Below are 57,671 nucleotides of genomic sequence, written 5' to 3' on the forward strand. Positions count from 1 at the left end.
TGTCGAGGCCGTAGTCCTTCTGCACGCGCGCGATGTCGGCGGCCGTGGCCTGGTCGCCCAGCAGCACCGAGACCGGGTCGCCCGATGCGGCGCGTGTGAGCACGAAGACCAGCACCGCCACGATGGCCAGCACGATGAGCATGCCGCCGGCGCGGGAGGCGATGTAGCGGAACAAGGCGCGTCTCCTACTTGATCTTCACATTCCAGAAGAACGGCCAGTTCGTGGGCTGGTAGTTGTCCAGCGCCGGGCTCCTGGCCGAGAGGGCGTTGAACTTGCCGACGCTGATGTACGGCACCTCGTCGTAGACGACCTGCTGCACCTTGCCCCACAGCGCGCCGCGCTTGGCAGGATCGCTCTCGACATTGAAGGCCTGCAGCGCAGCCTTCTTGGCGGGCGTGTCCCACCAGCCCGGCGCGCCATCGCCCAGTTGTGGCGGCGAGAGCATCGGATCGGGGAAAAGCCCCGAATGGGTGATGAAGATCTCCCACAGCCGCGGATCGTTTCGGCGCTGGGTGAGCGTGGCCCAGTCGACCACGTTGAGGTCGACCTTGAAGCCCGCGCGCTTGAGCTGCTCGGCCATCAAGAGCGACATGTTGTAGTGAAAGTCGTACTGACGGCTGGTGAGCACGCGGATCGGTTCGCCCTTGTAGCCGGCCTTGGCCGCGGCTTCCTTGGCCTTGGGCGCGTTGCGCTCGTTGTAGAGCGTGACGCCGGCCGTCGAATAAAACGGCGAGCCCTTGGGAAAGTGGTTGCCTTCGGCCACGAAGAAGCGCGTGTCGCCGAAGCCGGCCGCGAGCATCTCGCCTTCGCCGAGCGCGGTCTGCACGGCCTGGCGCACGGCCTGGTTGGCGACCGCTCCCTCCTTGGTGTTGAAGACCACCAGGGGAAAGCCAAAGGATGGCGTGATGATCGGCACGGTCTTGCCACTGGCCTTCTCCAGGCGCGGCAGCGCTTCCACCGGCAGCAGGTCGGCAAAGTCGTACTGGCCGGCGAGCGCCCCTTCGACGCGCGTGCTGGCGTTGGGCACGGGCACAAAGCGCAGCTCCTCGATGAGCGCTTCGCGCTTGCCGCCGTAGCCGCTCGCGGGTTCCTTGCGTGCGGCGTACTTGTCGAAGCGGGTGAGCAGCACGAACTGGTCGGGGCGGCGCTCCTTGAACTTGTAGGGGCCGGTGCCGACGAACTCTTTCAGCGGCGAGGCCATCGATTCCTTGGCCATCATCGCGGCCGTGCCATTGCTGGGCAACGCCAATTGCGAGAGCAGCGGCGCATACGGCGCCTTCAGCACGATCTCCACGCCCAGCGGGCCTTTGGCCTTGAGCGTCTCGATTTCCTTGCCCACGGCCTTGCCGCGCGGCGACTGGTCCATCCAGCGCTGCAGGCTCGCCACCACATCGTCGGCGTTGAGCTCGCGGCCGTTGTGCAGCATCACCCCCTTGCGCAGAGTGACGGCGTAGGTCTTGCCGTCGGCCGAGATCTTCGGCATCGTCTCGGCCAGCATCGGCACCACGTTCCACTTGGCGTCGAAGGTGTAGAGCGTCTCGTACACGTGCTGCATGATGGTTCCGACCAGGTCGGCGGTCGATGCCATCGGGTCGAGCGTCTGCGGCTCGGCCACCATCGCGAGCGTGGCGAAGTTGCGCGGCCCCTGGGCATGCGCTTGCTGATGCGGCAGCGCGGCGCACAGCATCGCGAGCAGGGAGGCGCTCAGCAGACTGCGCTTCGACAAGCGGGGCAGGCGCTGGACAAGAGGGACGTGGGGCATGAGACGTTCTTTCATGGCGGGGCAGGTTGGCAACGGATTCCCTTTTCAGGTCCGAACTCTGAAGCACAACCCATGCCAAAACATCACCATTTACCCTGAGAACCGATCTGAATATTAGAACCGTCCATTCGAAATTCAATGCCGTTCCCGCATCGATCCACTGCTAGATTTCGGTCGGATCTTTTCCCACTGAAAGATGGCGTCCCGATCGTATTTGCGAGGATAAAAATGAGCATCAAGAAAGTTCTTGCGGTAGGTTCCCTGTTCTGCTGCGCCTTGCTGACGCACGCGGCGATCACCGGGGTGAACCCCCTGGACACGATCAAGAAGGCCGCCACCGGCATGGCTTCCGCCGCCGCCGATCTCATGGCCGATCCGTTGCCGCTGCAGGGCCCCGGAATGGGCAACCTGACCTACACGCAGGCCGAACTGTTCAAGCCCATCTCGACGATCCGGGAGGTGTCCGATGACGGCGCCGGAGCCGGCACCGGCGGCGACGTGCCGAAGATCCCCGGTGGCAGCGTGACGCATCCCACCGCCGGGTACACCAAGTACCACTACGGCCAGAACGTGGGCCTCATGATCAACGGCTACTTCCTGACGACGTTCGCGCCCGATGGCGGGTTGGGACCCGGAGGCTTCCTGCTCTACGACATTTCCGATCCGCGCAACATCAAGCTCGTCAAGCGAATCTACGAACCGGACGGCAGCACCAAGGAATTCAGGGAGCCGCATGCCATCGGCACCGCCCACATCGGCGGCAAGCAGTACGTGGTCATGCCCAGCGTCTTCGGCGTCGAGTTCTGGGACTTCACCGACATCAACGACATCAAGCAGGTCAAGAAGCTGGTGCTGCCCAACGTCAACAAGGGCGACTACGGCAACGTGAGCTGGCAGCTCTGGTGGCAGGCGCCCTATTTGTACGTGGCGGCGGCGGAGCAGGGAATCTTCATCATCGACGCCAGGGACCCGGCCAACGCCGTCCTCGCGAATCGCGGGGCCGGCAAGCCCAACCCGGTGCCGACCGGCGAGCTCGGCGGCTTTCGCGTGGGCCCGATCTTCACCATGGGAAACCACATGGTGCTGACTTCGATGACCAACACCAGCGGCTTCGCCAGCCTGGACATCTCAGACCCGCTGAATCCCAAGGTGCTCGACGCCGTCGCCGGGTCCACGGCCAACTACTACGCCACCTGCTTCGACGGCAAGAAGGTCTACGCCTCCGCACAGGAAAGCGGCGGCAAGATGTTCGGCTACGACCTCACGGATCGATCGCGCTTCGTGGCAGAAGACAACCGGCTCGTGATCAACCAGCAGCTGTACTGCGGCACCCAGGACCACTACGTTTTCCAGGGTGCGCAGAACTACATTCACAAGGTCGATGTGAGCAACCCGCTCAATCACGTCGAAGTCGGGCGCGGCGGACTTTTCGTGGAATCGGACCCGCATTTCTCGAGCTCCGACCATGGCCAGGTGTCGCCCTTCGGAAACCTGATCTACGTAGGCAACGACCACGGCTCGGGCAGCGGCTTCATCGTGCATGCGGTGGCCCCCGACACCACCAAGCCCGAGGTCAAGCAGGTCTCGCCCGTGAACGGCGCCAGGCAACAGGCCCTCACGTCGCGCATCGGCCTCGGCATGACGGACAGCATCCTGCCCGAGAGCGTGAACGCCAACACCTTCATCGTGCGTCCGGTGGGCGGCAACACGCTGGCGGGCACCTACAGCGTGCAGCTGGGCATCGTCAACTTCCATCCCGAGCAGCCGCTGCAACCGGGCACGAGCTATGAAGTGTTCCTGCCAGCCAATGGCTTGAAGGACTACGCGGGCAATGCGATCGGTGCGGACTACCGCTCCACCTTCAACACCGGCAACGCCAGCGACATCAGCCTGTCGCACCACTGGGAGCTGAAGGGCAACCTGGCCGACCAGATCGGTGCCAACAACGGCACGCCCGTCTCTGGCGACGCGTTCGAGAGCATCGGCCTGAACTTCGCGAACCGCACCACGGGCGTGCAGCTGAAGAACGACACCGTGGCCACCACGCTGGGCGGCACCGCATCGCTGAGCTTCTACATGAAGACCACGCAGGCGGGCGGACCGAACTCGTGGACCGCGCCGGGCATCTTCGGGCGCGACCAGTCGCCGGGCGTCGACGACGTGTTCTGGGGCTGGCTCGACAGCACCGGCAAGATCAAGCTGTCGGTGGGCGACGATGCGGGCACGCGCTCGCAGGCGGCAGTGAACGACGGCAACTGGCACCACGTGGTGCTGACGCGCGACGCAGCCTCGGGCGCGCAGGCGGTGTACGTCGATGGCGTGAAGACCACCTCGACCGGCCCCACCGGCACCAAGGGCCTGTCGACCAAGTTCAAGGTCCTGGGCCAGATCCAGGGCAACGCCGCGCTCTTCAAGGGCACGCTGGCCGAGGTGCGCGTGTACGGCCGAGCGCTCGGCGACAGCGACGTGGCTGCGCTCCGGGAGCAGGCCGTGATCGGCGATCCCGGCATTGCCGGCGCACCGAAGATCGTCAACGGCCAGCTGAGCTTCAACCCGGCCACGCTGGGCAGCAGCGGCGCACAGTTCCGCTGGAACTTCGGCGATGGCACCCAGAGCACGTACGCCGCCCAACCCGGCGTCACGCACACCTACACGCGCCCCGGCCACTACACCGTGACGCTGACGGTGAAGGCCGCGAACGGCCAGGAGACCTTCTACACCTACAACCTCACGGTGATCGCCCCCGTCACGGCGCTGGCACCGACGCACACGACCAACATCGCGGGCGATGCGAACTCGGTGTACTCGGTCAATCCCGACAGCGGCACGGTCGCCGCCATCGATGCGCAGACCCTGGCCAAGCGCTGGGAAGTGCGCGTGGGCGAAGAGCCGAAGACGCTGGCGGTCGGCCCCGATGGCCGCATCTGGGTCACGGTGCAGGGCGAAGACAAGCTGGTGGCGCTCAACGCGGCCGACGGCAGCCTCTCGGCCACGGTGCCGCTCGCCTATGGCAGTGGCCCGTACGGCGTCGTCTTCACGCCGAATGGCGCGAAGGGCTTGCTGACGCTGGAAAGCAAGTCGGCCCTGGTCAGCTTCGATCCGAGCACCGGTGCCGCCACGGGCACGCTCGCCCTGGAAGGCAGCGTGCGCGGCATCGCGGTCGACGCCGGTTCGCAATCGGCCTACGTGACGCGCTTCAAGTCGAAGATGACAGGCGGGCAGCTGCACAAGGTGAACCTGCAGAGCTTCAGCGGCGCCACCACGATCGCGCTGGCGGTCGACACGACCACGGTGGACACCGAGGCCGCCGCGCGCGGTGTGCCCAACTACCTGAGCCAGGTGGTGATCTCCCCCGACGGCGCGCGTGCGCTCCTGCCCTCCAAGAAGGACAACATCGTGCGCGGAACCTTCCGCGACGGCCTGCCGCTGGAGCACGACAAGACCGTGCGTTCGATCCTCTCGCAGGTGAACCTGCAGACGGCGGCGGAAGTCTTCAGCGAGCACGTCGACTTCAACGACCGCGCCCCCGCGCGCGCCGCGCTGTATTCGCCGAGCGGCGACTACATCTTCGTGGCGCAGATGGAAGGCAACAGCGTGGCCATCCTCGACGCGTACAACCGTTCGGTGCGCGGCGAGATCAACGCCAGCAGCGCGCCGCACGGCCTGTACCTCGATGCGGCGAGGAAGCGCCTGTTCGTCAACAACTTCCTGGCGCGCTCGGTGTCGGTGCACGATGTGGCGTCGGTGCTGTCCTCGGAGTCCGCGGCCCCGGCATTCCTGCAGAGCGTCACCACGGTCGCGCAGGAGCCGATGTCGCCTGCGGCACTGCGCGGCAAGCAGGTGTTCTACAACGCCTCCGACCGGCGCATGAGCATGAACAACTACATGTCCTGCGCGAGCTGCCATGCGGATGCCGGCGACGACGGCATGGTGTGGGACTTCACCCAGCGCGGAGAGGGCCTTCGCCGCACCATCAGCCTGCAGGGACGTCGCGGCACGGGCCACGGCAAGTTGCACTGGACCGCCAACTTCGACGAGGTGCAGGACTTCGAACACGACATTCGCAATGAATTCGGCGGTACCGGCTTCCTCTCGAACGCCGACTTCTCGGCCACGGGCGATCCGCTCGGCGTGCCCAAGGCGGGCAAGAACGCACAGCTGGACGATCTCGCGGCCTACCTGAACTCGTTGAGCAAGTACATGCGCAGCCCCGCCCGCACGGCGGACGGCAACCTCAGCGTGGACGCCGTGCGCGGCCAGACCGTGTTCAACACGGCGCAGTGCGCGACCTGCCACACGGCCGGCACGCTGCGCGATGGACTGCGACATGACGTGGGCACGATCCAGCTCTCCTCGGGCAAGGGCATCAACCAGCCGCTGACCGGCGTGGGCTTCGACACGCCGACGCTCTACGGCACCTGGGGCAACCCGACGTTCTTCCACAACGGCCAGAAGGCCACGATGCAGGACGTGCTCACGGGCGGCCATGGCAATGCCTCGAGCCTGCCGGCGGCCGACCTGCTGGCGCTGGGCGAGTACGTGAAATCGCTCGACACGGCGCCGGCGTTCGACACGCGGATCCGCTCGGAGGTCAACAACCTGTGCGTGAACGTGTCGGGTGGCTCGACGGCCAGCGGCGCCACAGTGGTGCAGCAGGTCTGCGGCAACACCAACAACGAAACCTTCACCGTCAACAGCAGCGGCGGCTACAGCCAGTTCGTCGCCAAGCACAGCGGCCTGTGCCTGGCGCAGGGCAACACCAACACCGGCGGCGGCCCCGTGGTGCAGCTGGCGTGCACGGCGGGCGTGGCCACGCAGTGGAGCGTGGTCGGGGCGACGCTGCGCAACCGGGTGTCCCCCAACGCCTGCCTCGATGTTCCCGGCTCTTCGACCACGCAAGGAACCGCGCTGTCCACCTACGCCTGCCATGGCGGCGCCAACCAGCGTTGGAGCCAGATTCCCTGACCAGGCAGAACGGACACGTCGCGACATGGCTGAAGGCCTCGGGGCGTGTCTGTTCTCTTTCTTCTCTCTTGCTCTCTCCAAAAAAGGAAATCACGTGTCGGCACTTCAACTTTCCCTCCCGGGTGGCTATCGGTTCATTCCGGGCGTCCAGCAGTATTCGGCTGGCGTGGCCGCCGAACCTGGGTTTCGCATCGAGCGCGTGCGATTCGTGGAGCCTCTGCCCCTGAAACAGGGCTTTCAGCGCATCAAGGAAATCCTGGAAGAGGCCTCACGCCCGCTGGCCGCCTTTTGCGCGTGCGAATTGCGGTCCCCGGCACCGTTCACCGAACAAGGCTTCGTCGAGTTCAACAACCTGTACGTGGGAACGTTGAAGGAATGGGGCCTCTTTATCGATGACCTCAATCCGGTGGCGCGAAGCAACGTGTGCCCGGCGGTTTCGCCGCCGTCGGAGCCCTCGTTCCATGCGTTCAGCTACACCGTGCCCGACGCCTCGGCGGCGGCTTCGTTCGTGGTGGCCGGGAGTGCCGAAGCGCCCGAGGGCAAGGGGCACTACCGCGACCATGCGGTGGGCCTGGGGGACACCTCGCCGCCCGCCATTCTGAAAAAAGCCCAATGGGTGCTCGATGAAATGGAACGGCGCCTGGCATCGCTGGGCTTCACCTGGGCCAGCACCACGGGGTCGCAGCTGTACACGGTGCACGACATCCATCCCTTCATCGCGGACGAGATCGTCAAGCGTGGCGCCGCCCGGCACGGGTTGACCTGGCACTACAACCGGCCGCCGGTGATCGACCTCGAATACGAGATGGATTGCCGGAGCGTCCAGTTCGAACGCGTCGCAACCTGACCGTGCGCAGCTAACAGCCAGCCCTCGCCGAGACATCCAAGGAACCACGAAGAATGAAACTGCTGCGCTATGGAGCTGCCGGCCAGGAGAGGCCCGCCATGCTCGATGCGGAAGGCCGCTTGCGCGACCTCTCCGCTCACGTGAACGACATCGCACATGACGTGTTGCTGCCTTCCGGTCTGGCGCGCATCGCCGCCCTGGACCCGCAGACGCTCCCGCTGGTGGAGGGCTCTCCGCGGATCGGTGCCTGCGTGGCCGGCTCGGGCAAGTTCATCTGCATCGGACTCAACTACTCGGACCACGCGGCCGAGACGGGGGCCACGGTGCCGCCCGAGCCCATCGTTTTCCTGAAGGCAACCTCGGCCATCGGAGGACCTGACGACCCCTTGGAAATTCCGCGCGGCTCGACCAAGACCGATTGGGAAGTGGAGCTGGGCATCGTCATCGGAAAGACCGCGAAGTACATCGACGAGGCGGATGCGATGGACCATGTCGCGGGCTATTGCCTGATCAACGACGTGTCGGAGCGTTCCTTTCAGACCGAACGCCAGGGCCAGTGGACCAAGGGCAAGTCGGCCGACAGCTTCGGACCGATCGGCCCCTGGCTCGTCACGCCCGATGAAGTGCCAGACCCGCAGCAGCTGGACATGTGGCTGGAGGTCAATGGCGTGCGGCGGCAAAACGGTTCCACGGCCACCATGGTCTACGGTGTGCGGTACCTGGTTGCGTATCTCTCGCAGTTCATGAGCCTGCACCCAGGGGACATCATTTCTACGGGAACCCCGCCAGGAGTGGGCATGGGATTGAAGCCGCCGGTCTACTTGAAGAGCGGCGATGTCGTCACGCTGGGCATCGACGGTTTGGGCACTCAGCGACAAGTCGCCGTGTAGGGACAGGGATGCCGCTCCGGTCCTCCTCTCAAGAGTCTCTCAAGAGACGGAGGGAAGAGGCGGCCGGGTTCGAACCCTTCAGCCTCTCAGCCTCTCAGGCCAACGTGACGGTGATCATCTTGATTTCCGTCATCGCTTCCAGCGTGTGCATGCCACCCAGGCGACCGATGCCGCTTTTTTTCCCGGAGCCACCGCCAAAGGGCAGGTGGATCTCCCACCAGGTGCTGCCCGCGTTGATGTTGACGATCCCGGCGGGGATCGCCTTCGCCATTGCAATGCCGCGGCTGACGTCCTTGGTGAAAACGCCAACGGCGAGTCCATATTCACTTTGCAATGCCAGCGCCAGGGCCTGCTCGTTGTCCTGAAAGGCGATGACCGGCACCACCGGGCCGAAGGTTTCCTCCCGGTAGATCTGCATGCCCGGGGAGACGTCGCGGATCACGGTGGGCTCGAAGAAGAGCGTGCTGCCCAGATCCGGTCGCGCCCGGCCGCCGCACAGCAGGCGCGCACCCTGCGCAATGGCATCGTCCACATGCTCGCGCACCTTGGCAGCCACCTTGGCGTTGTTGAGCGGACCCATGGTCGTCGCGGGATGCAAGGGGTTGCCAAGGACCTGGTCGGCGGCTTTGGCGACCAGCTTTTCGCAGAGGCGGTCCACCACAGAGGCATGGGCCAGAACAAGACCGGTCGCGGCGCACACCTGCCCCGCATTGAAGAAGGCGCCGCCAGCTGCTGCAGCCGCTGCTGCATCCAGATCCGCATCCTCGAGAACGATCACGGGCCCGTTGCCTCCGAGCTCGAGCAGCATGGGTTTTCCGGCGCCTCGCTCGGCGATCCGCCGACCCGTCGCGGTACTGCCGGTGAATGCGATGGCGGTCACGTCCGGATGCACGACCACCGCATCCCCCACGGTCGCACCGTCACCTGTCACCAGGTTGACCACGCCGGCGGGCAGGCCCGCCTTTTCCAGCGCTGCCATCAGTGCGCAGGCTACCCACGCGGTGGAGGGCGCAGGCACCCAGACGATGGTGTTGCCGGTGGCGATGCCAGGGGCGAGGTATTCCACCGGGATGTTGACCGGAAAATTCCAGGGCGTGATGACGCCATACACGCCACGCGGTTGCCGGATGGTCATGACGAGCTTGCTCGGGTCTTCCGCAGGCAGCGTCTTCCCGCCCATTTGTTTGACGAGTTCGGCGGCAAGCCGGAAGCCGTCGGCGGCCTTGGCCACTTCGCCGCGAGCCTCGGCCAGAACCTTGCCCTGCTCGAGCGACAGCGTGTACGCGATGGCCTCGCGCTCGGTATCGATGGCTGCCGCGATCGCCAGGCACATCGCAGCGCGCTCGAAAACGGGCGTTGCAGCCCAGCCGAAGGCTGCAGCCTTGGCTGCGGCGACGGCCTCGCTCACCGTCTCGCGACTCGATCTGGGCACGGTCGCCATCGTTTCGCCATTGGCCGGGTTGACCACCGGCATGGTGTCGACGGTGGTTGACCACCGCCCTCCGATGTAGTTTCCCTTTGGGCCTTCGTACATGCAGCGGTTGCTCATGGTCAATACGCGACGGCCGCGACACGGCGCTGATTCACGCCGTCGTCGATGCGCACATCCATCCGGGCGACGGACGGCCTGTATTCGACAGGCGCCGCGGCGGCGACACCCACATGGCGCTCCGTTTCTGCATCGAAACAATGGGTCGCAGCCGAATCACGGACCTGCAGATGCACCACGTCACCCGGCTTGAGTGCCACGCGGTCGTGAACAGACACGCACCAGGGCGTTTCGCTGCCAGCCACCGTGCCATAGATCTGCGTCTTGTCGCCCGTCGACTCCGTGAGGATCACACGCAGCGCCAGACCCTCCGGGGCCAGGCACAGATGCTCGGGCCGCAGCCCCAGCAGCACGCGCTGCCCATCGGCCAGCAGTGGGGTGCACCCGGAAGTCGGGAGATGCCAGTTCTGCCCGTCGGGCAGCGCGAGCCATGTGCGGCCCTGTTCGCGATGCACCTGTCCTTGCGTGAAGTTCATCGCAGGCGATCCGATGAACCCCGCCACGAAGCGGTTGACCGGGCGATCGTAGAGTTCCAGCGGCGCGCCGACCTGTTCCACCCGGCCCGCGCGCATCACCACGATGCGGTCGGCCATGGTCATGGCTTCCACCTGGTCGTGGGTGACGTAGACCATGGTGTTGCCCAGGCGCTGGTGCAGCGCCTTGATCTCGGCGCGCATCTGCACGCGCAACTGCGCATCCAGGTTGGACAGCGGTTCGTCGAAGAGGAACAGCGCGGGTTCGCGCACCACGGCGCGCCCCATGGCGACACGTTGGCGCTGTCCGCCCGAGAGCGCGCGCGGCAAACGGTCCAGGTACGGGGTGAGATTGAGCAGGCCGGCGGCTTTTTCGATGCGCGGGCGGAAGTCGCTTTCGGCCTCGCCGCGCGTGCGGGGGCCGAAGGCGATGTTCTCGTAGACCGACAGGTGCGGGTAGAGCGCATAGCTCTGGAACACCATGGAGATATTGCGCTTTTGCGGCGGCTGCTCGTTGGCGCGCGCGCCGCCGATGCGCAGTTCGCCGCCGCTGATGGGCTCCAGCCCCGCGATCATGCGAAGGAGCGTGGACTTGCCGCAGCCCGAGGGGCCGACCAGCACGACGAACTCGCCATGTGCAATGTCCAGGTCGATGCCGTGCACGACGGGCACGCCATTGAAATCCTTGCGCAGCTGCTTGAGTTGAACCTGAGCCATGGGGTCTCCTTGTGTCTGTGGAAGTGGGTGGCCGGTTCAGTACTCTTCGACCGTGATTTCACTGGCCATGGGACGGATGCCCGACATGAGGCCCGCGTCCACCGGCAACGCCACGCCGGTGATGACACGCGCGGCGGGCGACACCAGAAAAAGCACGGCGTCCGCGACGTCGTCCGGTGTCGCGAAGTCGCCCAAGGGGTACCACTTCTTCAACTGCTCGAACACCTGCGGGTTCTTGTCGGCCCGCGCTTGCCAGGCGGGTGTCTTGACGGTGCCGGGCAGCACGATGTTGGCGCGGATGCCAAAGGAGCCCAGCTCCATGGCGAGCGATCGGGTGTAGCTGACGAGAGCCGCCTTGGCTGCGCTGTAGGCCGGGTGTCCAAGCGTCGTCAGCGCGTTGACCGAGCCGATCAGCACCAGCTGTCCGCTGCGGCGCTCGATCATCGTGTTGCGCACCGCCTCCACGCAATGGAACGCGCCATTGAGATTGAGGTGGATGTCGGCCTGCCAATCCTGCGGCGTGGTCTTGCGCAATGTCGGCCCGCGCGCCGCCCCCACGTTCGATACCAGCACATCCACCGGGCCGATATCGGCGGCGACTGCGGCCACCTTCTCGCCAAGGGCCGCGCAGTCGGTGACGTCCGCCACCAGGGGGTGCAGCCGCGCCAGATCCCCGGCGCTCACGCCTTGCTCGGCCAGCGCAGCCGCGAGGCCCTGCAGTGCGGCCGCATCGTGGTCCAGCGCGATCAGCCGGTCGCCGGCCTGCAGCACGCGGCGGCACAGCGCCTGCCCGATGCCGCCAGCGGCGCCCGTGACCAGCGTCACCCGCCGGGAAGAGGGGGCGTCGGGCGCAGGTTTCCGGACGGGCGACGTGTCTTGACGAACGGCAGACGGGGTCGTAATTAATTTTTCCACAAAGTGCGCCATATGAATTGCCAATATCCCCGCGAACGAGCTGCAATGAATTGCCGCGCGCAATTAGAGTTCGAATTTGAAGGGTACAGGACATTGCAGTCATTTGGCCTTCAATATTTAGCACGTAGGGTTCTAATTTTTAGAAATCGAGGGTTCGCTTCGTCTTGACACTCTTTCCGGTCAGTCTGTAGGATAAAAGCGCGCAAGCATTGATTGATTGCGATGCGAGGGATTTAAATTCATTTTGTTTTCAACAACTTACCGGAAAAGCCACATGAAAAAAACAAATCTTATTCAATTGGCCGGCGCGATTGTTTTCGGCTTATTGGCTCTGAACGTCCAGGCGGGAAATATCCGTATCAGCATGTCCAGCTACAGCGACAATACGCGTCCCTGGCTGGAGGCCCTGGCCCGGGAATATGAAAAATCCAACCCGGGAGATACCGTCAAGGTCGAGGTGGGAAGCTGGGAAAATACGCAACAGAAACTGCAGGCGGAAATTGTCAGCAACAATCCCCCCGATCTGGCCCATGTGACCACCCGCTGGGTGGCGGATTTCGTGAGCGACGATCTGGTGGAGCCGGTGGACAATTACGCCAATGCGGCCTTCAAGAGTCGTTTTATTCCGGCATTTCTGGAGGCCGGAAAGATCAATGGAAAACTCTACGCGCTGCCCATTGCGGCCAGCGTGCGCGCCATGTTCTACAACAAGGAACTATTGGGCAAAGCGGGTTTTCCGGACGGCCCGAAAACCTGGGACGATGTCATTGCCGCTGCGAAAAAAATCAAGACCGGCGGCGCCTACGGCTACGGAATTCAGGGCAAGGATCTGGACACCGACACCTACTTTTATTACGCGCTGTGGAGCATGGGGGGCGAGGTGCTGGATGCCAACAACAAGGCCGCCTTCAACTCTCCCGCCGGCGTCAAGGCGGCCACGCTCTACAAGAGCATGATCGACCAGGGCCTGTCCGAGCCCGGCGTTGCTGGCAATACGCGCTATGACCTGCACAACCTGTTCAAGCAGGGGCGCCTGGGCATGGTCATTTCCCTGCCACCCCTGGTCAAGGAAATTGCCAAGGACGCGCCCCAATTGAAATACGGCATCACCGGTGTGCCCAATGGGGGCAAAGACATCACCTTCGGCGTGACCGATTCGATCATGGTGTTCAAGGCGTCCAAGAACAAGGAAACCGCCCAGAAATTTCTGAACTTCATGTTCTCCAAGTCCGCGCGGTTGAAGTTCGATCAGGGCGAGGGCTTCATGCCGGTGACGCACGAGGTGGCCAATGACCCCGTGTTCAAGGACGACCCGGTGCTTTCCAGGTTCGTGGCCCTGCTGCCCAACGCTCGCTTCGCCCCTCTGGTCAGCGGCTGGGAAGATTCCGCACAGGCCGTCACCAATGCGCTGCAGGCCATCTACCAGGGCAAGGCAGAGCCCAAGGCTGCGCTGGACAAGGCTGCAGCCGAAGCCAATACCAAGCTCAACAAGAAGTAAACCCTCCCGGGCGCAGTCCGCAGGGCAGCGCCCGTTTCCCGCGTGTCGCACGTCTATTTCGACCGAGTTGCCCTATGCAGAATCCCGTTCGAGGCCCTGTCCTGGCTTGGGGGCTGATTGCACCGAGCCTGTTGCTGACAGTTTTCATTCTTGCCTACCCGCTGTCCACGCTGGTGTTCCAGTCGATGCACGATATCTCGCGCTTCGGGCTGCTGCGCGCCTTCAATGGCCTGGACAACTTTCGCACCGTGTTCACCGACCCGGTGTTCGTCCATGTGGTGTGGCGCACCGTGCAATGGACGGTGTGCGTCGTCGGCGGCGCCGTGCTGTTCGCCGTTCCGGTGGCGCTCATCCTGCAGCGGGATTTCTATGGCCGGGGCATTGCGCGCACCATCGTCATGTTGCCCTGGGCGGTGTCGCTGACGATGACGGCCATTGTCTGGACCTGGTCCTTCAATGGCCAGTACGGCATGGTCAATGCCAGCCTCGCCATGATCGGAATCATCCAGGAGCCGATCAATTGGCTGGCCGACGGACACATCGCTTTCTGGGTGGAGGTGGGCGTGGGCATCCTGGTGTCCATTCCCTTCACCGTCAGCATCTTTCTGGGCGGCCTGGCGTCCGTTTCCCAGGACATCTACGAGGCGGCAGACATCGAGGGCGCGTCTCGCTGGCAGCAGTTCCGCCGGCTCACGCTGCCGCTGCTCAAGCCGTTCATCCACATGGCCATCGTGCTGAACGTGATCTACGTCTTCAACTCCTTTCCCATCATCTGGATCATGACGCAGGGCGGGCCGGACAACGCCACGCACATCCTCGTCACCTGGCTGTACCAACTGGGTTTCCGGCTGGGTCGTCCCGGTGAGGCCGCCGCCATCTCGCTCGTCATGCTGGCTTTGCTGCTGACCTTCACCATGTTCTATCTCCGGCTGCAACAACGGCAGTCCGCGAAGGCCGCCGCATGATCCGCAAAGACAAGCTCCTGCGCAGCCTCTGGTGCTGGCTGCTGCTCCTGCCGCTGGTGGCCGTGGTCGTCTTTCCACTCGCAGTGATGTTCTTCACGGCGCTCAAGCCCGCCTCGGAGATTTATGTCTATCCCGCCCGGTGGCTGCCCCAGCAGTGGCAGTGGAGCAATTTCTCAGTCATGTGGACCCAGACGGGGTTTGGGCGCGCGCTGCTGAACAGCCTGCTGGTGTCACTCTCCGCCACGGTGCTGACGATTGCCATCAGCGTTCCCTCCGCCTATGCGCTGGCGCGCCTGCGATTTCGCGGCCGGGGCGGCTACCGGCAGTTCCTGCTCGTGACCCAGATGATCTCGCCCGTTCTCCTGGTGGTGGGCCTGTTCAAGATGGCGACCAGCATCCCGTGGTTCGACGGGAGCAACATGACCGATTCGCGCCTGTCCGTCGTGGTGGCCTATGGCGCATTCGGCATCGCCTTTGCTGTCTGGATGATGACGTCGTACTTCGAGACCATTCCGCGTGACCTGGAGGAGTCGGCCTGGCTCGAGGGATCCGGGTCGGTGCGCACGGTCTTCAAGGTGTTCCTGCCATTGGCATTGCCGGCCATGGCGGTCACGGCACTGGTCACTTTCGTCAATGCCTGGAACGAGTTCGCCGTGGTCTACACCCTGATCCGCTCCACCGAAAAGCAGACGCTGACCGTTCTCGTCACCAACATGGTTGCAGGCCAGTACGTGGTGCAGTGGGAGCTGGTGATGGCGGCCGCGATCTGTGCCGTGGTGCCTGTCGCCATCCTGTTCGCGTGGATGCAGCGCTACATGGTGCAGGGCTTGACCGCGGGCTCCGTCAAATGACGGCGGGAAACGGCAGCCGTCGCGTGAACAGGCCTCAGCTGTCCAGGAGAAGCGGGTCCCTGGGATGCCGAAAGGCACCGGGGTTCAGCGCGGCCGCGAGGGCCGTGGCATCGTCGGCCGCCAGGTCGGCCATGGCCCGCAGCAGCGCGGCGGCGCTCACGGGTTTGAACAGCATCGGCACGCCGGAGGCTCGCGCGCGCTGCAGCCGGTCGGGCGAGGTCTCGCCGGTGATCAGCAGCAAGGGCGTGGCCGGCTGAAAGCGTTCGCGAAGGCGCAGGCCGACTTCCAATCCGTCCTCGCCGTCCGCGAGGCGGTAGTCGCACAGCAGCATCGCGAAGGGGCGCTGCTGCGCCTGCGGGGCCGAGAGCGCATCGATCGCCTGCATCTCGTCGGCCACCGCCAGGACATCGATCGCGTAGGCCCGCAGCAGCTCCGCCATGGCCACGCGGATCTCCGCTTCGTCCTCGATCAGCAGGACGCGCCCCCGCAGGTTGGGCGCGACGGGTGGATGGCGCGTCGGCGGTTCGAGGTCTTCGACCATCCGATCGGCCGCCAGCACCGCGGTGGACTCGACCTTCGGCACGATCACCCGGAATCGCGTGCCCCGGTTCGGACGGGAGTGCACCAGCACCGGATGGCGCAGCAGGCGCGACAGGCGCTTGACGATCGACAGGCCGATGCCCAGGCCGTGCGTGCGGTCGCGGCCCGGATTGTCGATCTGGTAGAACTCTTCGAAGATGCGCCCGAGTTGCTCCGGCGCAATGCCGATGCCGGTGTCGCGCACCTCCACCCACACGTCCTCGCCGCGCGTTCGCGCGCACACGACCACGCCACCTTGCCGGGTGTATTTGACGGCGTTGTCGATCAGGTTCGAGAGCATGCGGTGCAGCAACTGCGCATCGCTGCGCACCCACAGTCCGCTGGCGCGCATGCGCAACTCCAGCCCCTTCTGTCCGGCGCGCTGGAAGAAGGTGTGATTGAGCGCCAGGAACAGCGTGTCGAGTTCGATGGCCTTCGGCTCGGTGGTGACCACGCCCGCGTCCAGGCGCGAGACATCGAGCATGGTGTCCAGCGATGCACCCAGGGTGTCGACCGCCCGCATCAGGCGCTCGGCATTCTTGCGCTCCGTGTGATCGCGCAAGCCGTTTTCCATGGCGGCGCCGAACAGCGCGATGGCATGCAGGGGCTGGCGCAGATCATGGCTGGCCGCCGCGAGGAAGCGGGTCTTTTCTTCGCTGGCGCGCTGCGTGGCTGCGATCTGTTCCTTCAGGCGCGCGGCCAGGGACTCGTTCTCGAAACGCAGGATCAGTGACTCGGTCAACCGCCCGTTCTGCTGCACGCCCGCGCGCAGCGTGAGCACGAGGTTGACCGTGCAGAACGCCGCAAGAAACCAGTGCAGTTCGCCGCCGTGCCATGCCAGCGCGACGATCAGGCCGGACATCATGGGAATGCCGTAGCCGAACATGGCCGCCTTGAGGGGCCAGCGCGCCTGCACGGCCCGGGTCCAGCTCCCCATGATCACCACGGTTGCGATGGTGGTCACCACCGGGTTGTCCACCACCATGAGGAGGAAGACCGCGGGGACGTTCGTTGCGCTGACGAGCGTCGCGAGCCAGGTGTACTTGCGTGCCCAGTACGGGACGTCGGCCAGCGGCGTGGCGGGCTTCCAGCGCGAAGTGAGCAGGGCATACGAGTCCGCCACGATCAGCAGCGCAAACCACGCAAGCACCCAGGGGCGAAGCGCCGGTTCGATCTTCAGATAGCAAAAGAGCACGATGGCGATGGCAAAACCGAAGTGCGCGGAGATCGCCATGGTGTGGCCCGCGTAGACGGAGGCCACGTGTTCCCGCAGCACGCGCATCTGGAGCGTCGTGTCGGCGGCCGGGTCTTGCGGCGTGATGTCGTCGTTCATCGCGATGTCTGGAAGGCCCATCTGCCTCATCGGGCGGTGGCTTCGGAAGGTGTGTTCTGCGTGCGCAGTGTCTCGTCGAACAGCGCAAGCAGGAGCCGCGCGAACGCTTCCATGTTCGTGGGGCGGTCCGTGTCGCCGGTCTCGACGGTCCGGCTCACGGTGACGGCACCGGCGACAGCCACGCACACATGCCCCGGCGCATCGCCATAAGGGCTGCCCGAAGGCCCGGCCGCGCCGCTCTCGCAGATGCCCCAGGTCGCGCGATGGCTCTCGCGGATGCGGGCTGCGATGAATCGGGCGTAGGGCTCGGTTTCCCCGCGCATGTCGCCCATGTCTTCGCGTGTCAGCCCCAGCAGGGCTTTACCAGCACGCCGCGAATAGACGACCGCACCGCCGAGAAAGAAGGCCGATGCGCCCGGAATCGCGAGCAGGGCCGCCGATACGAGGCCGCCCGCCGAAGACTCGGCGACCGCCACCGTCTCGCGCCGTTCGCGCAGCGTCGCACCGACACGGGCGGCGAGCACGGACAGCGGCTCGAGATCGGAGGAGGCCGTCGCGCTCATGCCGTCTTTCGCAGCTTGCCGCCCGGCTGCCGCACATACGCCGGCGCGCGTTCATGGCTCGCCGTGCTGCCGTAGACCGTGTCCGCCGGGTAGTACTCGGCTTGCAGTTGCACCTTGGCGGCGGCTTCCTCGCCGGCGGTGTGGGCGATGAAGGCCAGCATCAGGTCGGTGCCCGCAGAAACGCCGGCCGAGGTCCACACGTCGCCGTCCTGCACGAAGCGCTGCTCGACCACCTTCACGTCGCCCAGCGCGCGCAGGCGATCGAGCGAACCCCAGTGCGTGGTGGCGGTCTTGCCGGAGAGAAGGCCCGCCGCATGCAGCACGAAGGCGCCGGTGCATACCGACAGCAGCGCCTTGCACCCCGGCGCCTGCGCGGCCAGGAACTGCACCATCGCGGGGTTGTCGACCTCGCGCCGCGTGCCCATGCCGCCGGGCACGAGCAGGTAGTCGAGCGGCGGGCAATCGGCGAACGACACATGCGGATTGACCGAAAGGCCCTTGGCGCAGACCACCGGCTCGCGCTTCTCGGCGACGATCAGGCAGTGCTGCGGGCCCGCTGCGAGCTTGCTCCACATGGTGAGCATTTCCCAAGGCCCGACGAAATCGAGTTCCTCGACGTCGGGGAATACGATGATCCCGAAATTCATACTTTCGAACTCCTTGAGGGCAATGCGTGAGCAAGAGCGTACAGAGCTGAGCATATAGGTTGCACCTCTGCAGCGCTCCGTGACAGCTGGTTGCAAGCTTGGCTCAGTGTTTTCCTCAGAGGTCGATGGCGTGAAAATGGCTAGAGTGAAGGCGGCCGTTCAGGCTTTTGCCAAGCAAACATCAAGGAAATTTCATGAGCAAGAAAGTTGCATATGTCACCGGAGGCATGGGTGGCATCGGAACAGCCATCTGCCAACGTCTGCACAGAGACGGATTCACCGTGGTCGCCGGTTGCGGCCCCACGCGCGACCATGCCAAGTGGCTGGCCGAACAGAAAGCCGAAGGCTTCGAGTTCCACGCCTCCGTCGGCAATGTCGGCGACTGGCAATCCACCGTCGAAGCGTTCTCCGCCGCCAAGGCAGCGCATGGCGCCATCGACGTGCTGGTCAACAATGCCGGCATCACGCGCGACCGCATGTTCCTCAAGATGACCCCCGAGGACTGGAGCGCGGTGATCGAGACCAACCTCAACAGCATGTTCAACGTCACCAAGCAGGTGGTGGGCGACATGGTCGAAAAGGGCTGGGGCCGCATCATCAACATCAGCTCGGTGAACGGTGCCAAGGGCCAGGCGGGCCAGACCAACTATTCGGCGGCCAAGGCCGGCATGCACGGCTTCACGATGGCGCTGGCGCAGGAGCTGGCCAACAAGGGCGTGACGGTCAACACCGTGAGCCCGGGCTACATCGGCACCGACATGGTCAAGGCCATCCGCCAGGAAGTGCTCGACAAGATCGTGGCCACCATCCCGGTCAAGCGCCTGGGCGAGCCGAGCGAAATCGCCTCGATCATCTCGTGGCTGGCAACAGACGAAGGCGGCTATTCGACGGGGGCCGACTTCTCGGTCAACGGCGGCCTCCACATGCACTGAGATGCTGACCGAGACCTGATGAAAAAGCCCGCTTCGGCGGGTTTTTTCATTGGAAGAATGTGGCTTCTACGAATGGAAAACGCCTGATACGGACCTACAGTTCTCAACCCTTCCGGAGGCAAGTCATGGAACCCACAACAAACACACCCGTCAAGAAGCTCCCGCTCTACCGCTCCCTCTACGTGCAGGTGATCACCGCGGTGATCATCGGCGTGCTGCTCGGCTACTTCTATCCCTCGGTCGGCGAAAGCATGAAGCCGCTGGGCGATGGCTTCATCAAGCTCATCAAGATGATCATTGCGCCGATCATCTTCTGCACGGTGGTGGTCGGCATCGCCGGCATGGAAGACATGAAGAAGGTCGGCAAGACCGGCGGCCTGGCACTGCTGTATTTCGAAGTCGTCAGTTCCATCGCGCTGGTGGTCGGGCTCGTGCTGGTCAACGTGCTCAAGCCCGGCGTGGGCATGAACATCGACCCGACCACGCTCGACACCAAGTCGATCGCGGCCTACACCGGCCCCGGCAAGATGACCGGCACGGTCGACTTCCTGCTCAACGTCATTCCCAGCACCGTCGTCGATGCTTTCGCCAAGGGCGAGATCCTGCAGGTGCTGCTGATCGCTGTGATGTTCGGCTTCGCGCTGCACAAGTTCGGCGGCCGCGGCACGCTGGTGTTCGACGTGATCGAGAAGGGCTCGCACGTGCTCTTCGGCATGGTCAACTACATCATGAAGGTCGCCCCCATCGGCGCCTTTGGCGCGATGGCCTTCACCATCGGCAAGTACGGCGTGGGCAGCCTGTTCTCGCTCGGCAAGCTGATGGGCACCTTCTACCTGACCTGCCTGCTGTTCATCTTCGTGGTGCTGGGGCTGATCGCGAAGTTCCACGGCTTCTCGATCTGGAAGTTCATCAAGTACATCAAGGAAGAACTGCTGATCGTGCTGGGCACCTCGTCGTCCGAGTCGGTGCTGCCGCGCATGATGGAGAAGATGGAGAACCTGGGTGCGAAGAAGACCTGCGTGGGCCTGGTGATTCCCACGGGCTACTCGTTCAACCTCGACGGCACCTCGATCTACCTCACGATGGCGGCGGTGTTCATTGCGCAGGCCACCAACACGCCGATGACGCTGATGCAGGAGATCACCTTGCTCGCGGTGCTGCTGCTCACCTCCAAGGGCGCGGCGGGCGTCACCGGCAGCGGCTTCATCGTGCTGGCGGCCACGCTCTCGGCGGTGGGCCATGTGCCGGTGGCGGGCCTCGCGCTCATCCTGGGCATCGACCGCTTCATGTCCGAGGCGCGCGCGCTGACCAACCTGATCGGCAACGGCGTGGCCACCATCGTGGTGGCCAAGTGGACCAACGAGCTCGACACCGAGCGGCTGCAGGCGGGCCTGAACAACGAGAGCTGGGTCGAATCGCAAGAGCCCGAAGTGCTGGAGAGCGCTCGCGACAGCAAGATGGCTGGTTGATCCGGCTGCACACCCACGGCGTGCCCGAGTGCGCAGGGCATCGGGTGCTCCCCGCAGCGAAATAAAGGGGGAGCCGAAGGCGGAGGACATTCGCGGAGGGGAGCACCCGATGTCCTGTGCACCCGCCCTGAATGCTCCTGTCTCGGACGCCCCTCCAGAAGGCCGTGTGAAATAAAAGGACAGGCATCGTTCCTGCAAAATGCAGCGATGCCGCACAGCGTTTCCCTCATCAACACCATTGCCGCCGGCCTCGGCCTGGCGCTGGTGTTCGGTTTCCTGGCGGCCAAGCTGCGGCTGCCGGCGCTCGTGGGCTACCTCCTCGCGGGCGTGATCATCGGCCCCTTCACCCCCGGTTTCGTGGCCGATGCGGAAATTGCCGCACAGCTCGCCGAAATCGGCGTGATGCTGCTGATGTTCGGCGTCGGCCTCCACTTTTCCCTCGACGACCTGCTGGCTGTGCGCAAGATCGCACTGCCCGGCGCACTGGCGCAGATCGCCGTCGCCACGCTGCTCGGCGGCGGCCTTGCCTTGTGGTGGGGCTGGAGCCCCGGTGCCGCGCTGGTGTTCGGCCTGGCGCTCTCGGTGGCGAGCACGGTGGTGCTGCTGCGCGCGCTCGAGAGCCTGGGCATCCTCGATTCGTTCACCGGCCGCATCGCCATCGGCTGGCTCGTGGTCGAAGACCTCGCGATGGTGCTGGTGCTCGTGCTGATGCCGCCGCTCGCGAGCACGCTGGGCGGTCACGGTGCGCAGCCGGGCGAAGTGGTCGCCCCGCTGTGGCAGACCCTCGGTCTCACGCTGCTGCAGGTCGGCGGCTTCGTCGCGCTGATGCTGGTGGTGGGCCGGCGCGTGTTCCCGTGGATCCTCTGGCAGGTCACGCGCACCGGTTCGCGCGAGCTGTTCACGCTGTGCGTGGTGGCGGCCGCCGTGAGCATCGCTTTCGCCTCGGCGGCGCTCTTCGGCGTGTCGTTCGCGCTCGGCGCTTTCTTTGCCGGCATGGTCATGCGCGAGTCGCAGTTCAGCCACCGGGCGGCGCAGGAGTCGCTGCCACTGCGCGATGCCTTCGCGGTGCTGTTCTTCGTGTCGGTGGGCATGCTGTTCGATCCCTCGGTGCTGATCGACCGCCCGCTGCAGGTGCTCGCAGTGGTAGGGGTGATCGTGCTGGGCAAATCGCTCGCGGCTTGCGCGCTGGTGCTGGTGTTCCGCTACCCGCTGGGCACGGCGCTCACGGTGAGCGCAAGCCTGGCGCAGATCGGCGAGTTCTCGTTCATCCTGGCGGGGCTGGGCGTGTCGCTCGGGCTGTTGCCGGTCGAGGGGCAGAGTCTCGTGCTCGCGGGCGCTCTCATTTCCATTGCCACCAATCCGCTGTGGTTCAGCCTCATCGCGCCGATGCAGAAATGGCTGCACGCCCATTCCTCGTTCGCGCGCGGGCTCGAGTCACGCGACGATCCGCTGGCCGAACTGCCGATGACGACCGAGGCGAAGTACCTCTCCAGGCAGGTGGTGCTGGTCGGCTACGGCCGCGTTGGGCGCCGCATCGCGGCCGAGCTCGAGGCGAACGACATTCCCTACGTGGTGGCCGAGCAGAACCGCGAACTGGTCGAGAAGCTGCGCGAAGCCGGCGTCGCCGCCGTGTGGGGCGATGCGGCGGACCCCGCGGTGCTGATCCAGGCCCACGTGGCCCGCGCCCGCGTGCTGGTGGTGGCCACGCCCGACACCCTGAACGTGCGCCAGATGATCGAGACCGCCCGCACGCTCAATCCGTCGATCCAGACCGTGATCCGCAGCCATAACGAGCAGGAAGCCCAGTTGCTCACCCAGGACGCGGCGGTCACCGTGTTCCTCGGCGAACACGAACTCGCCCAGGCCATGGCGCGCGACGTGGTGCAGCGCGCGGTGTCGATGGCCGTGCCGGCTTGAAGTCCGAAGGGGCGGGCGCCGTTTCAGAGATCCTCGATGACCAGCGTGCGGTAGCGCTGCGCGATCGAGTAGGGCACGGTACGCACCAGTTCCATCATCCGGCTCGCGGCCGCTTCGTCCTTCGTCCTGACAAGAAGGCCCGTGTGGCCGTCGCGCGCGAGCTTGGTGTAGGCGCGCACCGTGGCGGCATCGGTGCCGGCGGAGGGCAGGGGGTTGTCCGAGTCCCGGGCGGTCGGGCTGATTTCCTCCAGCAGGGTTTCGGCGGAAATCAGGTAGACCTCGTCGCCGCTCACGCCTTTCTCGATCAATCGGTGGCCGATGCGGTCCGCGTCCTCGGCGCTCGGGAACATCACCATCGAATAGCCGGTCGGATAGAACGCGCCGCCGATGCTGGCGCGCATGTTGGGCTCCAGAGTGAAGTGCTTCATGTTGCCTCCTGGTTCTTGACGTCCCTGAAGACAACATTAGTTCGCGCCATCCCCAAGCTCTGTAGGAGAAGCCCGGAAGCTGTCAACCGCACTCTTCGCCCATTCATTGACAGAAACACGCCGCATGAACCGTCTTTCCACGTCCCCATTGCGAAACATCGCGCTCACCGTCCATGAACTGGAAGCGGGCGAGTTCTATTGGGTGCTCATGGAAGAAACGGCCGCCGACGACCGGCCCCATGTCTACGTGCCGCTGGAGGCCGCCCACGATCCCTATGCCAGCTACTCGAACGCGCTGGTGGCCGGTGTCGCCGTGATGCGGCGGCTCTTGGGCGCGGAAGGAAAAACCGCCTGAGTTGCGTCGAGCGATGGTCGAGCGGCGGTCGCGGTTCTCGCGCCGAGGGCGCTCCCTATAATTCCGGCGGTCGGGTTGTAAGCTTTTCTTAGCAAAACCACCCACACGGTTCGAAGGTGCCCCGCATGCCATTCCATGGCCTGGGGGTTAAACGGGAAGCAGGTGCGCTGCGTCTTCACGGACGCATCCATTCCTGCGCTGCCCCCGCAACGGTCAGCGGATCTGGAAAACCTCGTGTCGATGTCTCTCTTCTTTTGAGCATCGGCAGCCACTGCGCTTCGGCGTGGGAAGGCGAGGGTTTCGGCTCCGATGCGCACTCACAGTGTCATCGGAGCGCTCCGCGAGCCCGGATACCGGCCTTCGCAACCGCCATCGGACGCTGCGGGAGTGCGGGTCCGGGCATGCCGTTTCGCCCTCGCGTGAACCGGCCCGCCCTCAGCCGCCTCCCTCGACGTCCTCATTCGGTCAGGAGCCTGCGGGGACGCAGGTCGGAGGAGAAGTCACATGGGTCAAGCATCGCCGGCGCGCGATCGCACGGGCGCGCCACTGCAATGGGTACGCCTTTCACGTCTTTCGTTGGGCTTGGGACTGGCTTTCGGCACAGGCAGCGCCATGGCGCAGTCGGGCGGAACGACGGGTAGCGGCAACAACAGCCTCGCACCCGTGCAGGTCGAAGCCAGCCGCCACACGCCGCTCGCAATGGACGAGCCGACCCAGACCGGCAGCCGCCTGGGCCTCACGCCGCTGGAAACGCCCGCCAGCATCGAGGTGCTGACCGGCGACACCATCCGCGCACGCGGCGATGCCTACGTGATCGACGCGGTCACCCGCACCACCGGCATCACGGCCGACTCCAGCCCCGGCAATGGCGGCACTTCGATGGTGGCGCGCGGCTTCGCGGGCCACGGCTCGGTGATGCAGCTGTTCGACGGCACGCGCCTCTACGTGGGCGCGGGCACCGTGACCTTTCCGTTCGACACCTGGTCGATCGACCGCATCGAGGTGCTGCGCGGCGCGGCCTCGGTGATGTACGGCGACGGCGCCATCGGTGGCGCGATCAACACCGTGCCCAAGAAGCCCACGCGCGGCCCGATCGAGAACGAGGCGCTGGTCTCCTTCGGATCGGATGCCACGCGCCAGATCGCCTTCGGCAGCGGCGGCGCCATCAACGACCGTCTCTCGTACCGGCTCGACGTGAGCCACCGGCATTCCAACGGCTTCATGGCGCGCGGCGAATCCGAGAGCCTCGCGATCGGCGCGGCGGTGCGGCTCGACGTTTCGCCCGAGCTGAACATCACCCTCTCGCACGACGAGGGCCGCCAGTCGCCCGAGCGCTACTTCGGCGTGCCGCTGATCAACGGCCGGCTCGACCGCCGCAGCCTGGGCCTGAACTACAACCTCGACGACGCCCAGTTGAAGTACCGCGACAGCTGGACCCGCCTCGATGCGGTCTGGACGCCCAGCAGCGCCGTTACCGTGCGCAACCAGCTCTACCGCCTCGAAACGAAGCGCCACTGGCGCGACAGCGAGACCTACGCCTACCAGCCCGACAGCGGCCTCGTCGGCCGCGACGACTACCTGGAGATCGGCCACCACCAGGAACAGGTCGGCAACCGCAGCGACATCGCGTGGCGCCACAACCTCTTCGGCATGGCCAACCAGGTGCTCGCGGGCTTCGACGTCAACCGTATCGATTTCCTCGGATCGAGCGACACGCCCTACGGCGGTTACTCGGAGGTGGACCCGTTCGTCTTCGCGCCGGGTCGGTACGAGTCGCCGCAGCCCTACCTGCCGCGCTACCGCGCGCAGGCCCGCACCTACGCCTTCTTCGCCGAAGACCGGCTCGCGATCAACGACCGGTGGTCGGTGGTCGCGGGCCTGCGCTGGGACCATGCCAGGGTCAGCCGCGTCGACCTGACCCGGCCGGTCAACAACTTCGAACGCACCTTCGTCTACGGCACCGGCCGCGTGGGCGTGGTGTACGCGCCTGACGCAGCACAGTCCTTCTACGGGCAGATCGCCCGCGCCGCCGATCCGCTGGGCTCGCTGCTCACCACCTCGACCTCGCAATCGCAGTTCGACCTCACCACCGGCCGCCAGGTCGAGGTGGGCTACAAGCGTCAGCTCGCCGACAACCGCGGCGCCTGGTCGATCGCGGCCTACAAGATCCAGAAGCGCAAGCTGCTCTCACGCGATGCGAGCGACCCGACGGTCTCGCAGCAGGTCGGCCAGCAGTCGTCGCAGGGCATCGAGGCCACGCTGGACCTCGCATTGACGTCCACGCTGCGCCTCGAAGCCAACGCGGCCAGACTGCGCGCGCGCTTTGACGATTTCAACGAGCGCGTCGGCAACAAGCTGATTTCGCGCGCGGGCAACACGCCCGAAGGCATCCCCGAGGCTTCGGCCAACGCCTGGCTCCACTGGCGCTTCCTGCCGCAGTGGGAGGCCGCGATGGGCCTGCGCTACGTGGGCTCGCGACAGGCCGATAACGCCAACACGCGCAAGATCGGCTCCTACACCGTGGCGGACGCTTCGGTCAGCTGGCAGGCCAACCCGTCGCTCAAGCTCGCGCTGCGCGCCTTCAACCTTGGCGACCGCAAGTACCCCGTGTCGTTCTCGAACGGCGGCGACCAGTGGTTGCTGGGCCGGCCGCGCTCGTTCGAAGTCTCAGCGCTCGTGAAGTTCTGAGCGCCACAACGCCCATGTCCCCCACGAAGCCGCACCACCAAGGCGTCTGGCGCCGCGCCTGGCCGCGGATTCGTCACTGGCTCTACTGGACGCACCGGTGGCTGGGCATCGGCGGCTGCCTGCTGTTCGTGATGTGGTTCGTTACCGGCGTGGTGATGATGTACGTGGGCTATCCCTCGCTCACCGAACAGGAACGGCTCGCGGGCCTGGCGCCGGTGAAATTCGAGCAGGCGGTCGTCGCGCCGTCGGCGGCGCTCGATGCCTTGCCGGCCACCGCGCGCGCACAGCCGCCGCGGCGTATCGCGCTGGAGATGCAGCAGGGCACGCCCGATGCCGGCCCGGTGTGGCGCATCGTCGATGCGCGCGGCGAGCGCTTTGCCGTGTCGGCCCGCAACGGCCAGTTGCTGGGCCCGGTCGATGCCGCGCGCGCCGAAGCCATCGCGCGCGCCTTCTCGGCGCAGCCCGGTGCGCATTGGGCCGAGACATTGGACCGTGATCAGTGGACCGTGCCGCAGGGCCTGAACCCGCTGCGCCCGCTGCACCGCATCGAACTCGGCGACGCCGCCGGCACCGAGCTTTACGTGTCCTCGCGCACGGGCGAGGTGGTGCGCGACACCATGCGCTCCGAGCGCTTCTGGAACTGGCTCGGCTCCGTGCCGCACTGGATCTACTTCACGCCGATTCGCGCCGATCCGCCGCTGTGGCATGACGTGGTGGTGTGGCTGTCGGCCGCCTGCATCGTCTCGGCCGTCACGGGCATCGTGATCGGCATCCTGCGCGTTCGCCTGCGCCGGCGGTTTCGCAACGGCGCCGTCACGCCTTACACGGGCTGGATGGCCTGGCACCACATCGCCGGGCTGATCGGCGGGTTCTTCGTGCTGACCTGGATCGTCAGCGGCTGGTTGTCGATGAACCCGAACGGCTGGTTCGAGCGCAGTCCGGTCGATGCCGCCGCGATGGCGCGCTACACCGGCGCGGGTTCCTCGCCGATTCCGTGGCCGCTGCCGATGCGGCCTGTGGAGGAGGGCGCTGACGCACCGCGCGAGGCGCTCCTGCTCTGGTTCGACGGCAAGCCGCTCTGGCAATTGCGCGATGCACAGGCGCGCACGCGCGTGGTCGATGCCGCCACCGGTGCGCCCGCCGCCATCGGACGCGACGACATCGTGCGCGCCGCCGCCCGCCTGCGCCCCGGCGCCGCCATCACCCAGGCGACCCTGCTGACGCGCGAGGATTTCCACTGGTACGGCCACCACCGCGACCGCATCGTGCCCGTGTGGCGCATCGCGTTCGGCGACGCCGCGCACAGCTGGGTCTACATCGATCCCGCGAGCGGCCAGGTCACGGGCAGCAGCAACCGCAACACCCGGCTGAACCGCTTGCTCTTCAACGCGGCGCACAGCCTCGACTTCCCGTGGCTGATCCAGTATCGGCCGGCGTGGGACATCGTCGTGTGGCTGCTGTCGATCATCGGCACGGTCGCTTCGGCCAGCGGCGTGGTGATCGGCTGGCGTCGGCTGCGGCCCAAGCCCAGGTCGTCGGCCGTGCCGGGAGCGCAGCGCACGCTCCAGCGTTCGTGACGGAGCTTGCGCGATCCACCCCATCCACCAACAATCAACTTTCGCACTGCGGTGCAATTCAGGAGGTGCTCGATGCACATCGAACCAGGTCTAGTCGACGGATCCAAGATATTCCTCAGCTACGCGACGGCAGCAGCCGCGCTGGCCTACACGGGCAAAGTCGCCTTCGATACCGCCGTGAAGGACGGCCTTGCCGCCCTGGCGCTGCGCTCGGCCATTGCCGTGGCGTTGGTGTTCTGCTTCTTCGAAGTGCTGCCGCACCATCCCGTGGGCGTTTCCGAGGTGCACCTGATCCTCGGCACGACGCTGCTGCTGGTGTTCGGGCTGGCACCCGCGGCTATCGGCCTGGCGGGCGGGCTGCTCATCCAGGGCCTGTTCTTCGAGCCGCAGGACATTCCGCAGTTCGGCATGAACGTCACCACCTTGCTGGTGCCCCTGTTCGCGACGGCTGCGCTGGCACGGCGGATCATTCCCGAGAACCTGGCCTACGTGGACATCAGCTACCAGCAGGCCTTCAAGCTGTCGGTGGCCTACCAGGGCGGCATCGTGGTCTGGGTCGGTTTCTGGGCGCTCTACGGGCGCGGCACGGGCCTTGAGAACCTGGGCCAGATCGCCAGCTTCGGCGCTGCCTACATGACGGTCGTGCTGGTCGAGCCGCTGGTCGACCTGGGCGTGCTGGCGGCCGCCAAGGGCTGGCGCCGTCTGCAAGGCACGGTCTTCGTCGAGCGCCGCCTGTACGGCGGCGTCTGATCCTCGCCTGTCGCGGCGTCCTCGAGCACGGCTCGGGGTAATGCCGCGTTTCCGCCTTTTCAGCATCCGTTCCTGCGCCACCGGCGCCTGAAAGAATTTCTCCATGACCCCCAGCAACGCCAAGATCCCCGTCACCATCGTCACGGGCTTCCTCGGCAGCGGCAAGACCACGCTGCTGCGCCACATCCTCGGCAATGCCGAAGGCCGCCGCATCGCGGTGATCGTCAACGAGTTCGGCGAGCTCGGCATCGACGGCGAAATCCTCCGCGGTTGCGGCATCGGCTGCGACGATGAAGGCAACGAGCGCGAAGGCGCGCTCTACGAGCTGGCCAACGGCTGCGTCTGCTGCACCGTGCAGGAAGAGTTTTTGCCCGTGATGCTGCAGCTGGCCGAGCGCCGCGGCGACATCGACGCGGTGATCATCGAGACCTCGGGCCTGGCGCTGCCCAAGCCGCTGGTGCAGGCCTTCCAGTGGCCGGACATCGCGAACATCTTCACCGTCGATTCGGTGGTCACCGTGGTCGACGGCCCGGCCGCCGCTTCGGGCCAGTTCGCCGAGAACCCCGAAGCCGTCGACGAAGCCCGCCGCGCCGACCCCAACCTCGATCACGAATCGCCGCTGCACGAACTGTTCGAAGACCAGCTCTCGGCCGCCGACCTCGTGGTGCTCAACAAGACCGACCTGATGGACGACGCCACGCGCGCGCAGGTCGAGGCGCTGGTGCGCGAAGAGCTGCCGCCCGAAGTGAAGATCGTCGCCGCCACCGAAGGCAAGCTGCCGCTCGCGCTGCTGCTGGGCCAGGGCCGCGCGGCCGAAACCACGATCCACCTGCGCGAGAGCCACCACGACCACGAGGAAGACCACGACCACGACGAGTTCGACTCGCTCGTGATCGAGCTGCCGCCGGTGGACCGCGACGGCCTGCTGGCCGCGCTCGCCGCGCTGGTCGAGCAGCACACCATCTACCGCGTGAAGGGCTTCGTCGCGATTCCGGGCAAGCCGATGCGCCTGTTGGTGCAAGGCGTGGGCCGCCGCTTCGACCACCACTTCGACCGCCGCTGGCGCGACGACGAGGCGCAGCGCACGCGCCTCGTGTTCATCGGCGAAGACCTCGACGAAGGCGCGCTGCGCAAGGCGCTGGAAGGCGTGACCGCCGTTCCGGCCTGACCGCATGCATCTGCTGAGCACCCAGCCCGGGCGCTTCGTCGAAGACGACAGCGTCGTCACCCGGCTCGACCAGACGCCGGGCGACATCGTGGTGCTCAGTTCGGCCGACACCACGCTCGCGCTGCTCGCCGCCGCACGCACCGCGCTGGTGGCCACCGATCCCGGCTACCCGTCGCTGCGGCTGGCCAACCTCATGCACCTGCGCCAGCCCGCTTCGCTCGACCTGTATGTCGACGAGGTGCTGCAGCATGCGCGCGTGGTGGTGGTCGATCACCTGGGTGCCGAATCGGCGTGGGCCTACGGATTGCAGCAGCTCGAAAAACTGGCGAAGCGCAAGGGCCAGCAGCTCGCGATGTTCTCGGGCGACCTGCAGGAAGACGAAGACCTGCTCGCGCGCAGCACCGCGCCGCGCGCCGTGAGCCGCCAGCTCTGGCAATACATGCGCGCGGGCGGCGCGGGCAATGCGATGCAGTTCCTGCGTGCGGTAGCCTTTCATGGCCTCGGGCACGGCGAGGCGCCGCTGCCGCCGCGCAGCCTGCCGCAGGTCGCGCTGCATGTGCCGCGCGGCATCGATGCGGCGCACACGGTCGCCGGCATCGATGACCTGCGTGCCGGCTGGCATGCGGATGCGCCGGTGGTGGCGCTGGTGTTCTATCGCTCGCATCTGCTGTCGGGCAACACGGCCGCCTTCGATGCGCTCGCGGCCGCGCTGCATGCCGAAGGACTGAACCCGCTGCCGGTCGCGCTCGATTCGCTCAAAGACCCGCTGTGCCTCTCCGCATTCCGCGGCCTGTGCAGCGAACACGACGTGCAGCTCGTGCTCAACACCACCGCCTTCGCAGCACTGGGGCAGGGCGCACAGAACGACACAGGCGAGGCCATCGCGCTGGCCGGCGATGCGCCGGTGCTGCAGGTGATCGTCAGCGGCGGCAATCGCGAAGACTGGCTGGCCGACAGCCAGGGCCTGCGCCCGCGCGATATCGCGATGCAGATCGCCTTGCCCGAAATGGATGGCCGCATCATCACGCGCGCCGTGAGCTTCAAGGGGCTCTCGCACCGCTGCGAACTCACGCAGACCGAGGTGGTGAGCTACCAGCCCGAGCCGGATCGCATCGCCTTCGTGGCCGAGCTGGCGCGGCGCTGGTGTCGCCTCCGCAGCCTGTCGGCGGCGGACAAGCGTGTTGCCCTGATCCTCGCGAACTACCCGGGCAGCGAAGGCCGCATCGGCAGTGGCGTGGGGCTCGATACGCCGGCTTCGGTGATCGCGATCCTGCGCGCGATGCAGGCCGAGGGCTATGTGCTCGGCGATGCCATCCCCACCGATGGCGATGCGCTGATGCAGACGCTGCAGGAAGGCATTGCGAACGATCCTGCCCAATGGCCTGCACGCCCCGCCTGGCAGAGCTACGCGCTGGCCGACTACCGCGCGCGGCTCGCGGCCTTGCCCGAAGGCATGGCCGCCGCCATCGATGCGCGCTGGGGCACGCCCGAGCAGGACCCGATGCTGCGGCAAGACCGCTTCATGATCGCCGGGCTTCGTCTGGGCCGCGTGTTCGTCGGCATCCAGCCCGCGCGCGCACTCGGCACGCTGGGCGCCGCCGACTACGCGAGCTACCACGACGCCGAACTGGTGCCGCCGCACAGCTACCTCGCTTTCTATTTCTGGCTGCGCGATGCGTTCGCCATCGACGCGGTCGTGCATGTCGGCAAGCACGGCAACCTCGAATGGCTGCCGGGCAAGAGCATCGCGCTTTCGCAGACATGCTGGCCCGATGCGATCCTCGGGCCGCTGCCGAATGTCTATCCGTTCATCGTCAACGACCCGGGCGAGGGCGCGCAGGCCAAGCGGCGCACGCAGGCGGTGATCGTCGATCACCTGATGCCGCCGCTCACGCGCGCCGAGAACCACGGCCCGCTGCAGGACCTGGAGCGCCAGGTCGACGAGTACTACGACGCGCTGCTGGTCGATGCGCGACGCGCGAAGGTGCTGCGCGCGCAGATCCTCGCGGCGGTGCGGGCGCAGCATCTGGTCGAGGAACTGGGCATGCCGGGCGCGGAAGACGATGCGGTGCTGGCGCGCGTCGATGCGTACCTGTGCGAGCTCAAGGAAACACAGATCCGTGATGGGCTGCATGTGTTCGGCGCCTCGCCTGAGGCGCGACTGCGGCGCGACACGCTGCTCGCGCTCGCGCGCTATCCGTCCGCGGACGGCGTGGGGGCGAATGCCGGGCTGCTGGGTGCGCTGGCGCAAGACCTGCTGCCGGGCGAAGCCTTCGACCCGCTCGACATCGATGCGGCCAAGCCGTGGCAGGGCGCACGGCCGGCACTGCTGCAATCGGTGAGTGCCGATGCATGGCGGCATCACGGCGACACGCGAGAGCGGCTGGAGTTGTTGGCGCAGCGCCTGCTCGAAGAGAACGCCTGCTCGCCCGACATGCCGCACACGGCAGCGGTGATGGGCCGCATCGAGCGAAGCCTCGCTCCCGCGCTCGACGCCTGCGGTCCGCACGAGCTGCATCAGCTTTCTCGCGCACTGCAAGGCCGCTTCGTGCCCCCCGGCCCGAGCGGTTCGCCCTCGCGCGGCCGGCCCGATGTGCTGCCGACCGGCCGCAACTTCTACGCGGTCGATACGCGCGCCATCCCCACGCCCACCGCCTGGATGCTCGGCCTCAAGTCCGCCGCGCAACTGGTCGAGCGCCATCTGCAGGAGCACGGCGACTACCCCGTGGCGCTGGGCCTGTCGGTCTGGGGCACGGCCACGATGCGCACCGGCGGCGACGACCTCGCGCAGGCCTTCGCGCTGATCGGCGTGCGGCCCAAGTGGGCGCCGGGCAGCCAGCGCGTGGTCGATTTCGAGGTGCTGCCCACGGTCGGGCTCGGTCGTCCGCGCATCGATGTGACGCTGCGCATCTCGGGGTTCTTTCGCGATGCCTTTCCCAATGCCGTGCAGATGTTCGATGCCGCGGTGCAGGCCGTCGCATCGCAGGAAGACGAGGACGCCGAGCGCAATCCGATCCGGGCCCGAATCCTTCGTGAGACGGCTGCGCTTGAAGGCGAAGGCCTGAGCCCCGAAGCCGCGCGCACCCAGGCCGGCTGGCGCGTGTTCGGCTCGGCACCCGGCAGCTACGGCTCCGGCCTGCAACCGCTGTTCGACCACGGCGACTGGCAGACCGACAACGACCTCTCCAACGCCTACGTCGGCGGCAGCGCACACGCGTACGGGCAGGGCAGCGACGGTGTGCCCGCAACCGATGCGCTGGTGCGGCGCCTGCGCGCCATGAACGTCGTCATGCAGAACCAGGACAGCCGCGAGCACGACCTGCTCGACTCCAACGACTACTACCAGTTTCAGGGTGGCATGGCTGCTGCCGTGCGCCACCTGAGCGGCCAGCAGCCGGCGATGTACCACGGCGACCACGGCAACCCGCAGGCGCCGCGCGTGCGCACACTGAAGGAAGAAATCAGCCGCGTGATCCGCGCGCGCGTGGTCAACCCTAAGTGGATCGCTGGCGTCAAGCGCCACGGCTACAAGGGCGCATTCGAGATGGCCGCGACGGTGGACTACCTCTTCGGCTTCGACGCCACCGCGCGCGTGGTCGGCGACCACCAGTACGCGATGGTGGCCGACGCCTATGTGCTCGACGCCGACACCCGCGATTTCGTCAACGCGCACAATCCGCGCGCACTGCACGACATGCTCAGCCGCCTGCTCGAAGCCATGCAGCGCGGCCTGTGGGAGTCGCCCGGCGACTACCAGGCCCAGCTCGAAAACCTGCTGCTCGACCACGAGCAGCAGATGGAAGGATCCCTCCGATGACCACTGCCGCCCCGATGCCGGTGCCTTTTCCTTTTTCCGCGATTGCGGGCCAGCCGCACCTGCGGCAGGCGCTGTTGCTGGCCGCGGTCGACCCGGGCCTCGGCGGCGTGCTGATCGAAGGCCCGCGCGGCACGGCCAAGACCACGGCGGCGCGTGCGCTGGCCGAGCTGCTGCCGGGTGCGCCCTTCGTCACGCTGCCGCTGGGCGCGAGCCTCGAAAGCCTCGTGGGCACGCTCGATCTCGGCCAGGCGCTCGCAGGCCATGAACTGAAGTTCGCGCCCGGCCTGCTGGCGCGCGCGAATGGCGGCGTGCTGTATGTGGACGAAATCAACCTGCTGCCCGACGCGCTGATCGACTCGCTGCTCGATGCGGCGGCGAGCGGCGTCAACGTGGTCGAGCGCGACGGCATCTCGCACCGGCACGCGGCGCGCTTCGTGCTGGTCGGCACGATGAACCCGGAGGAGGGCACGCTGCGCCCGCAGCTGCTCGACCGCTTCGGCCTCTGCGTGCAGCTGCGCAACATCGAGGATGCGGCCGAGCGGCAGGCCATCGTGCGTGCGCGGCTGGCGTTCGACGCCGATCCGCAGGGTTTTCGTGCGACGCACGCGCAGACCGAAGCTGTACTCGCGTCTGCGCTCGTCGCAGCCCGCACGCTCGTGGCGGATGCATCGGTGTTGCCGTACGGCGATGATGTGCACGAAGCCGTCAGCGCGCTGTGCATCGCATCGCAGGTCGATGGCTTGCGCGCCGATCTCGTGATGCTGCGCTCGGCGCGTGCGCTCGCGGCCTGGGATGGCGCGGCGGCGATCACCGCCGACCATGTGCAGCGCGTGGCCGAAGCCGTGCTGCTGCATCGGCGCAAGCCGGAGGCCGAAGGCGCAGCCGCCGCATCGGCACCTGCGACTCAGAACACCCAACGCGCGCCGAACGCAAGCGGCACGGGCCAGAACAACGCAGGCGACCAGGACTGGGGCGCCATGCCCCCCGAGCCCGTCGGCATCGAACGCATCAAGCCGCTGCGCCCGCTGATCCCTTCGCAAACCGCACAGCAGGCCACCCCAAAAAAAGCCTGAGCCTCCGGGACGCCGCACCCGCTGGCGCACGCCAGGGCGACTGGAGGCAGGGCCGACAAAGGGACGCGTGGCACGGCGCCGCATCGCCGGGCGCCGCACTCGACTGGCCGCGCACGCTGACGAATCGAGGCGCAGACACGCTGCGCGCGGGGCACCTGCGCCGCCGCCCGTTGCAGGCCCGCAGCGGCGCGCTGCACTGCTTTCTGCTCGACTGCTCCGCCTCGATGCGCAACGACGGCAACCTCGCGCGCGCCAAGGGCCTGCTGCTGTCGTTGATGGAAGAGGCCTACCAGCGGCGCGACCACGTGGCGCTGCTGTGCTTTGCCGGCGAGGTGGTCGAGCTGCGCCTGCCGCCGCGCCGCGCCAGCGCCTGGAACGACGACTGGATCGCGCCCATCGCCGCCGGCGGTGGCACGCCGCTCGCGCTCGGCGTGCAGCGCGCCGACCAGTTGCTCGCACACAGTGCGGCACGCCAGCGCTGGCTGTGGCTGCTCACCGATGGCCGCAGCAGCGAGAGCCCGATGCGGCCCGAAGCGGCCGACTTTGCCTGTGTGGTCGATTTCGAAGCGGCGCGCGTGCCGCTGCACCGCGCGCAGCAGCTCGCGGCGCGTTGGCAGGCGCGCTACCTGGTTGCAGACCGGCCTGCCTGAACCACAGGAATCGCCGGTGCACATCACGCCGCGGCGATTGGCTTCGATCGCCAAAGGCCATCCTTTGCGGGTGCCGGCTGCCGGCGAAATCCCTTCGATACTGCCGCCCCATTCAGCGAAAGGAAGCGGCATGTCTGCAACGAGGCACGTGGTCCGGGAAGGACCCTTCAGGAAAATCATTGCCGACGGCGTGAAGGTCGGCGACACCATCTATCTCTCGGGCCAGGTGAGTGTGACGAACGACGGCCAGACCGTCGGCGCCGGCGACATCGCGGCGCAGGTCCGGCAGGCCTACAGGAACGTCGCCACGGTGCTCGCGTCCTTCGGCGCCACCATGGCCGACATCGTGGACGAGACCCTCTTCGTGACCGACATCGCCGGCTTCCTCGACAACGCCGATGCGCTCTTCGGCATCCGCACCGAGATGTTCGGCGGCGAGCCGCAGGTCTCGCAGACACTGGTGGAGGTCTCGCGCCTGGGGAGCGCGGACTGGTTGATCGAGATCAAGTGCATGGCCCGCACGGCATAGGGCAGAGAACCCCCAACACGAGGTGTTTCGGGTACCTTCGCGGCATGCGCATCAAACCCTGCTTCCTCGCCCTTGCATGGGCCCTGGCCATGCCCGCCTTCGCACAGACGGTGCCGCCCGAGCCGGTGGACGCGGCCGATTGCAAGGCGCAGGAAGCGGTGCTCGAGCGCGACATGGCGCTCGCACGCTCCCGCGGCCAGATGCTGCGCCGGCGCGACCTCGGCGAGGAACTGGCCGCACTCCAGATGCGCTGCGTGGCGCTGCCGCCCGCGCAGGGCCGCGCGGCGCGCATCGAGAAAGTGGAGCAGGAAATCCGCACGCTTCGCGCGGAACTCGAACGGGCCGAGGAGCACCTGCGCAGCCTGAAAGCCGAGTCGCCCTGAGGCTGGTTCAGCTCACCACGGCAGGTCGCTGAACGGTGACGGCTTGGCGGGCGCGGCCTCCGTCGCGACGTCTTTTTCCCCTGCGTCGTCTACCGGCGCCAGCATCGTGCCGCGGCAGTTCGGCGAGCCGCAATGGCAGGGGTACTTCGATGGCGGCGAGCCGTCATCTGCCGTCAGCGAATAGTCGATAAACAGCTCGTCGCCCGCATCCACGGCCACGAGCGTCTGGAACTTCAGCACCATCTCGCCGGCCTCGTCGTATTCCTCGACGGCTTCGCAGTTCGGCTCGCAAGCGTGGTTCAGGTGCCGGGTGCCGTTGCCGCCCTTGGCGCCGTCGATGGTCTCGTGGTTCGACAGCGTGAACAGGTAGGTGAGCTGGTCGTCCCAAGCCTTGGCGGCGATCTCCTCCTTTGTGTAGCGGCGGCCTTCGTAGAGGCCTAGAAACGCCTCCGCAGGCAGGTCGCGGGTCGCAAAGGCGCCCAGGCCATGGATGCCGCTCGGGCCGACGCGGATGAACGGGGTGGAAGAGGTGGGCTGCTTTTGACGGGATTTCATGGGGAGGGCCGGACGTTGGCAAACGGATGCAAGGGCAATGCCATGTCGATCTGTCGGATGACAGCCGTCGCGTCGCGCGCGGTGGCTGCGTGGAAAAGCGGGCTGCCGGTGGGCTCGTCGACCAGCCGCCAGCGGGTGCCGGGGCGGGCGGCCGCGAGGGCGTCGAGCAGGTCGTGGGCTGCGGCGTCGTCGATGGCCGCAGCGTCGAGCAGCGCGGTGCCCGTGGGCGGAATGACTGCATAAGCGACGAGCGCAGTGCCGCGCGTCACACCGAGTGCGATAGCGTTCTCGTTGTCGATGGCGTCCCGCACGGTCGGCAATTCGCGGCGCCATGTGGGGCAGGAGACAGCGGCGCAAGCCGTGTGCACGGCCGCGAGCTCGGTGGGGTCGAGCTGCCTTGAAGCGACGGCGCTGCGCACCTCGAAGCTTCCTTCCAGCACGTCGAGCGTGCGCAGTTCCTCGAAGCCCGCCTGGCCATAGAGCGCGCGGGCCGTGTTTTGTGCGATGACTTCGAGCGAGATGTGATGCAGCCCCGCCTTCGACCAAGCCTCGGCCTGTGCCTCGATGAGCTGCCGTGCCAGCCCTTGGCGACGGTGCGCGCCCGCGATGCCGAAGCCGGCAAGGTAGCCGCGCAGCCCGCGCCGGCCGGTGAGCGAGATGCCGCAGGGCACGCCATCGACCGTGATCACCCGGGACAGCGCCAGGTCCACTGCCGCACGCCGCAGGTGCCGCGCGAAGATCTGTTCGTCAGACCGGATCGGCACGAAATAGCCCTCATAGGCCCGGTTCCAGAGCGCCGTGAGTTCGCCGCGCGTGAAGTCCGTGGCGGGGACGACCGCTGTACCGATCCTGTGCATTGCCGCTGTGTTTCGAGAAAGATGAAGTCAGCCGATGGGGAGGGTCGCCACGAAGCGCGTGCCCTCCGCCACGGACGAGGTGACTTCCAGCGTGCCGCCATGGGCACCGACGATTTCCGAGCAGATGTAAAGGCCCAGCCCCAGCCCGCCGCCGGGCTTGCTGTTCGCGGGGCGCCAGTAGGGTTGGAAGATTTTCGGAAGGTCGTCCGGGGGAATGGGCTCGCCGCCGTTGCTCACCGACAGCACCAGCCGGTCGTCTTCGAGCGCGGCGCGAACGACGATGGGGTCGTCCGGTCCGCCGTGCGTCGCCGCGTTGCCGATCAGGTTCGACAGCACCTGCTGGATGCGCGGCGGGTCGCAGCGCACCACGCGGTTGATCGACAGTTCGTCGCGGATGTCCAAGTGCGGGTTGGAGGCGCGCGCTTCGTCGATCACCTCCTTCAACCCCGAGGCGAGGAAATCGGTCTCGCGGATCGTGAGGCCCATGCCCGAGCCGAGCCGCACGCGTGCGAAGTCGAGCACGTCGTCGATCAGGCCGGACATGCGGCGCGTGCTCGACTTGAGCCGCGCGCCGAGCCTCACGAGGTCCGGCTCGGCCTGGCGCCGGATCAGCAGCTCGGCCGCGGCACCGACCGCGGACAAGGGGTTGCGCAGGTCGTGGCCCAGCACGGCGATGAACTGCTCGCGCAGCTCGGCCGTGGCGCGCTCTGACTGCAGCGCGACTTCCGCGCGCTCCTGGCGGGCTTCGTTTTCCAGCTGGCGCGCGATCAGGTCGGCGAAGGCGGTGAACATCGCCACGGTGCGCGGGTCGGACACGTTCGCCGGCCGGGGGTCGATGGCGCACAGGTTGCCGAAGTAGTCGCCGTTGGTGTAGATGATCGGCACCGAGATGTAGCTCTCGATGTTGTAGAGCCGGGGCGTGTGGTGGTCGCGGTAGGTGGGGTCGGTGCTGGCGTGGTCGATGACCACCGGCAGCCGCGCGGCGCGCGATTCCTTGCAGAGCGTGGATTCCACCTGGAGCTGGCCTCCCGGCAGCAGGCCGAACTGGATGGTGTCCTCGACCGCGCAGGCGGTCCAGGTGCCATCGGTCACGCGGGCCACGGCGGCGAAGCCCATGCCGGTGTTCTGGCAGATGATCTTGAGCAGCGATGGCACCGCGCTGATGCGGCCGACGGCCGTCACGTCCCGCGCAATGGCTTCTTCGCTGTCGACAAGGGCAGCGGAGGTGGCGGGGGTGAGGGGGCTCAGGGCGGGCGGCAAGGTGTCCGGATGGTACGTCAGCGCACACCCGGTGCCCAGTGGCTCCCCCGGGCTCAGGGCCTCGGGTTGCCCAGCGAGACCAGGCAGCCCACGATGGCATCGGCCGCTTCGTCCAGCCGCGGACCGGGCCGCATCATCAGGTCGAAGCGCGCCGAGGCGAAGCTGCAGACGCGCCCGCGCTGGATGGCGGCCATGGCCGACCAGCCGGGCCGCGAAGCCATCGAGGAGATTTCGCCGAGCGCCGAGACCATCAGCACGTCCGGATCGGCGCGCACCACGAATTCGGGGCTCATCTTGGGGAAGGGGCCGAGCGTGCCCGGCACCGCGTTGGTCAGGCCCAGCCGTGCCAGCGTCTCGCCGATGAAAGAGCTTTCGCTCGCTGCGGCCACGCCGCCATGCACCTCGAAGTAAACCCGGCGCCCCTGCCAGCCCAGCGGCACGCGGGCCCGGGCTGCATTGAGCCGGGCATCGAGCCCGCGCCAGAAGGCCTCGCCCGCGCCGGGCTTGCCGGTGGCGCGTGCCACGGTCTCCATCACCCGTCGCATGTCGGCATGGGTCTTGGCGTCGAGTGCCAGCACCTTGATGCCCAGCCGCTCCAGCGGTTCGGCGGCGCGGCTGCGCGGGCGCAGGAGCACGAGGTCGGGCCTGAGCGCGACGATGCGCTCGATGTTCGCGTCGTCGATGCCGCCCACCTGCGGGAGGCCCTTCACCTGCACAGGCCAGTTGGCGTGGCGGTCGATGCCCACCAGCCGGTCGCAGGCGCCGAGTGCACAGACCGTCTCGGTGAGCGAGGGCATCAGCGAGACGATGCGTTTGGCCGGCGCCTGCAGTTCGAGCGTGGTGCCACGGTCATCTTCCAGGCGAATGCCGGCGGCATGCGCCGCCGAGCCGACGCCCAGCGCGACGAAGGCCGCGGCCCTGGCGATGTGGCGGAGGGTGGAGAAAACAGGCGGGCGCTGGGGCAGGGCGTTGGAAGTCATCGAGGCGGGCGAGAGCAGCCCGCTATTGTCGCGGCGTCTGCATGCGCAGCAGCCGCGCCGCTTCTTCCGCGCGCGCATCGTCCACCTCGCGCAGCACATTGCTCAGATCCACCGGGCCGGTCTCGCGCACGAAGGTGCCTGAAAGCTCCGTCTCGGGCCGCAGCAGGCCGCGTTCGTAGAGCTGCCAGATCTCGTCGCCGTAGTGCGTCTTCAGCAGCGCAGGTTCGAACTGGCCGAAGAAGTTGCGCAGGTTCTCCACGTCGCGCAGCAGCATGCGCTTGGCGTGGTTGTTGCCCGCCGCGTCCACGGCCTGGGGCAGGTCGATGATCACCGGGCCGTCTTCGGCCAGCAGCACGTTGAACTCCGAGAGGTCGCCGTGGACCACGCCCGCGCACAGCATGCGCATCACCTCGCGCAGCAGGCTCGCGTGGTGGCGCTGCGCATCTTCGGGCGAGAAGGCCACGTCGTTCAGGCGCGGGGCGGCGTCGCCGTTGGCGTCGGTCACCAGGTCCATCAGCAGCACGCCTTCGAGGAAGTTGTGCGGCGTCGGCACCCGCACGCCGGCCGCGGCCAGGCGGTAGAGCGCATCGACCTCGGCGCTCTGCCAGATGGCCTCGGTCACCTTGCGGCCGAAGCGCGTGCCCTTGGCCATGGCGCGGGCCTCGCGCGTGTTCTTGACGCGGCGGTTCTCGGTGTAGTCGACGGCCTGGCGGAAGCTGCGCTTGTCGGCCTCCTTGTAGACCTTGGCGCAGCGCGTTTCTTCGCCGCAGCGCACGACATACACCATGGCTTCCTTGCCGCTCATGAGCTGGCGCACGACGGTGTCGATCAGGCCCTCGTCCACGAGGGTCTGCAGTCTTTGTGGTGTCTTCAAGCGCGTGCCTCCCGCGAAGCCGGCGAACGGGTCGAGAGGAAGGCTCTCAGACTCTCCGTGCCGATCTGGTAGGCCGCATCATGCCTGTGCGGGGCAAAGCCGAGTCGCCGGTTGATGGCGAGCATGGGCGCGTTGACCTCCGCGTTCTGCGTGACGGCCATCACCACCTCCGGATGGCGCTCGCGTACGAGCTGCAGCATCACCGCCTTTACCCCCTTGGCCAGGCCCTTGCCGCGCCAGCGCCGGGCCACGGCGGTGAGCCGCTGGAACATGCGGTCGGGGTAGAGCCGGTTCCAGCTCGCATCGCACACCGCGGCCACCTCGTCACCGTCGAGCAGCAGCACCAGGAAGTGCTCGCCGCCGCGGCGGTCTATCTCGGCGTACCAGGCGCGGAAGTCCTCCAGCTCGTAACGCATGGGCGGGCGGGAGAGACCGGTGGTGGGTGCGTCTTCGAGCAATGCCGAGAGCGGCGCCATCAGCGTGGCGAGCCGCTCGAAGGGCACGCGACCTGCGTGGATCTCCAGGCGCAGACCGTGCGCCGGCGCGAGCGCGTCGGCGCGCCAGCGGGCGAGTGCTTCTTCGTCGAGGCCGGCGAAGGCCATGCGGTTTTCCATGCTGCGGTGCTTTTCGGTCGCACCAATGGTGGCAAGGAATGCGTGGCTCTCGGGGAGGTGAACGTTGAAGGTGGCGGTGGTCTTTCCCTGCGCGTCCATCAGCGCAAGCAGTTCGCGCAACAGAAGGCTGCCAACGCCTTGCCGCCTGTGAGATTGAGGCACCCCGCCCCAGACATTGATGAATGGCTCGAAGGCCTCGTAGTCGGGCGTTCCTTCACGGCGAACGCCCATGCTGATGCTGCCGACGACAAGGCCCTGCGCGTCCCGCACAAAGACGCGATGCACGACGTGCAGCGGCGTGTGCTGGCGCACGTTCTGCGCGGTGTGGGCGTCGTCGGGCTGCGGTTCGCCCGGGTGGTCTTCCTCGGAGCGAAGACGCCAGAAGGCGAGGGCCTGCGCCCATTCTTCGGCGGACGCCTGCTGGGGATCAAAATGGAAAATCGAAAACGGCCGCGCATCGGCGGCACGGGATTCAAGCATGGTGGGCCTTGATTCGAAAAAATGAACGGATCGCGCGCGGCACGCACATGCATACCGTGGCGGCGTTTGAATCGGGCGGTTTGTCGCGGCAGAACGCCGCGAGGATCGAACCGGCTGCTATGCCTTCAGGGGCACAGGCTGCGCAAGAGGCGCGTCAGCAGCAGTTCTTGATGATCGACCCGACAACAAACCGTAGAGGAGTGGGGGAATGAATAGCAGTGTCTTCCATCGCGCACCTCCGGTCTGTGTTGTGAATCGAGGGGTCGAATGTAGCGAGGTTCGCGCGGCCTGTGAAGTGCCATGTGGCGCAATGTGCCTGCGGCAGAATCCAAAAACCAACACACAGGGAGTGCCATGAATCCGAAGAAGATTTTCGAAGCGGCGCGCGAGGCCGATGTGAAAACCGTGAGTGCATGCATCGCGGCCGGGGCTGACATGGCCGCGGTGAACAAGCAGGGCTTCACCGCGCTGCAGTGCGCCGCGATGGGATCGAACGAGACCGAGATCGAGCCGAATCTCGCCGTGTTGCGGTTGCTGCTCGAAGCCGGAAGCCCGCTGGAATACACCGGCACCGATGGCCGCACCGCGCTCTACCTGGCCGCCGAATTCGCACCGACGACCGATGCGGTGCAACTGCTGCTGGATGCGGGTGCCAACGCCGACGTGAGCGACAGCCACGGCAACCACGTCACGGTGAACGCGATGATGGAAGAGGTGATCGAGCTCCTCGCGCGCGTCACGGGCAAGCCGATTCCCGAGCCACCGCCGCCCGAACCCGATCCCGTGAAGATGACGACGGCGCAATGGCGCGCCGCCAAGGCAAGGATCGACGAGGTCTTCGATGCGCTGACGAAGGCCGGGCTTGTCACGCTGCAGGATGCGGGGCAAACGCAGTCCGATGGTTTCTCCGATTGCTCCGAGGCATTTCGCGAGCGCGGCGGCAAGGCGGCCGGCGTGCATGGCTTCTGCTTCTACACACGGCAGGATTTGAATCGCGCGAAGAGCACCAGCCAGCTGTCGCTTGCGTTCTGGGGCGCGCCGAAGGGCGCTGATGCGGACATGCAGCGCGTCGGCGAACTCATCGTTGAGCACTTTCGCAAGGCGGGGTTCGAGGTGCGGTGGAATGGGGCGGCTTCGATGCGGCCGGAGGTTGATCTGCGGGAGTTGAGCTCGCAGCCAGCGGAGCCCCCGACCAAGGTGAAGCCTTCAGCTGCGCCCGCCGAAAAATCGTCCGGCGAGCCAGGCGCCCAATCGAGCTTTCTCTATTTCACAGGCCAGGGCTCCGACAAGGTCTACCAGGTCCACCTGCGCCCGAAGGACGACGGCTGGGTGGTCGACTACGGCAACGGCCGCCGCGGCGGCACGCTCGCCACCGGCACCAAAACCAGCAGCCCGGTCGCCTTCGAGGCCGCGCTGAAGATCTACGACAAGGTCGTGAAGGAAAAAACTTCCAAGGGCTATACGCCCGACCAGTCCGGCGCGCTCTACACCTCGACCGACCTCGCCGGCCGCATCAGCGGCGAGCTGCCGCAACTGCCCACGCTGATCCTCGAAGAGCAGGTGGCGCGCTACTTCGACGACGCGGGCTGGGGCCTGCAGGAAAAGGCCGATGGCGAGAACCGCATCCTGCTGATCGAGGGCGAGGCGGTGCGCGGCACCAACCGCCGCGGGCTCTTCGTTGATATTCCTCAGGCCTGGGTCGGCGGGGCTGGCGTTCCTGCGGGCCGCACCGTCATCGCGGGTGAGCATGTGGGCGATGCCTTCAAGGCTTTCGATCTGCTGGAGCTCGATGGCCAGGACCTGCGCGGCGCACCTTTCATCGAACGCTTCGGCCATCTGCAGAAAGCAGCCGGCCGCCTGCCTTGGATGGTGGTGCTCGACCTCGAAACCACCGCCGAAGGCAAGCGCCGCCGCGCTGCGCAATTGCTGGCGGCGCATGGCGAAGGTTATGTGCTCAAGGCGCTCGCCGCACCGTTCGCGGCAGGGCGCAGCACCACGAGCTTGAAGTTCAAGTTCAACCAGAGCGCAACCTGCGAGGTGATCCGCGTCAACGCGCAGCGCTCGGTGGCCGTGGGGCTGCGCGACGAGACGGGCGCGATGGTCGACATGGGCAATGTGACCGTGCCGCCCAACGAAGCGCTGCCGGCCGCGGGCACGCTGGTCGAGGTGCGCTATCTCTACCGCTATGCGGGCGGCAAGTTCGAGCAGCCGGTCTACAAGGGGCAGCGGGCGGACATGACGGCCGACGATGCGGTGCTGTCGCAGGTCACGCGCATCAAGGATCGCGGTGCGGCGATGGATGACGAAGCGGGCTGAACTGTTGGCCGTGCGGCGTTGGTCCCATCGCGCGGTCGCTGGTTTGTCGGCGGTGTAGGCGGTCGGCGTAGTTCTTTTTTTGGCGCATGCAGTCGGTTAGGTCTCCGAGTCAAGACCGGAGCGGTTCGCTAGAGAGGGGCAACTGCGCAGCGAATGCAGGCATTCAAAGGGATCGTGCGAATGGGGACCGTCGGCCAGAAGCAGCCCTTCGCCACAATGGCTTAAATCAGGCCTGCGACCTGCATTCCATACCAACCACTCGCCACCGAAAGCCTTAGGCGTTGATGACGTCGGCGCCGCAGCGCCACGCACTGGCAAATAGCACCCTGGTCATGTCTGCCTCGCGCTCTATCGCCGACCCGGCAGGGGCTGCAATCACGACTACCGCGGAGGTTGGAGCACCGACCACTTGCCTTCTTTGAAAAGGTAGAGCGCGGAAGAAACACGAGCCTTTTCGCTGCTGCTGTGCAGGTAGCCGATGCCTCGACGGAGACCCGCAACGGCCTTCGCGTCAGATAGAGGCGTGTACAGCAGACCGCCGCGCTTCGGAACAGCGACAACGACGCCGTCTGGGTGGTTTTTGCCAATGGCCATCCAGAACTCACGATCCACAAAGTAACTGCTGTCATAGTCGGACTCTTTGCTCTTGACCAACTGCAGATCGTTCCACGGAACCGAGATCGGATTGCCGTACACCCTCTTGAGGTTTGCCATCGCGACGGCCAACGCTTTTTCGGGGGAGAGGCCGAGCCGTTCCAAGTCCTTCATCTTCGCGCCGCGGACCATATTGGGAGCGTCGAAGACAAATCGGATGTGCATGTCTCCGATGTAGCGAAAATAGGCGGGCAAGTCCATGACTTTGGTCCCGTCCGGCAACGTCAATTCGATCTCGCCGATAGGAACCAGTGCATCGGTCTGCCGGTTTTGTTTCGGCAACTCGCGTAGCACGAACATCAAGTTCTCGACGGATTCGCTCAGGGCCGCTTGACCATGTGCATGGCCTGCGATGGAGGTCACAAGCAAGAATCCGGTTAGCGCCTGCCGTCGTTGCATCATTAGTGGCTAGAGGTTTTCAGAAAAAATTCAATTGCCTGTTTAGCGGCGGTGTTTGTCGTCGAGTGAGGCACAAAATTATGTCCGGCGTGGAACGCCTACCGCCTCGCATCACCAACCGCCAAGAATTGGTCGGGAAAGACACGGTAAGCAAGCCAGCAGGCGGCTAGCAAGCCGGTGCCCATACATAAAAATCGTATTCCGACAGACGGACTTGACAGGCCATAGGCCCACGAAAGGAGCGCTCTCCAGAATCCTACAAATGCGAACGACAGTCCGATAAATATTGCCATCCCAGTCGGTCTGTTCCAAGGCTTCAGTTGGAACGAGGGAGCAGAAGCCAGTTTGTGCGCTGGAAGTGTCCTGAGCTCGATCCAGATCGCGAAAAGCGAGCTAAAAAATACCGTTGGAAACCAGAGTGCGTCCTTTAGCAAAGACTGCGTCTGCTCCAAAGGAAAGGTTGCAGAGAGGTAACCCCAACCCGCGCAAAAGAGGAACCAGAGAAAGTAGAAAATTCGCATGATTTTCCCCGGCAATCTTTTAATTACCGCAGCGGGGTTAGGGCGTACGCACCAACGACGGATTCTTTGTGGGCCCGGACAAGGGCCCCCTAATGATGACAGCAGTGCAACCAACCTTATTGAAATTTCCTCTCGCTCCGGCGCTCGGGGATCACCTGTAGATGCGATGAAGCCGACCCACAATGATCGTCACGCTACCGCACCAGCGTGATCGCAAGTTCTCCGATTGGGGCACGCTCCAACTCGATTCTCTTGCCGCTCGAAGAAGACATGTAGATCGGGGTCGTGCCGGCCATCACGATGCTGCCCTCGGGTCGCAGTTGGGCAACGGCTGCAGGAAGGGCATATGACTGCTTGTAGAAGACAACGTAGCGCGTGGCTGAAGGGATGCGGACCCCTCCGAACATGTGCGCGTTGCTGTCACCACCGAACATCCGGCCTTGGACGAACTGCATGTTCAGAGGACTTCCCGGGAGAGGCTTGAACTGCCGATCGAGAAAAAGCACCGCCGGATGGAGGTACTGTCCGATCAGCGGGCCATTGAAGTAACTCTTCACCGTGAGGCCGCGATTTGCGGCTTCGTCGATCTCGAAGGCCTTCAGATAGCTCTTGTTGCCGTCGAAGCGATAGACGGGTGCGTTTTCGTCGAGAGGGAATTGGGTGGACGCCCCCGTGGCGAGTTTCTCGTACCGAAACTGGGACACTTCAGTGCAGCACACCTTCTTTGTCTCCAAGGTGGCCTCGCGCTCTGCCGCTGGTATCGCATGGCAACCTGCGAGCGCTGTCGCAAGGACTGCAGTTGCAAGGCTTCGCATGAACTCCTCCTGTCGTTATTGCAGGGGAGCCTAACCCGGGAGGGCGGTCGATTCAATCCTACGGAAATCAGTAGCGCTCTCGATTACCGGGCCAGGGAGCTCTCACTTGGCCTGATGCCCGAGCCCGGCCACGATCTCACCATGGCAACCCTCTTTGATGACCGAAGCCGTCATCAGCCACTGGAAGATGAACAACAGTGCCTACCCACGCACATTTGTGCTCACGCCCGCTCGGCACAGGGGCTATGTGGCGGTGCGCCGCGCGGATATCCGTCGGGAACTGTACTGACTAGCGTTGGGCGAGAGTGCCAACCGATGACCTTGAACGCCCGCTTCGGAGAAATCTGTAGAGTCGCTATGAGTCCACTGCCGCCCTTCAAACTGTCGTCTCGACGGTCAGCTTCGCGCTGCTAGCGGTCGCTCCGCGCGCTCCGAAGCGGACCCCCGATCCATACAGAACAGAAACCCCAATTCAGGCTTGCTACGCCTGCCATCAGCGGTTCTCATCACGCTCGAACAGAATTCAGGGAGCGAGTTCCGCTCTCGTCTCGCCGAGCACCGCCATACCTCCCAGGCGACCCATCTCATCCGAGCATTTGGCGCTCTTGCCATAGCAGCCGAAAGCGACCGCGACTCGGTCCGAAAGCGGTCCGATCTGCGGCAGGCCCGAATCGCCAAAGGTGGTCATACAAGGTACGACGCGGCGTTCCTCGAACTGCAACTCGTGAATGCGATCGAGGATTTGAGCTTGCAAGCCATCGGCCACGCGAGTCGAGCCGCCAGAGCGAAACCAGTCTTTGATGTCGACCTCGCTATCGAGTTCGACGTCGACCGGATCGCCTCCGAGCTTGAGCCACGTGTGGCCATCGGGATAGGCAATCGGCGGCAGAATGTATGGGTCCATCCCTTTGGGACCGAAACAACGCATCGACGGCATGCCGGACAAGCGTCGAACCTCCGCCTCGCCGAGACGGAACATCGCCACTGTGCGTCCAAGAACCTTGAATCCGAACGACCGGCCAAGCAGCGACGCGGTATGACCGCCTGCCGCAACGAGAACGCGCTCGGCCTCGATACTTCCCGACCTTGTCTTGATCGTCACACCAGAGCCGCATTCCGAAATTCCCAGGGCGGGCTCGTCGATGATGCGAGCGCCGGCTCGCTGCGCTGCGACTGTCTGCGCCTGGACGAGGCGGCGCGGACTGATGTAGCCGGCATCGACTGACTCGAAGAAGCCACGCATGCCCTTTGTCGATCGCAAGAACGGAAATCGCTTCGCCAGGCTCGCATCCTCAAATGCTTCGCATGGGATGCCGGCTGCTTCAGCGATCTCGCCGATCAGGGCGACCTCGGGGCTATCGCTGGCTCCGATGTGCAGCACGCCAACTGCACGGTAAAAGTCGATGCCACTTTCTGCGGCAATTTCGCCGTAGCGCGAGATCGATGCCCGATTCATTTGCATCCAGAACGGATGCGGTTCCAGCCTTCGGGTGATGCGCCCCTCGTCATAGTGACTGCCGAAGACACCATCGTGATGCGCATAGTCGCTCGGCTCGGAGGGGCCGATCAGCGTGACCTCGCAGCCCATCTTGCTCAGATGCCGGGCGGCTGCCGATCCGATCAGGCCGCGTCCCACGACTGCAAGTTTGATCGCTTTGTTCTTCACTGTTGCTACCTCGTAACCCTTTCTATACCCGTCCTGGGTCTCAGCGACTGCTTCTGGGCGAAGCGGTCGTCGGTCCGTGCGAACTGAATGATCGTTCGTGGGCCGACTGCAGCCACCTGCCGCAAGAGCCAACCGCGTGATTCTCGGCCCTCAGGGGGCAAGAGCGGATGCATCTCGAACCCTGGACATCGTACGAAACAATCGCGCTCGCTGGCTGTGTGCTGCCGCCCGATTGAGGCGGCCTACCGGCGCGTGCGTGGCTTTGCACGCGGCGCAGCTTTGCGAGGACCGAGCGCGCGGTGCAATGCCGGCGCCTCCTGCTGGATGTGATCCCACAACCGGTTCGCGATCGGCCCCTGCGGCCGGTCCCGGCGCCGCGCCGCCACCAGCTCTTCGGTGCTGCCGGGCAGATGGCGCCCGGCGATGGACCGCAGCAGGCCGTCGCGCAGCTCGTCCTCGATCAGGAAGCGCGGCATGTGGCCCCACCCGAGGCCCTGCAGGATGATCTCCTTCTTCATCGACTGGTCGGCCACCGTGCATTGCGGCGCACCCTCGACCATGAAGTAGTCCTGCTGCGGTGAATGTCGCGCCGTGTCGCGCATGACGCATTGCGTGAACGCGCGCATCCGATCCGGCGTGATCGCGCGCGGCGTTGGCTCCGGCAGCAGGCCCGGCGCCACCACGGGAATGAAGGGCACCTTGCACAGGTCCACCCATTCCACGCGCGCGTCGCTCTTGTCGACGCGGTGCAGGATCACATCGGCCTCGCCGTCGAAGAGCCGCTCCCACGGACCGGCGACCGCCTCGAAATGCAGGTGCAGGCGCGTGCCCGGGCACTGCGAGAAGAACCGGCCGAGCATGCCCAGCACCTGAGGGCGTGGACACAGGTCGCCGACGACCACGTGCAGTTCGCTTTCCTCGCCCATCGCGAGCTGCGCGGCGTGGGTGCGCAGGCCTTCCAGTTCGCGCAGCAGCGACTGCGCCCGGCGATGAAACGAGAGCCCGGCCTCGGTGGCGCGCACGCGATAGCCGCTGCGGTCGAGCAGCACGAGATCGAGTTGCCGCTCCAGCTTGGCAACGGCGGCGAACACGGCGGGGTGCGAGCGATGCAGTGCCGTCGCGGCAGCCTGAAAGCCTCCGGCACGGACCACGGCATCGAAGCATTGCAGGTCGTGCAAGGTGAATTCGGTCATGTCAGCTTTGACTACAGAGATTGACTGATCTTTGTAATATCTTTGTGGAAGAGCCGCAACTACGATTTGCTTCATCGACCCATCGAACAGAAAGCGAGCTCTCCATGACCCACAACCTGAATTTCGTGAACGCCGGCGACGGCGCGCCCATCGCATACCGCATCGACGGCGAAGCCGGCAAGCCCGTGCTGGTGCTGTCCAACTCCATCGGCACCACGCTGCGGATGTGGGACACGCAGATCGAAGAGCTGTCGAAGCACTTCCGAGTCCTGCGCTACGACATGCGCGGTCACGGCGCTTCGGGCGTTCCTGTCGGTGCCTATTCGCTCGACCGGCTCGGCCGCGACGTGATCGAACTGCTCGATGCGCTGGGCATCGAGCGCGTGCACTTCCTCGGCCTCTCGCTGGGCGGCTTCGTCGGGCAGTGGCTCGGCGTGCATGCACCCGAGCGGATTGACCGGTTGATCCTGAGCAACACCTCGCCTTACCTCGGGCCGAAGAAGCAATGGGACGAGCGCATCGCCGCCGTGCTGCAGGCGCCGGACATGTCAGAGACGGCCGAGGTCTTCCTGGCCAACTGGTTCCCCGCGCGCATGCTCGCGGCGAAGGAGCCCGTTGTCGAAACGTTCCGCGCGATGCTGCTGGCCACGGACCGGCAAGGCCTGGCCGGCTCCTACGCAGTGGTGCGCGATGCAGACCTGCGCCGGACCATCGCGCTGATCGAACGGCCCACGCTGGTGATTGCCGGCCAGCACGACACGGTGACGGCCGCAAGCCACGGCGAACAGATTGCCGCGACCGTGCCCGGCGCCAGGCTGGTCGTGCTGCCCGCGGTGCACCTGTCGAACATCGAATACCCGGCGGAGTTCATGCAGGCGGTGCTGGGGTTTCTGCGCTGAGTTCGCGCGATGGGCGTTTAGAGTCCTTCGATGGCTCTTACCTACATCTATCTCGCGGTCGCCATCGTCGTCGAAGTGCTGGCGACCAGCTTCCTCAAAGCCTCCGACAGCTTCACCCGGCTGTGGCCCAGCGTGGCCACGGTGGTGGGCTATGCGGTGTCGTTCTACTTTCTGTCGCTCGCGCTGCGGGTGCTGCCCACCGGCATCGCGTATGCGATCTGGTCGGGCGTGGGGATCGTGCTCATCTCGGTGGTGAGCTGGCTGTGGTTCGGCCAGTCGCTGGACGGTCCTGCGATTGCCGGGCTGGGGTTGATCATCGCGGGCGTCGTGGTGGTCAATGTGTTCTCGAAATCGGTAGGGCACTGACGCCGAATGGACGCCGCGAACCTGTTGCCCCAACTCCCGCTCGGCAAGACCTGGATTCGCGCCAGTGAAGGCGAGTCTGGAGATGCGGTTTTCCGACGCAGCGACGGTGCTGCGTTCGCGAAGGTTTCATTCGGCGAAGGCGCTGGGCAACTCGACGAAGAGCGCCTTCGCACCGAGTGGCTCGCGCCGTTCGGCCTCGGGTCCGCGGCGGTGCTGGACTGGCACGCGTCGAGCGACGGCGCATGCCTCGTGACGCGCGTCGTGGCGGGCGTGCCGGCCAGCGATCTCACAGCGGTGGAACTGCTTCAGGCGTGGCCATCCATCGCCGAGCGGGTGAGGGCACTGCACGAAATTCCGGTGGGCGATTGCCCGTTCGCGCGCAGCCTCTCGGCGATGTTCGATCGCGCCACCGATGTCATCGCGCGGAATGCGGTGAACCCCGATTTCCTCGACCCCGAACACCAGGCCATTCCACCGTCGGTGCTGCTGGATCGCCTGCGTGCGGAGCTGCCGCAGCGGTTGAAGCAGGAAGCAGATGACTTCGTGGTCTGCCACGGCGATGCGTGCCTGCCGAACTTCATGGTCGACCCTGAGACGCTGCGCTGCACTGGCCTCATCGACCTCGGACGCCTCGGAACGGCGGACCGCTACGTCGACTTCTCGCTGCTGCTCGCCAACGCGCGCGAGACCTGGACGGACGCCGGGCAACCGCTCGCGGCGCGCAGGTCGCTCTTCGAGGTCCACGGCATCGCCACCCCTGACGACGAGCGCCTTGCCTTCTATCTGCACCTGGACCCCCTGACCTGGGGATGACGGCTGTCGTGGCCGCGCAAGCCACGATTGTTTCCCGGCTGTGAACACCGCGGTTCCTTTTGCCAAGGGTTTTTACCTAGATGGCGGCGCACAATTCATCTCACGGACCAGCCACACAGTTGATCCGAGTGAACAGGGCCCCGAGCGAGGTGGCCGCCCCCGGAGGGACGGTGACCCACCCAAGACCGGTTCGTAATCAACCAAGCAAGAACTTGAACTTGAACTGAACTGAAGGAAATCGAAATGAATGCCTCCAAGCTCCTCTCCGCCGTTGCTGTTGCCCTGATGGCCGTTGCCGGCGCCGCTCACGCTGAAACCTATGAAGGCGTGCAGCAAGTGAACTCCACCGTCAGCCGCGCCGATGTCGCCGGCCAGGCGGTGGTTGCCGCTCGCAGCGCGAACCCGTACGCCACCGGTGCCAATGCAGGCCCTGCGCAAGTGTTCGTCTCCTCGACCAGCCGCGCCGCCGTCCGTGCCGAAGCCGCCGTCGCTGCACGCAGCGAGAACCCGTATGCCGAAGGCGCCTCGTCGCGTGTTGCACCGGTGCTGGCAAGCGGTGTGGACCGCGCCACGGTGCGTGCCGCAGCCCGCGCCGCCGCTCGTGGCGACGCACTGCCGCTGTAATCGACTGAACCTCGCCTTGAACGGCGAGCGAACGTGCAAAAGCCGGGCCCTGCGAAAGCGGGGCCCGGCTTTTTGTCTGTCGACTCGGGGGGCGGAGGCTAGACGATGCGCTCTTCGATCGGCCCCACGCGGTCCGGATAGAAGGCCACGTGGTCCTTGATCTGCGAGACTGAGTCGTAGGGCGCCTCGTAGGTCCACACCGCATTCACCGAGCGCTCGCCGCCCGCGGGAATGCTGTAGTAGTTGGCCTCCCCCTTGTAGGGGCAGTAGGTGGCGTGGCGTGTGCGCTCCAGCAGCGACATCTTCACGTCCTTGCGCGGGATGTAGTGCACCGTTCCGAAGTGCGACTCGCGCAGTGTCAGCGCCTCGCGCGTATCGGCGACGACGCAACCGTCGACCGATACCACCACGCGGTGCGGATTGCGCGCGATGGTGATGGCATGGTCGGGGCCGGGGATCTTGATGGTTCGTTCTGCAGTGGCGAACATGAGGCAGGCTCCTTCGGTCAGATCGGGGTGACGGCAAGAAATCGGCGGACGGGCATCTTGCTCCCATGTCGTGACGGTTTGAAGCCCCCTGAAAATCGGCCCAGTGCCGGAGTGGTTAAAGACCCCCTGCCCTCGTCGATAACGAATACCGAAGTTCCAAATTCTCGGCCTTGGCGGGTCTTTCGCATCAGGCTTCGGTGAGCCGCAGCCCGACCGAGCCCGCAACGACCAGCACGATGCAACCCAGCCGCGCCGCGGAGAGCGCCTCGCCGAACCACAGCACGCCCATCAGCACCACGCCGACCGAGCCGATGCCGGTCCAGATCGCATAGGCCGGGCCGAGCGGTAGGTAGCGCAGTGCCTTGGCCAGCAGGAAGATGCTGATGAGCGCGGTGAGCACGCCGAGCACCGAAGGCACGAGCCGCGTCCAGTCCTCCGATTGCTTGAGCGCCGCGGCCATCGCGATCTCGACGAGGCCTGCGGCCAGTAGAAAAATCCATCCCATGAAAGACTCCTTGTTGCTTGCGGGAAAAGAGCGAGACCCGATACTTCCCGCCACCTCCCTCCACAACAAGTACGCACCTTCTGGTAACCATGGGAATCGAAAAGCCGTCGTCGAAAACGCTCGCGCCTGTGGCAGACGAAGCCGAAGCGCCGGCCAATGTGTGGAACGCCGGCTGCCCCTCGCGCCGCGTGCTCGAACTCATCGCCAACAAATGGGCGCTGCTCGTCATTCCGCTGCTGCGCGGCAAGCCGCAGCGCAACAACGAATTGCTGCGCCAGGTCGGCGGCATCTCCCAGAAGATGCTCACGCAGACCCTGCGCGACCTGGAGCTCAACGGGCTGGTGCTGCGTGACGACCGGCAGACGGTGCCGCCGCATGTGGAGTACCGGCTCAGCGCGCTCGGCCTATCGCTGAGCAAGACGCTGCTGGCCGTGGACCGCTGGGCCTAGTCGAACCATGCGGAAATCGACAGGGCGCAGGAAGAAGCGCGCGCACGGTTCTAGCGTGCCGCCCGCCGGTCAATGCGACGGTCGCCGCGGCTTCACGAACTTCAGCGTCATCCGGTCCGACTCGCCGATGGCCTGGTACTTCGCACGATCGACCTCGCCGCCGCGGAGCGTCGGCGGCAGCGACCAGACGCCATTCGCATGCTCCTTGGTGTCGCGCGGATTGGCGTTGACTTCGCTGCTGCCCGCGAGTTCGAAGCCTGCCGCCTTCGCACGCTCGATGACGAAGTCCTGCGGCACGTAGCCGCTGGCGATGACGCGCGCCAAGCTCGTGCCGGCCGGCGCGCGATGCTCTTCCACGCCGAGCACGCCGCCGGGTTTGAGCACGTCGTAGAAGGCGCGCAGGCTTTCGTCGAAATGACCGTCCTCGATCCAGTTGTGGATGTTGCGGAAGGTCAGCACGGCATCGGCGCCGCCCGGCGGGCGGATGTCGGTGAAGGCCGAGGTCGGCATCGTGCCGAGCACCACGCGGCCATACACCTTCGGGTCGCGCGCGAGCTTGTCACGGAACGCCGTGCGGGCGCGTTGCTGGCCGGGCGTGCCGTCGGCGGGTTCGTGCGCGGCGTAGAGCCGGCCGTGGTCGTGCAGATAGGGCGCGAGGATTTCGGTGTACCAGCCGCCGCCGGGTGCGATCTCGATGACCGTCGAGTTCGGCCGGATGCCGAAGAAGGCAAGGGTTTCGAGCGGGTGTCGTGCACCGTCGCGTGCGCGGTTCGCAGGAGTGCGTTGTGTGCCGTCGACGGCCATGGACAGTGCCGCGGTGGCCTTGGGCGGCAGGGCGTCCGCGGCTTGTGCCTGAACGCCGCCGGCCATGCACAGGAGCGACAACAATGCTGCGGCAGCGGCCGAGCGCCGCAGCGAAGGAAGGGTGGGGAGGGTCATCGCCGGATCATGCGGGGAAATGCCCCATCGGCGCGATCGCGCCCTGAACAAGTCCCCGCACGCGCCCCGGCAATCCGCTCAGAACGGCGAATCGGGGAAGTAGTACTTCGCCGCGTTCTCCTTGGTCACCAGCACCGACGGAATGATCGTGGTGGCCGGCATCGCACCGCCTTCCACGCGCGCCTTCGCCGTGAGGTTCATCGCGTCGGCGATCATGCTCGGCGCGTAGGTCACGTCGGCCGAGACGATCTTGTCGCCGTCCATCACCTTCTTGATGTAGCCCTTGGCGCCGGCACCGCCCACCACCAGCTTCACGTCGTCGCGCTTGGCCTGCTCGATGGCCTTCTGCACGCCCACGGCCATGTCGTCGTCGGAGGCCCACACCGCATCGATCTGCTTGAAGCGCGTGAGGTAGTCCTGCATGACCTTGAACGCGTCGTCGCGGTTCCAGTTGCCGTGCTTGGCATCGAGCACCTTGATGCCGGGGTTGGCCTTCATCACTTCGTTGAAGGCATCCACGCGCTGGTTGTCGATCACCGTCGGAATACCGCGCAGGATGACGACGTTGCCCTTGCCGCCCATCGTCTTGGCCATGTACTCGCCCGCGACCTTGCCGAAGCCCGGGTTGTCGCCGGCCACGTAGGCGCTCTGCGCGTTCGGGTCGGTCAGGCCCCGGTCGACCACCGTGACGAACACGCCCTTGGCCTTGACCTGCGCCACTGGCTTGGTGAGCGGCGCCGATTCGAAGGGCAGGATGACCAGCGTGTCGATCTTGTTGACCGTCTGCAAGTCCTGCACCTGGTTGGCCTGCTCGGTGGCCGAGCCCGCGGTCTTCACGAACACCTTCATGCCCGGGTACTGCTTCTCCAGTTCGGCCTTGGTGCGGTTGGCCCAGTAGACGACGCCGCCGGTCCAGCCGTGCGTGGCGGCGGGCACCGAGACGCCCATCACCGTGGCCTTGTTCTGGGCCAGTGCGGGCACGCTGGCGAGCGCGCACGCGGCCAGTGCGATGCAGGTAAAGATTCTTCGATTGGTCATGGTCTCTTGTCTCCTTCGTTGTAGATAAAGCTGACTCGTTGGGTTATTTCGCCGTGGTCTTCTCCAGGCCCAGCATCCGGCGAAGCTGCTGGGTATCGGTCTCGGCGCCCGCGAAGTCGTCGAAGGCTTTCTCGGTCGTGCGGATGATGTGGCGGCGAATGAACTCCGCCCCCTCGGCCGCGCCGTCTTCGGGGTGCTTCAGGCAGCACTCCCACTCGAGCACGGCCCAGCTGTCGTAGTTGTATTGCGCCATCTTCGAGAAGATGGCGCCGAAGTCGATCTGCCCGTCGCCGAGCGACCGGAAACGGCCCGCGCGGTTCACCCACGGCTGGAAGCCCGAGTACACGCCTTGCCGTCCGGTCGGGCGGAACTCCGCATCCTTGATGTGCAGCGCCTTGATGCGGGAGTGGTAGATGTCGATGAACTCGAGGTAGTCGAGCCGCTGCAGCAAAAAGTGCGAGGGGTCGTAGTTGATGCAGCAGCGCGGATGGTTCTTCACGCGCTCCAGCAACATCTCGAAGGTCACGCCATCGAACAGGTCTTCGCCCGGATGCAGCTCGAAGCAGACGTTGCAGTCGGCGTCTTCGAAGGCATCGAAGATCGGGTGCCAGCGCTTGGCGAGCTCATCGAACGCGGCCTCGATCAACCCGGCAGGACGCGGCGGCCACGGATAGAGATACGGCCACGCCAGCGCCCCCGGAAAACTCACGTTGCTCTTGAGCCCCAGGTTGCGCGATGCCTTCGCGGAGAACAGCATCTGCTCCACCGCCCATGCCTGCCGCGCCACCGGGTTGCGCCGATAGGCCTCGGGCGCGAAGCCGTCGAAGGCCTCGTCATACGCCGGGTGCACCGCCACGAGCTGGCCCTGCAGGTGCGTGCCCAGCTCGGTGATCTCCACGCCGTTCTCGCGCGCCACGCCGGCTACTTCGTCGCAGTAGGTCTTCGATTCGGCGGCCTTCTTCAGGTCGAAGATGCGCGCGTCCCACGAGGGAATCTGCACGCCCTTGAAGCCGAGCCCGCCGGCCCAGCGCGTGATCGATGCCCACGAGTCGAACGGCGCGCTGTCGCTGGCGAACTGCGCGAGGTAGATGCCCGGGCCCTTGATGTTGGTGGCCATGTGTCGACGCTCCTGCAAAAGTTTTCTTCAGTGGGAGGAGGGCAGCGCCACCGCGTTCACGGCAGGTTGTCCTTCAGGTAGATGTCGATGCGGATGCGCTCCTGGTCCGGATGCACCGGCTCGCGCGTGAGGCGGGAAAGGGCCAGGCGCAGGGCAGAGCGGATCTCGTGGCCTGCGTCCTGGTTGATGACCGCGGCCATCGTGCCGTCGAGCAGGTCGGCGCGCGCGGCCGGCGTGAGTTCGTGGCCGACGAAGACGATCTTGCCCGCGCGTCCGCTTGCCTTGAGCGTGGCCGAGATGCCCGGGTTGCCCGCGCCCACGCTGTAGAGCGCCACCAGCTTCGAGTGCGCGGCCAGGAGGCGCGCCGAGAGTTGCCGCGCGAGCTTCGGGTCGTCCTTGCCCTCTACTGGCGGCAGCACGCGCAGGCCCGGGTACTCCGCCGCCATCACCTGGCTGAAGCCCAGGCTGCGCTCCGCATGGTCGCGCAGCGACAGGCTGCCCACGATCACGCCGACCTCACCCTTGGCGCCGCCCGAGAAGCGTCCGACCAGCGTGCCTGCGGTGCGGCCGGCCGCCACGTTGTCGATGCCCACGAAGTGCTGGCGCTGCGACTTCGGCACGTCAGACACCAGCGTGATCACGGCGATGCCTTGCGCCACCAGCTTGTCGATGGCCGTCTGCACCAGCGGATGGTCGAGCGCCATCACCACGGCCGTGTCGCACTGGCTGCGCAGCGCGAGGATGCGACGCGCGAGGCGCTGCGGCTCGAAGACGTCGACCTGGTGCGTCTGCGCGCTCACGCGGTGGTCTTCCATCCAGCCGCTGCTGCCCGCGATCTGCTCGCGCAGCATCTCGATGAAGGTGTTGTTGCCCGAGGGCAGCAGGAAGCTCACGCGGTGCGGATGCGGCCGTGCGAGGCGGGCGGCCGCGGGGTCGGGCCGGTAGTTCAGCCGCTCGA

The 57,671-nt window shown here is 66.1% G+C and carries 49 protein-coding genes, 1 pseudogene and 1 riboswitch (1 of these 51 running past the window's edge); of the genes and pseudogenes, 25 read left to right on the forward strand and 25 right to left on the reverse strand.

Annotation, left to right across the window (positions count from 1 at the left end; genetic code table 11):
- Both NU688_RS30060 and NU688_RS30065 read right to left on the reverse strand, forming a co-directional pair.
- Positions 1-175, reverse strand: a pseudogene (locus tag NU688_RS30060) (ABC transporter permease); the annotation flags it as partial.
- 10 nt (positions 176-185) lie between these two features.
- Positions 186-1,763: an ABC transporter substrate-binding protein gene (locus NU688_RS30065; RefSeq protein WP_257864503.1), complete on the reverse strand. Its 1,578-nt coding sequence runs from the start codon at positions 1,761-1,763 to the stop codon at positions 186-188.
- 228 nt (positions 1,764-1,991) lie between these two features.
- On the opposite strand from NU688_RS30065, the gene NU688_RS30070 reads away from it, so the two are divergent.
- From NU688_RS30070 to NU688_RS30080, 3 genes are read left to right on the forward strand one after another with little or no spacing between them, the layout of a single operon-like run.
- Positions 1,992-6,728 (forward strand): Ig-like domain-containing protein, encoded by a 4,737-nt coding sequence (locus NU688_RS30070; RefSeq protein WP_257864504.1) that lies wholly within the window; start codon positions 1,992-1,994, stop codon positions 6,726-6,728.
- A gap of 25 nt (positions 6,729-6,753) precedes the next feature.
- The gene (locus NU688_RS30075; protein WP_257864505.1) at positions 6,754-7,575 is read left to right on the forward strand and encodes a hypothetical protein; all 822 of its coding nucleotides are present in this window, start codon (positions 6,754-6,756) and stop codon (positions 7,573-7,575) included.
- A 53-nt stretch (positions 7,576-7,628) separates the two neighbouring features.
- Complete coding sequence (locus NU688_RS30080) at positions 7,629-8,465, forward strand: fumarylacetoacetate hydrolase family protein (protein WP_257864506.1); 837 nt, start codon at positions 7,629-7,631, stop codon at positions 8,463-8,465.
- 94 nt (positions 8,466-8,559) lie between these two features.
- Here NU688_RS30080 and NU688_RS30085 read toward each other — a convergent pair whose 3' ends face one another.
- The 3 genes from NU688_RS30085 to NU688_RS30095 all read right to left on the reverse strand — a co-directional run bounded on the left by NU688_RS30085 (position 8,560) and on the right by NU688_RS30095 (position 12,029).
- Positions 8,560-9,939 carry an aldehyde dehydrogenase gene (locus tag NU688_RS30085; RefSeq protein ID WP_257864507.1) on the reverse strand — a complete coding sequence of 460 codons (1,380 nt, stop codon included), beginning with the start codon at positions 9,937-9,939 and terminating at the stop codon, positions 8,560-8,562.
- A 77-nt stretch (positions 9,940-10,016) separates the two neighbouring features.
- Entirely contained in the window at positions 10,017-11,204 is a 1,188-nt protein-coding gene (locus NU688_RS30090) for an ABC transporter ATP-binding protein (protein ID WP_257864508.1), read from the reverse strand.
- Between the two features lie 36 nt (positions 11,205-11,240).
- On the reverse strand, positions 11,241-12,029 hold the full coding sequence (locus tag NU688_RS30095) for an SDR family oxidoreductase (protein WP_257864509.1): 789 nt from the start codon (positions 12,027-12,029) through the stop codon (positions 11,241-11,243).
- 364 nt (positions 12,030-12,393) lie between these two features.
- On the opposite strand from NU688_RS30095, the gene NU688_RS30100 reads away from it, so the two are divergent.
- The 3 genes from NU688_RS30100 to NU688_RS30110 all read left to right on the forward strand — a co-directional run bounded on the left by NU688_RS30100 (position 12,394) and on the right by NU688_RS30110 (position 15,433).
- Positions 12,394-13,617 carry an ABC transporter substrate-binding protein gene (locus NU688_RS30100; protein WP_257864510.1) on the forward strand — a complete coding sequence of 408 codons (1,224 nt, stop codon included), beginning with the start codon at positions 12,394-12,396 and terminating at the stop codon, positions 13,615-13,617.
- A gap of 74 nt (positions 13,618-13,691) precedes the next feature.
- On the forward strand, positions 13,692-14,582 hold the full coding sequence (locus NU688_RS30105; RefSeq protein WP_257864512.1) for a carbohydrate ABC transporter permease: 891 nt from the start codon (positions 13,692-13,694) through the stop codon (positions 14,580-14,582).
- Positions 14,579-15,433, forward strand: coding sequence for a carbohydrate ABC transporter permease (locus NU688_RS30110; protein WP_257864513.1), 855 nt, complete (start codon positions 14,579-14,581; stop codon positions 15,431-15,433). The genes NU688_RS30105 and NU688_RS30110 overlap by 4 nt, the downstream gene beginning before the upstream one ends.
- A 34-nt stretch (positions 15,434-15,467) precedes the next feature.
- On the opposite strand, the gene NU688_RS30115 is transcribed toward NU688_RS30110, so the two are convergent.
- From NU688_RS30115 to NU688_RS30125, 3 genes are read right to left on the reverse strand one after another with little or no spacing between them, the layout of a single operon-like run.
- Complete coding sequence (locus NU688_RS30115; RefSeq protein WP_257864514.1) at positions 15,468-17,345, reverse strand: hybrid sensor histidine kinase/response regulator; 1,878 nt, start codon at positions 17,343-17,345, stop codon at positions 15,468-15,470.
- A gap of 26 nt (positions 17,346-17,371) precedes the next feature.
- Positions 17,372-17,908: a CinA family protein gene (locus NU688_RS30120; protein WP_257864515.1), complete on the reverse strand. Its 537-nt coding sequence runs from the start codon at positions 17,906-17,908 to the stop codon at positions 17,372-17,374.
- The gene (locus tag NU688_RS30125; RefSeq protein ID WP_257864516.1) at positions 17,905-18,555 is read right to left on the reverse strand and encodes a DJ-1/PfpI family protein; all 651 of its coding nucleotides are present in this window, start codon (positions 18,553-18,555) and stop codon (positions 17,905-17,907) included. The genes NU688_RS30120 and NU688_RS30125 overlap by 4 nt, the downstream gene beginning before the upstream one ends.
- Positions 18,556-18,749: 194 nt before the next feature.
- Here NU688_RS30125 and phbB point away from each other — a divergent pair, with 194 nt between their 5' ends.
- From phbB to ybaL, 3 genes are all read left to right on the forward strand, one after another.
- A complete protein-coding gene (phbB, locus tag NU688_RS30130; protein ID WP_093431499.1) occupies positions 18,750-19,487 on the forward strand; it encodes an acetoacetyl-CoA reductase in 738 nt (245 codons plus the stop codon).
- Positions 19,488-19,612: 125 nt separating this feature from the next.
- Positions 19,613-20,956 (forward strand): dicarboxylate/amino acid:cation symporter, encoded by a 1,344-nt coding sequence (locus NU688_RS30135; RefSeq protein ID WP_257864517.1) that lies wholly within the window; start codon positions 19,613-19,615, stop codon positions 20,954-20,956.
- A gap of 207 nt (positions 20,957-21,163) precedes the next feature.
- A complete protein-coding gene (gene ybaL / locus NU688_RS30140; RefSeq protein ID WP_257864518.1) occupies positions 21,164-22,873 on the forward strand; it encodes a YbaL family putative K(+) efflux transporter in 1,710 nt (569 codons plus the stop codon).
- A gap of 23 nt (positions 22,874-22,896) precedes the next feature.
- Here the strand turns inward: ybaL and NU688_RS30145 are convergent, their stop codons facing one another.
- Positions 22,897-23,301 carry a hypothetical protein gene (locus tag NU688_RS30145; protein ID WP_257864519.1) on the reverse strand — a complete coding sequence of 135 codons (405 nt, stop codon included), beginning with the start codon at positions 23,299-23,301 and terminating at the stop codon, positions 22,897-22,899.
- Between the two features lie 124 nt (positions 23,302-23,425).
- Here NU688_RS30145 and NU688_RS30150 point away from each other — a divergent pair, with 124 nt between their 5' ends.
- The 10 genes from NU688_RS30150 to NU688_RS30195 all read left to right on the forward strand — a co-directional run bounded on the left by NU688_RS30150 (position 23,426) and on the right by NU688_RS30195 (position 36,291).
- Positions 23,426-23,656: a hypothetical protein gene (locus NU688_RS30150; RefSeq protein WP_257864520.1), complete on the forward strand. Its 231-nt coding sequence runs from the start codon at positions 23,426-23,428 to the stop codon at positions 23,654-23,656.
- Between the two features lie 97 nt (positions 23,657-23,753).
- Positions 23,754-24,033, forward strand: a riboswitch (cobalamin riboswitch).
- 127 nt (positions 24,034-24,160) lie between these two features.
- Positions 24,161-26,344 (forward strand): TonB-dependent siderophore receptor, encoded by a 2,184-nt coding sequence (locus NU688_RS30155; protein ID WP_257864521.1) that lies wholly within the window; start codon positions 24,161-24,163, stop codon positions 26,342-26,344.
- A 14-nt stretch (positions 26,345-26,358) separates the two neighbouring features.
- A complete protein-coding gene (locus NU688_RS30160; protein WP_257864522.1) occupies positions 26,359-27,921 on the forward strand; it encodes a PepSY domain-containing protein in 1,563 nt (520 codons plus the stop codon).
- Positions 27,922-27,993: 72 nt separating this feature from the next.
- Positions 27,994-28,671, forward strand: a complete 678-nt coding sequence (locus NU688_RS30165; protein WP_257864523.1) for an energy-coupling factor ABC transporter permease — start codon at positions 27,994-27,996, stop codon at positions 28,669-28,671.
- Positions 28,672-28,774: 103 nt separating this feature from the next.
- The gene (gene cobW, locus NU688_RS30170; protein WP_257864524.1) at positions 28,775-29,839 is read left to right on the forward strand and encodes a cobalamin biosynthesis protein CobW; all 1,065 of its coding nucleotides are present in this window, start codon (positions 28,775-28,777) and stop codon (positions 29,837-29,839) included.
- Positions 29,840-29,843: 4 nt separating this feature from the next.
- Entirely contained in the window at positions 29,844-33,656 is a 3,813-nt protein-coding gene (gene cobN / locus NU688_RS30175) for a cobaltochelatase subunit CobN (RefSeq protein ID WP_257864525.1), read from the forward strand.
- On the forward strand, positions 33,653-34,729 hold the full coding sequence (locus tag NU688_RS30180; protein ID WP_257864527.1) for an ATP-binding protein: 1,077 nt from the start codon (positions 33,653-33,655) through the stop codon (positions 34,727-34,729). The genes cobN and NU688_RS30180 overlap by 4 nt, the downstream gene beginning before the upstream one ends.
- A 170-nt stretch (positions 34,730-34,899) precedes the next feature.
- Positions 34,900-35,379, forward strand: coding sequence for a VWA domain-containing protein (locus tag NU688_RS30185; protein WP_257864528.1), 480 nt, complete (start codon positions 34,900-34,902; stop codon positions 35,377-35,379).
- A 130-nt stretch (positions 35,380-35,509) separates the two neighbouring features.
- Positions 35,510-35,908, forward strand: coding sequence for a RidA family protein (locus NU688_RS30190; protein WP_257864529.1), 399 nt, complete (start codon positions 35,510-35,512; stop codon positions 35,906-35,908).
- A gap of 44 nt (positions 35,909-35,952) precedes the next feature.
- On the forward strand, positions 35,953-36,291 hold the full coding sequence (locus NU688_RS30195; protein WP_257864530.1) for a DUF1090 family protein: 339 nt from the start codon (positions 35,953-35,955) through the stop codon (positions 36,289-36,291).
- Between the two features lie 12 nt (positions 36,292-36,303).
- Here NU688_RS30195 and NU688_RS30200 read toward each other — a convergent pair whose 3' ends face one another.
- The 6 genes from NU688_RS30200 to NU688_RS30225 are packed head-to-tail and all read right to left on the reverse strand — an operon-like array spanning position 36,304 to position 41,911.
- Positions 36,304-36,846, reverse strand: coding sequence for an SET domain-containing protein (locus NU688_RS30200; RefSeq protein WP_257864531.1), 543 nt, complete (start codon positions 36,844-36,846; stop codon positions 36,304-36,306).
- Positions 36,843-37,703 (reverse strand): GNAT family N-acetyltransferase, encoded by an 861-nt coding sequence (locus NU688_RS30205; RefSeq protein ID WP_257864532.1) that lies wholly within the window; start codon positions 37,701-37,703, stop codon positions 36,843-36,845. Before NU688_RS30205 ends, NU688_RS30200 begins: the two co-directional genes overlap by 4 nt.
- A gap of 27 nt (positions 37,704-37,730) precedes the next feature.
- Positions 37,731-38,963, reverse strand: coding sequence for a GAF domain-containing sensor histidine kinase (locus tag NU688_RS30210; protein ID WP_257864533.1), 1,233 nt, complete (start codon positions 38,961-38,963; stop codon positions 37,731-37,733).
- Between the two features lie 53 nt (positions 38,964-39,016).
- The gene (locus NU688_RS30215) at positions 39,017-39,943 is read right to left on the reverse strand and encodes an ABC transporter substrate-binding protein (protein WP_257864534.1); all 927 of its coding nucleotides are present in this window, start codon (positions 39,941-39,943) and stop codon (positions 39,017-39,019) included.
- 22 nt (positions 39,944-39,965) lie between these two features.
- Positions 39,966-40,817, reverse strand: a complete 852-nt coding sequence (locus NU688_RS30220) for a PA4780 family RIO1-like protein kinase (RefSeq protein ID WP_257864535.1) — start codon at positions 40,815-40,817, stop codon at positions 39,966-39,968.
- On the reverse strand, positions 40,814-41,911 hold the full coding sequence (locus NU688_RS30225) for a GNAT family N-acetyltransferase (protein ID WP_257864536.1): 1,098 nt from the start codon (positions 41,909-41,911) through the stop codon (positions 40,814-40,816). The genes NU688_RS30220 and NU688_RS30225 overlap by 4 nt, the downstream gene beginning before the upstream one ends.
- A 354-nt stretch (positions 41,912-42,265) precedes the next feature.
- Between NU688_RS30225 and NU688_RS30230 the strand changes: the two genes are divergently transcribed.
- The gene (locus tag NU688_RS30230; protein ID WP_257864537.1) at positions 42,266-44,227 is read left to right on the forward strand and encodes an ankyrin repeat domain-containing protein; all 1,962 of its coding nucleotides are present in this window, start codon (positions 42,266-42,268) and stop codon (positions 44,225-44,227) included.
- 381 nt (positions 44,228-44,608) lie between these two features.
- Here NU688_RS30230 and NU688_RS30235 read toward each other — a convergent pair whose 3' ends face one another.
- From NU688_RS30235 to NU688_RS30250, 4 genes are all read right to left on the reverse strand, one after another.
- Positions 44,609-45,244, reverse strand: coding sequence for a hypothetical protein (locus NU688_RS30235; protein WP_257864538.1), 636 nt, complete (start codon positions 45,242-45,244; stop codon positions 44,609-44,611).
- Positions 45,245-45,995: 751 nt separating this feature from the next.
- Positions 45,996-46,616 (reverse strand): hypothetical protein, encoded by a 621-nt coding sequence (locus tag NU688_RS30240; RefSeq protein WP_257864539.1) that lies wholly within the window; start codon positions 46,614-46,616, stop codon positions 45,996-45,998.
- Positions 46,617-47,139: 523 nt separating this feature from the next.
- Positions 47,140-48,282 carry an FAD-binding oxidoreductase gene (locus NU688_RS30245; protein WP_257864540.1) on the reverse strand — a complete coding sequence of 381 codons (1,143 nt, stop codon included), beginning with the start codon at positions 48,280-48,282 and terminating at the stop codon, positions 47,140-47,142.
- Between the two features lie 242 nt (positions 48,283-48,524).
- Positions 48,525-49,475 carry a LysR family transcriptional regulator gene (locus tag NU688_RS30250; protein WP_257864541.1) on the reverse strand — a complete coding sequence of 317 codons (951 nt, stop codon included), beginning with the start codon at positions 49,473-49,475 and terminating at the stop codon, positions 48,525-48,527.
- 104 nt (positions 49,476-49,579) lie between these two features.
- Here NU688_RS30250 and pcaD point away from each other — a divergent pair, with 104 nt between their 5' ends.
- The 4 genes from pcaD to NU688_RS30270 all read left to right on the forward strand — a co-directional run bounded on the left by pcaD (position 49,580) and on the right by NU688_RS30270 (position 52,177).
- A complete protein-coding gene (pcaD, locus tag NU688_RS30255; protein ID WP_257864542.1) occupies positions 49,580-50,374 on the forward strand; it encodes a 3-oxoadipate enol-lactonase in 795 nt (264 codons plus the stop codon).
- A gap of 30 nt (positions 50,375-50,404) precedes the next feature.
- The gene (locus NU688_RS30260; protein WP_257864543.1) at positions 50,405-50,740 is read left to right on the forward strand and encodes an SMR family transporter; all 336 of its coding nucleotides are present in this window, start codon (positions 50,405-50,407) and stop codon (positions 50,738-50,740) included.
- 6 nt (positions 50,741-50,746) lie between these two features.
- Entirely contained in the window at positions 50,747-51,553 is an 807-nt protein-coding gene (locus NU688_RS30265) for an APH(3'') family aminoglycoside O-phosphotransferase (RefSeq protein ID WP_257864545.1), read from the forward strand.
- A gap of 243 nt (positions 51,554-51,796) precedes the next feature.
- Complete coding sequence (locus NU688_RS30270; protein ID WP_176656667.1) at positions 51,797-52,177, forward strand: helicase SNF2; 381 nt, start codon at positions 51,797-51,799, stop codon at positions 52,175-52,177.
- 98 nt (positions 52,178-52,275) lie between these two features.
- On the opposite strand, the gene NU688_RS30275 is transcribed toward NU688_RS30270, so the two are convergent.
- Entirely contained in the window at positions 52,276-52,665 is a 390-nt protein-coding gene (locus NU688_RS30275) for a DUF427 domain-containing protein (protein ID WP_257864546.1), read from the reverse strand.
- A 187-nt stretch (positions 52,666-52,852) separates the two neighbouring features.
- A complete protein-coding gene (locus NU688_RS30280) occupies positions 52,853-53,170 on the reverse strand; it encodes a multidrug efflux SMR transporter (protein WP_257864547.1) in 318 nt (105 codons plus the stop codon).
- Positions 53,171-53,259: 89 nt separating this feature from the next.
- Here NU688_RS30280 and NU688_RS30285 point away from each other — a divergent pair, with 89 nt between their 5' ends.
- Complete coding sequence (locus NU688_RS30285; RefSeq protein WP_257864548.1) at positions 53,260-53,619, forward strand: helix-turn-helix domain-containing protein; 360 nt, start codon at positions 53,260-53,262, stop codon at positions 53,617-53,619.
- A 69-nt stretch (positions 53,620-53,688) separates the two neighbouring features.
- Here the strand turns inward: NU688_RS30285 and NU688_RS30290 are convergent, their stop codons facing one another.
- From NU688_RS30290 to NU688_RS30305, 4 genes are all read right to left on the reverse strand, one after another.
- Positions 53,689-54,558: a class I SAM-dependent methyltransferase gene (locus tag NU688_RS30290; protein WP_257864549.1), complete on the reverse strand. Its 870-nt coding sequence runs from the start codon at positions 54,556-54,558 to the stop codon at positions 53,689-53,691.
- 78 nt (positions 54,559-54,636) lie between these two features.
- Positions 54,637-55,596, reverse strand: a complete 960-nt coding sequence (locus tag NU688_RS30295; protein WP_257864551.1) for a substrate-binding domain-containing protein — start codon at positions 55,594-55,596, stop codon at positions 54,637-54,639.
- Between the two features lie 43 nt (positions 55,597-55,639).
- Positions 55,640-56,713 (reverse strand): sugar phosphate isomerase/epimerase, encoded by a 1,074-nt coding sequence (locus NU688_RS30300; protein WP_257864552.1) that lies wholly within the window; start codon positions 56,711-56,713, stop codon positions 55,640-55,642.
- A gap of 56 nt (positions 56,714-56,769) precedes the next feature.
- Positions 56,770-57,671, reverse strand: partial view of a LacI family DNA-binding transcriptional regulator gene (locus NU688_RS30305; RefSeq protein WP_257864553.1) — the 3' portion only. It continues 157 nt past the right edge of the window; 902 of the gene's 1,059 nt are visible here — the last part of the coding sequence; its start codon lies off the right edge, out of view — the gene reads right to left on this strand; the stop codon is at positions 56,770-56,772.

The sequence above is a fragment of the Variovorax sp. ZS18.2.2 genome, assembly GCF_024701975.1.
GTDB lineage: Bacteria > Pseudomonadota > Gammaproteobacteria > Burkholderiales > Burkholderiaceae_C > Variovorax.

Coding starts and splice junctions, on each gene's coding strand:
- NU688_RS30070 (WP_257864504.1), top strand. CDS start 1,992: ATGAGCATCAAGAAAGTTCTTGCGGTAGGTTCCCTGTTCTGCTGCGCC.
- cobN (WP_257864525.1), top strand. CDS start 29,844: ATGCATCTGCTGAGCACCCAGCCCGGGCGCTTCGTCGAAGACGACAGC.
- NU688_RS30275 (WP_257864546.1), bottom strand. CDS start 52,665: ATGTTCGCCACTGCAGAACGAACCATCAAGATCCCCGGCCCCGACCAT.
- NU688_RS30230 (WP_257864537.1), top strand. CDS start 42,266: ATGAATCCGAAGAAGATTTTCGAAGCGGCGCGCGAGGCCGATGTGAAA.
- ybaL (WP_257864518.1), top strand. CDS start 21,164: ATGCCGCACAGCGTTTCCCTCATCAACACCATTGCCGCCGGCCTCGGC.
- NU688_RS30150 (WP_257864520.1), top strand. CDS start 23,426: ATGAACCGTCTTTCCACGTCCCCATTGCGAAACATCGCGCTCACCGTC.
- NU688_RS30165 (WP_257864523.1), top strand. CDS start 27,994: ATGCACATCGAACCAGGTCTAGTCGACGGATCCAAGATATTCCTCAGC.
- NU688_RS30215 (WP_257864534.1), bottom strand. CDS start 39,943: ATGACTTCCAACGCCCTGCCCCAGCGCCCGCCTGTTTTCTCCACCCTC.
- NU688_RS30240 (WP_257864539.1), bottom strand. CDS start 46,616: ATGCGAAGCCTTGCAACTGCAGTCCTTGCGACAGCGCTCGCAGGTTGC.
- NU688_RS30100 (WP_257864510.1), top strand. CDS start 12,394: ATGAAAAAAACAAATCTTATTCAATTGGCCGGCGCGATTGTTTTCGGC.
- pcaD (WP_257864542.1), top strand. CDS start 49,580: ATGACCCACAACCTGAATTTCGTGAACGCCGGCGACGGCGCGCCCATC.
- NU688_RS30300 (WP_257864552.1), bottom strand. CDS start 56,713: ATGGCCACCAACATCAAGGGCCCGGGCATCTACCTCGCGCAGTTCGCC.
- NU688_RS30125 (WP_257864516.1), bottom strand. CDS start 18,555: ATGAATTTCGGGATCATCGTATTCCCCGACGTCGAGGAACTCGATTTC.
- phbB (WP_093431499.1), top strand. CDS start 18,750: ATGAGCAAGAAAGTTGCATATGTCACCGGAGGCATGGGTGGCATCGGA.
- NU688_RS30265 (WP_257864545.1), top strand. CDS start 50,747: ATGGACGCCGCGAACCTGTTGCCCCAACTCCCGCTCGGCAAGACCTGG.
- NU688_RS30205 (WP_257864532.1), bottom strand. CDS start 37,703: ATGCACAGGATCGGTACAGCGGTCGTCCCCGCCACGGACTTCACGCGC.
- NU688_RS30250 (WP_257864541.1), bottom strand. CDS start 49,475: ATGACCGAATTCACCTTGCACGACCTGCAATGCTTCGATGCCGTGGTC.
- NU688_RS30160 (WP_257864522.1), top strand. CDS start 26,359: ATGTCCCCCACGAAGCCGCACCACCAAGGCGTCTGGCGCCGCGCCTGG.
- NU688_RS30200 (WP_257864531.1), bottom strand. CDS start 36,846: ATGAAATCCCGTCAAAAGCAGCCCACCTCTTCCACCCCGTTCATCCGC.
- NU688_RS30260 (WP_257864543.1), top strand. CDS start 50,405: ATGGCTCTTACCTACATCTATCTCGCGGTCGCCATCGTCGTCGAAGTG.
- NU688_RS30110 (WP_257864513.1), top strand. CDS start 14,579: ATGATCCGCAAAGACAAGCTCCTGCGCAGCCTCTGGTGCTGGCTGCTG.
- NU688_RS30105 (WP_257864512.1), top strand. CDS start 13,692: ATGCAGAATCCCGTTCGAGGCCCTGTCCTGGCTTGGGGGCTGATTGCA.
- NU688_RS30190 (WP_257864529.1), top strand. CDS start 35,510: ATGTCTGCAACGAGGCACGTGGTCCGGGAAGGACCCTTCAGGAAAATC.
- NU688_RS30075 (WP_257864505.1), top strand. CDS start 6,754: ATGGCTGAAGGCCTCGGGGCGTGTCTGTTCTCTTTCTTCTCTCTTGCT.
- NU688_RS30195 (WP_257864530.1), top strand. CDS start 35,953: ATGCGCATCAAACCCTGCTTCCTCGCCCTTGCATGGGCCCTGGCCATG.
- NU688_RS30180 (WP_257864527.1), top strand. CDS start 33,653: ATGACCACTGCCGCCCCGATGCCGGTGCCTTTTCCTTTTTCCGCGATT.
- NU688_RS30065 (WP_257864503.1), bottom strand. CDS start 1,763: ATGCCCCACGTCCCTCTTGTCCAGCGCCTGCCCCGCTTGTCGAAGCGC.
- NU688_RS30135 (WP_257864517.1), top strand. CDS start 19,613: ATGGAACCCACAACAAACACACCCGTCAAGAAGCTCCCGCTCTACCGC.
- NU688_RS30155 (WP_257864521.1), top strand. CDS start 24,161: ATGGGTCAAGCATCGCCGGCGCGCGATCGCACGGGCGCGCCACTGCAA.
- NU688_RS30115 (WP_257864514.1), bottom strand. CDS start 17,345: ATGAACGACGACATCACGCCGCAAGACCCGGCCGCCGACACGACGCTC.
- NU688_RS30295 (WP_257864551.1), bottom strand. CDS start 55,596: ATGACCAATCGAAGAATCTTTACCTGCATCGCACTGGCCGCGTGCGCG.
- NU688_RS30145 (WP_257864519.1), bottom strand. CDS start 23,301: ATGAAGCACTTCACTCTGGAGCCCAACATGCGCGCCAGCATCGGCGGC.
- NU688_RS30120 (WP_257864515.1), bottom strand. CDS start 17,908: ATGAGCGCGACGGCCTCCTCCGATCTCGAGCCGCTGTCCGTGCTCGCC.
- NU688_RS30225 (WP_257864536.1), bottom strand. CDS start 41,911: ATGCTTGAATCCCGTGCCGCCGATGCGCGGCCGTTTTCGATTTTCCAT.
- NU688_RS30290 (WP_257864549.1), bottom strand. CDS start 54,558: ATGACCCTCCCCACCCTTCCTTCGCTGCGGCGCTCGGCCGCTGCCGCA.
- NU688_RS30085 (WP_257864507.1), bottom strand. CDS start 9,939: ATGCCGGTGGTCAACCCGGCCAATGGCGAAACGATGGCGACCGTGCCC.
- NU688_RS30270 (WP_176656667.1), top strand. CDS start 51,797: ATGAATGCCTCCAAGCTCCTCTCCGCCGTTGCTGTTGCCCTGATGGCC.
- cobW (WP_257864524.1), top strand. CDS start 28,775: ATGACCCCCAGCAACGCCAAGATCCCCGTCACCATCGTCACGGGCTTC.
- NU688_RS30285 (WP_257864548.1), top strand. CDS start 53,260: ATGGGAATCGAAAAGCCGTCGTCGAAAACGCTCGCGCCTGTGGCAGAC.
- NU688_RS30280 (WP_257864547.1), bottom strand. CDS start 53,170: ATGGGATGGATTTTTCTACTGGCCGCAGGCCTCGTCGAGATCGCGATG.
- NU688_RS30090 (WP_257864508.1), bottom strand. CDS start 11,204: ATGGCTCAGGTTCAACTCAAGCAGCTGCGCAAGGATTTCAATGGCGTG.
- NU688_RS30080 (WP_257864506.1), top strand. CDS start 7,629: ATGAAACTGCTGCGCTATGGAGCTGCCGGCCAGGAGAGGCCCGCCATG.